Origin of the sequence: Streptomyces sp. NPDC004435 (assembly GCF_042873895.1) — a bacterium.
Lineage (GTDB): Bacteria > Actinomycetota > Actinomycetes > Streptomycetales > Streptomycetaceae > Streptomyces.
In genome coordinates this window covers 55,856-111,562 of the sequence record NZ_JBIAMB010000004.1, presented here as the reverse complement: position 1 = coordinate 111,562, position 55,707 = coordinate 55,856, and the positions used below count along the sequence as shown (strand labels likewise).

Below are 55,707 nucleotides of genomic sequence, written 5' to 3'. Positions count from 1 at the left end.
CCACGTCGCCATCTACGTCGGCGGCGGCAAGTACGTCGGCGCGCAGAACTCCTCCACCGGCGTCGTCGAGCGCTCGCTCGACTGGGACCCGCCGTCGGGCGCCGTGCGCCTTCTCTGATCGCGCGGAACACACGAAGGGCCGTCACTCCTCGGGGGAGCGACGGCCCTTCGGCGTTCCCGTGGGTCAGCGGCGGAGCGCCTCCGCGGGCTGGATCCTGGCGGCACGCCAGGCCGGGTACAGCCCCGCCGCCAGTCCCGTCACCAGACCGATCGCCGGAGCGGCGACGACCGTGGCCGGGTGCACCACCGGAGTCCACTCCCGGACCAGTGCCACCCCGATGACCGTACAGACCCCCAGCGCCGTGCCCACCAGGCCACCGACCGCGCCCAGAGCGCCCGATTCCGCCAGGAACTGGCCGGTGATGTGGCGGCCCCGGGCACCGAGTGCCCGGCGGAGCCCGATCTCGCCGGTCCGCTCCAGAACCGCCACCAGGGTCGTGTTGGCGATACCGACCGCGCCGATCACCAGGCATATCCCCGCGAGCAGCAGGAAGAGCTGGTCCAGATCGCCCGTCACCCCGGTCCGCAACGCCCTCGGATCCGGCGGCGGAACCGCCTTCAGGTACTCCGGGTGGTCAGGGCGCAGGGCCACCGGCGCCGCCTCGGCGACCTGCCGGGCCGCCCCCGTCTCCGTGGCGACCAGCATCCGGGCCGCACCCGGATCCGGCGGCCCCCACATCCGCTCAGCGGTGGTCCTGGGGACGCTCACCGACATCAGGACGTCCGGGCGGCGTTCGACGTCGTCCACGATGCCGGCCACCACGAAGGGCTCGTCCCCGATGAACACCGCCGGGCGGGTCTCCAAGGTGGTGATGCCGAGCCGGGCGGCGACCGCAGCCCCGAGGACCGCGACCGGCTGGGCCTTCTCGGAGGCGAACTCGTCGTAGAGACGGCCTTGGGCGAGGTGCGGAACGGCGGCCCGCAGAGCGCCCGGGGAGGCGGCGACCACGTCGACCGGGGTGCCGTCGGCTCCGTCGCCGACCGGCGCGGCGCGCACGGTGACGTCGGGACCGAGCCGGACCGTCCAGTAGACGCCGGCGGCCCGCACCCCGCCGAGCCGCTGGATCCGGGCGTCCGCGTCGGCGGGGAAGCCCGGCCCCGCGAACTCGTCCTGCTGCCGTGCCACGTCCTCCACCGTGACCTCGGTGGCGGACAGCAGGTCGAAGCGCGCGTCGATCTGCGAGGAGGTCGTCGCCGTGAGGCCGAGGATCGCGACGAAGGTGCCGACGCCGAGGACGGTGCCGAGGGCGGTGAGCAGCGAGCGGCCGGGACGCTGGAGCATGCCGGCGACCGCCTCGGAGAGAGTGTCGCGGGCGGTGAGGCGGGAGGGTTCGACGACGCGGGCGTCTCGACGGTTTCTCATACGGGGGTCCGCTCGTGATCGGCCCGGCGGTCGAGTTCGCCGAGAACGCCGTCCCGGATCGTCACCGTGCGGCCCGTGCGGGCGGCGACCTCGCCGTCGTGGGTGATGACGACGATCGTCATGCCGGAGGCGTGGAGTTCGCCGAGGAGGGAGAGAACCGTCTCCGCGTTGCCCGAGTCGAGGTTGCCCGTCGGCTCGTCGCAGAGCAACAGCGAGGGGCGGCCCGCGAGCGCGCGGGCGATGGCGACGCGCTGGCGCTCGCCGCCGGACAGGCGGCCGGGGAGGGCGTCGACCCGGTGGGCGAGCCCGACCCGCTCCAGCGCCTCCCGGGCCCGGACGCGGCGCTCGGCACGGGGCACGGCCGAGTACACCATCGACAGCATCACGTTCTCGGTGGCACTGCGGTGCGGCATCAGGTGAAACGCCTGGAACACGAAGCCGATGCGGCGCCCGCGCAGCGCGGTGCGGTCGGCGTCGGACAGCGCGGCCGTGTCGATGCCGTCGAGGAGGTACGTGCCCTCGGTGGGGGCGTCGAGGAGCCCCGCGACGTTCAGGAAGGTGGACTTGCCCGAGCCGGACGGCCCGACGACGGCCACGAACTCGCCCCGGAGGATGTCGAGTCGGCAGGGGCGCAGCGCGTGCACGGGAGGCGGGCCCGGATAGGTCAGCCCGACGCCGCGGAACGCCATGACGGGCGTGTCGGGGAGGGGTGCGGGCCGGGCCCGCGCCTCTCCTCGCCGCCGTGCGAAGGGCCTCACCCGGGCACCTCCCCGGACGCCCGCACGCCGGTGACGACCTCGGCGCCCTCCGCGAGGGTGCCGGCCGTGAGCGGGACGACCTCGGCATATCCGTCGCCCAGGGTGCCGGTCCGCACCTCCACGGGGGTGTGGCGCCCGTCCCCGGTCACGACGGTGACCAGCGTCCGGCCATCCGCGCCCGCCGACACGGCGGTGACGGGGACGACCAAGGCCTCGCCGTCGGTGGAGGCCGCCTCGATCGTCAGCCGTACGTCCTGGCCGGCCAGGGAGGCCGGGATCTCCTCGTCGGGGACGGCGGTGAAGAGGAAGCCCGTGGGGCCCTTCGCGAGGGCGGCGCCGTCCTGGCCGCCTTCTTCCCCGGTGACGTCCCCTGGCCCGTCGTCGGCGGAGGAGGGCGTGGTGGCGACGGTCGCGACCTCGGCGGTGAGCTCGGTGCCGGTCACCTCGTCGACGACCCGGACCTTCTGGCCCGGGCGGACCATGCCCTTCTGGTGGCCGAGGAGGTGGCCCCGGGCGAGGAGCCGGCCCGAGGAGAGGGTCAGCAGGGTGCCGGAGACCGGCGAGCCGGGGCGTACGTCGAGGGACGCGACCCGGGCGGGGAAGCGCTCCACGGTGACGACCTCGCCCGCCGGGACCATCGGCCCCGCGGCGGCCCACGCCCGGCCGAGTGCGGTACGGGCCTGGGTCAGGTCCTCGACCGCCCGGTCCCGGGACTTGCGGAGGCTCTTCCCCCGCCGCTCGTCCTCGTTCTCGGCGAGCGCGTCCTGGGAGTCCTCGACGGCCCGTTCGGCGGCCGTCACGGCGGCGGAGGCCGCGTCCAGTCCGGCGCCCCCGTCGTCCACCGCCGGGCGCGGTTCGTAGCCGGCGGCGGTGTAGAAGTCCTCCACCGCGGCCTTCGTCCCGGCCCCGTACGTGCCCTCCGGGTCACCGCCCCTGCCGTGGCCGAGACCGGCAAGCGCGGCTTGGAGCTGGGCCACGTCGTCGCCGGTCGCACCCGGCTTGAGATCGCGGTAGACGGGGAGAGGCCCGGGCAGGACGAAGAGCGGCCGGCCGGATATCTCCAGCAGGACCTGCCCCGGCCGGACCGCCGCACCGACGGCGAACGGCGTCTTGGTGACGACGGGCGCCCCGCCCTCGCCGCCCGGGACCACCGGCGCGACCGGCACCGTCTGCCCGGCCGCGACCGTGCCGCGCAGCACGACCGTCTCCCGCAGGACGCGCCGCTCGACGGGCGCGGTCAGCACGTCGGGGGGCGGCGGGGCGGCGTCGGCGGCGACCTGGGCGGGCGACTTGATCACGGTGCCGGCGAAGACGCCGGCGGCGGAGAGTCCGACGGCCCCGGCGACGAGCGCGGCGGTCCAGAGGCGGGCGCGGCGCGGGCCGGGGTGCGGGGCCGAGGTGTCGGTCCCGCCGCGTGTGCTGTCCGGAAGGGTGCCGCGGACGATGTCGCGGGTGCTGTCGCGCTCCGAGGCGGGGTCCGTTTCAGTGGCCATGTCCTTAGTACGCTCCCCTCTCCTCGCCGGGCCTCAGGCGGACTCGTCGCGGCACTTGACCATGAGGACACCGTCGTCCATGTCCGCTTCGATCTCACCGGTCCTCGGGTTCGGGTCGGGCCAGTCGGGGTAGCCGTTGCGCCGGTAGCACTCGGCGATCCTCTTCTGCTTCTCCCACACGGCCGGGTCGACGGGGAGTTCTGCCGGGACGAGGCTCTCGCACTTCTCCTGCGCCCTGAGGATGACGTCGGCCGGCACGTCGCGCATGGCGTCCTTGTCCACGGCCAGCGCTCCGGGATTCCGCTCCGTCACCTTCACGTCGTGCTCCCCGAGGCACTTCATGTACGGGTTGAACGCGGCCTCGATCGGGGTGATCTCGGGCTCCGAGGTGCACCCGGCGAGCACGACCCCGAGGGGGACGAGGAGCAGCGGCACGGCGAGCAGACGTCTCATCGGTCTAGGTCCTTCTGCCTTCTGCGGGGAGGCGTTCCCGGCGAGGTGGCCGCACCCTGGGCCGGCGGCGCGAGGCGCCTCCTCGGCCTGGCGCGGAAGAGATCGAACACGACGTACAGGTGATCGATCTGCGTCACTCTAGCCAGAGCAGAAAAGCCGCGTCACATCCCAACCGTCGTGCGGGATGAGCGCGTTACCCGCTTCCGTCCGAAGGAGAGCGGTACGGCCACGCGCTTCCCCTGGGCGACCTGACGAACTAGCCGAACATCCGTACGCCCCCGTCGGGGACAAACACCCAGGTGAGCGGCGCGGAACGCCCGATCGCCGCCTGTCCGCCATTCGGAATGGTTGACCAACCCCTCTGCGCTCACGTGGACTTCCCTGTCGACCAGCCCCGCTCCCGTGCGGTTCCCCGTCCTACCGAGAGGCAAGAACCCATGAAGAACACCACACTCCGTCGCGTCCTCGGCACGGTCGCCGCACTCGGAGCCCTCACCGCGGGCACGCTGGTCACCGCCGCGCCCGCGTCGGCCGCGAATAAGGACGGGTCCATGGACTCCGACGAGTTCGCCCTCTTCTTCCAGAGCGCCAATCCCTCCTCGTGGACGGACTTCGCCTATGACGAGTCCCTCCTGAGCAACGACCGCTTCATCACGCCCGGCCCCGGAAAGGACCAGGTCGTGGACAACAACGCCGAGTCGTACTTCAACTTCGACAACGTCACCTGGTACGTGTACACGGGCGCGGAGGCGAAGGGCACCGAGGGCTGGATCCCCGCGAAGGTGAGCGGCAACTTCTCCGGGAACTTCGTCAACCAGGTCTCCTCGATCTACGACAACGACGCCAACTGAGTCCCGACGCCCCACCCCGCCGCTGGAGTCCTTCATGCAGTTCCGCTCATCCCGTCCGGCCGGCGCGCTCCTGCTCGGCGCAGGGCTGCTGCTCACCGCCTGCTCGTCCGGTGAGCCGTCCGGCTCCCCCGAGACGGAGCCGCTGTCCGACCCGTCGAAGGTCTCCGTCGAACGGCTCGTGTACCCCCTGGATCCGTACCGGACGACGAAGGAGCAGATCCACAGCCTGGAGAAGGCGCAGGAACTGCTGACGGCGGACTGCATGAAGCGGTACGGGTTCGGCTACAAGACGGCAGCCCAGCCCCCGTCGCCGTCCGGCGGGACGTCGTACCGGTACGGCCTCGCGGACGAGAGGACGGCGGCCCGGTACGGGTACTCCAGGCCGGGTGTGTCCTCCGCTCAGAAGCGGCCGGAGGAGAGCCCCCTGTCACCTGACGAGCGGCTGGCGCTGGACGGGCCGCCTCCGAGGTCCACGCCTGGGGGTGGTCTCGAACGGCCCCCGCTCACTCTGGAGGCGCAGAGGAAGGCCGACAGCGGGCGGACGGTCAACGGCCGGAAGGTGCTGGTCGGCGGCTGCGGCCAGGAAGGTCACCTTCGGCTCTACGCGGAGAAGGAGAAGGGCGTGGACCTGCTGTTCGTCTTCGGCATGGAGTCCGAGGCGTTCACCCGGGCCCAGAACTCCCCGAAGGTCGCCGCGGCCATCAAGGCGTGGTCGGGCTGCATGGCGGAGAAGGGGTACCGGATTTCCGACCCCATGGAGTCGTCCAGGTCCCTCGGGCTGAACCCCGAATCCGAGGCCGACATGGGCAGCGCCAAGGCCATCGCCATCGCCAGACACGACGTCGCCTGCAAGAAGCAGGTGGACCTCGTGGCGCTCTGGTACAAGGCCGAGGTCGGCTTCCAGCGGGAGCTCATGGAGGAGCACGCGGAGCAACTGGCGCTGTTCAAGACCGAGATGGACGAGCGGATCAAGAAGGCCGCGGCCGTCAACGGCGGCTGAGCGGAGACGCCGTCTCCCTCCCGCGGAGAGAGACGGCGGACGGCCCCTCCCCGGGCGAGGGGAGGGGCCGTGTCACACCGTCAGGCCTTCGGGGCGACCTTCGAGAGGCCGTTGATGATGCGGTCCATCGCGTCGCCGCCCGTCGGGTCGGTGAGGTTGGCCAGCATCTTGAGGGTGAACTTCATCAGGACCGGGTGGGTCAGGCCGCGCTGGGTCGCGATCTTCATGACCTTCGGGTTGCCGATGAGCTTCACGAAGGCACGGCCCAGCGTGTAGTAGCCGCCGTAGGTGTCCTTGAGGATCCGGGGGTAGCTGAGCAGGGCGAGTTCGCGCTGGGCGGGAGTGGCGCGGGCGTGGGCCTGGACGATGACGTCGGCGGCGATCTGGCCGGACTCCATGGCGTAGGCGATGCCCTCGCCGTTGAACGGGTTGACCAGGCCGCCCGCGTCGCCGACCAGCAGCAGGCCCTTGGTGTAGTGCGGCTGGCGGTTGAAGGCCATCGGGAGGGCCGCGCCGCGGATCGGCGTCGTCATGTTGTCGGGGGTGAAGCCCCAGTCCTCCGGCATCGAGGCGCACCACGCCTTCAGCACCTCGCGCCAGTCCAGCTCGCGGAAGGCGGAGGAGGAGTTGAGGATGCCGAGGCCGACGTTGGAGGTGCCGTCGCCCATGCCGAAGATCCAGCCGTAGCCGGGCAGGAGGCGGTCCTCGGCGCCGCGCTTGTCCCACAGCTCCAGCCACGACTCCAGGTAGTCGTCGTCGTGCCGGGGGGTCGTGAAGTACGTGCGGACGGCGACGCCCATCGGCCGGTCCTCGCGCCGGTGCAGGCCCATGGCGAGGGAGAGGCGGGTGGAGTTGCCGTCGGCGGCGACGACCAGCGGGGCGTGGAAGGTGACGTCCGTCTTCTCCTCGCCGAGCTTGGCGTGGACGCCGGTGATCCGGCCGGTGCGGGCGTCGGTGACCGGGGCGCCGACGTTGCAGCGCTCGTACAGCCGGGCACCGGCCTTCTGCGCCTGCCGGGCCAGCAGTTCGTCGAAGTCGTCGCGCTTGCGGACCAGGCCGTAGTCCGGGTACGAGGCGAGGTCGGGCCAGTCGAGCTGGAGCCGGACGCCGCCGCCGATGATCCGCAGGCCCTTGTTCCGCAGCCAGCCGGCCTCTTCGGAGATGTCGATGCCCATGGAGACGAGCTGCTTGGTGGCACGCGGGGTCAGACCGTCGCCGCAGACCTTCTCGCGCGGGAAGGCCGTCTTCTCCAGGAGCAGCACGTCGAGCCCGGCCTTGGCCAGGTAGTACGCGGTGGTGGAGCCGGCCGGGCCCGCCCCGACGACGATCACATCAGCGCTGTGCTCGGAGAGGGGCTTCTCGGTCACGGCGAATCTCCCGAAAGGTCGGCGATGAGGGGTCGTAGGGAAGTCTAGGGCGGGCGGTGCGGAGCGGGGCGGAGGGGCGGCGCTACCGCTCCGGCTCCCAGGCCGCCGACGGCCAGGCGTACGCGTCGAAGCCGTCGGGGACCCGCCCGCAGGGCTCGTAGGCGGTCACCTCGTACGTGCCCGTCGGCGCGTACCAGTCGACGCCCACCGTCCTTCCCGTGCCGGGTTCCTCGAAGCGGAAGCCGCGGTCGGAGATGTTCTCGGAGGTGAGCTTCCACCCGGCGGCGGCCAGCCTGGCCCTCGTGCGGTCCTGGCCGGCCCGGGCCGCCGCCGCGGGCACGGCGCGCACCGCCCAGCGCAGCGCGAAGCTGTGGACGTCGGAGCGGGACTCGTCGATGTGGGCAATGGAGCGCAGGCCCCGGTAGTAGCAGCTGCCGGTCTCCACCCGGCCCTCGGCCGGCTCGGTGCCCGGCGGCAGCCCCGCCTCGTCGTACGCCCGCTGGGCCGCGTCCTTCAGCCGGGCCGCGGCCGCCTCCGGGTCGGCGGCCGGATAGGGGGAGCCGAACCACAGCGCGGCGGCGAGGACGGCGAGTCCGGCGGTCGTCGTGGCGAGGAGGGCCCGGCGGACGGGGCGGGAGGGACGGCGGAGGTTCATGGTCCGATCGTCCGGGGCCGCCGGCCCGCGCCGCATCGGCGCGGGTACTCAGCGGCGTACTCACCCGGGGCCCGCGCCCGCTACTCCGCCTTGAAGCCCCGGTGGAGGGCCACGATGCCGCCGGTCAGGTTGCGCCACGCGACCCTGGACCAGCCGGCCTTCTGGAGGAGCGCCGCCAGGGAGGGCTGGTCCGGCCAGGACTGGATGGACTCGGCGAGATAGACGTACGCGTCGGGGTTGGAGGAGACCGCGCGGGCCACCGGCGGCAGCGCGCGCATCAGGTACTCCTCGTACACCGTGCGGAACGGCGCCCACGTCGGGTGCGAGAACTCGGAGATGACGACCCGGCCGCCGGGCTTCGTGACCCGGTACAGCTCGCGCAGCGCCTGCTCGGTGTCCTGGATGTTGCGCAGGCCGAAGGAGATGGTGACCGCGTCGAAGACGTCGTCCCTGAACGGCAGCTTCGTGCCGTCGCCCGCGGTGAACGGCATCCACGGGTGGCGCTGCTTCCCGACCCGGAGCATGCCGAGCGAGAAGTCGCACGGGACGACGTACGCGCCCGCGCGCGCGAAGGGCTGCGAGGACGTGGCGGTGCCGGCGGCGAGGTCGAGGATCTTCTGCGCGGGGCGCGCGTCGACCGCCTTGGCGACCTCCTTGCGCCACCTGCGGTCCTGGCCGAGCGAGAGCACGTCGTTGGTGAGGTCGTAGTTGGCCGCCACGTCGTCGAACATGGAGGCGACTTCGTGCGGCTGTTTGTCCAGGTTGGCTCGGGTCACGGGACCCATTCAAGCAGCCGCCCGAATCTCTTCCCGTACCGCTTCAACCTTTCGGGCCCGGGGGCTCTCAAGGACGGTCGAACACACCGGACGAAGGCGAGGAGAGCGGGAGTGCGATGGCAGTGTCGACCGAAGTGAGACCCGGACCGGCGACGGGAGGGGGTGTGGCGATGGACGTGGCGTCGGAGGCCGGCTTCGAGGAGTTCGCGCGCTCCGCCCAGCAGCGGCTGTACCGGACGGCCTACCTGCTCTGCGGGAACGTGGAGGGCGCGCGGGACCTGACCCAGACCACGCTGGCCAAGCTGTACCAGCACTGGCGGCGGGCGGGCGCGGCCGACCATCCGCACGCCTACGCGAAGACGGTGCTGACCCGCACCTTCCTGGCGGAGCGGCGGCGCGGACTCCGGGATCTGCTCGCGCTCACCCGGAGCGGCGGCACGCTGCCGGAGCCCGCCACCGACCACACCGACCTGCGCGTCACGCTGCTCGCCGCGCTGGCCGAGCTGCCGCCGAGGGCGCGGGCGATGGTCGTGCTGCGCTACTGGGACGACCAGAGCGTGGCGTCCGTGGCCTCGCTGCTCCGGTGCAGCGAGGCCACCGTCAAGAGCCAGTGCTCGCGTTCCCTCGCCCGACTCCGCGTACGCCTGGCCGGTGCCGGGCTCTCGATCCCCGAAAGCTGAGGTACGCCGTGGACATCGAAGAAACCGTTGCGCTCCGCGACGCCATGGACCGGACGGCCGAGGGGCTTCCGCCCCTGCCGGACCTCGCGCCACTGGCCGTGCGCCAGGGGCGCAGGCGGCGGGCCCGGGCCCGGCTCGCCGTCGCGACGACCGCCTTCGGCGCTGTCACCGCGGGGGCCCTCGGGCTCACGCTGCTGCCGGGGGGCGAGCCCGCGCCGGCGATGCCGGGCGCGGTGCCCGCGGCGCCCGGGACGTCGTCCCCGGCGCCGGGGACCAGCTATCCGCCGGTGGTCGTGGAGGCGACGCCGGGCGTCACCCCGCCCGACAACCCCGACGGCCTGTCCGCGGCCGAGCGGGAGCGGCACGCGCAGCACCAGCAGCGCGTCGCGGCGCTCCTCGACGAGCTGCTGCCCCCGGAGGTCACGGAGATCCGGCCGGTCAAGGACGAGGTGGCCGTCTACCGGATCGCGGCGGGCGGCGAGACCTTCCGCATGACGGTGTCGGTGCGGCCGTCCGACGAGCCGCTCGCGCCCTGCCCGGAGAACCTGCCGAAGGACAAGGGGGTCTGCGAGACCGTCACCTTCGACGGGGACAGGGAGGCACGGCTGATCGCGATGCCGGTGAACGAGCTGGACACGATCGGCTCGGCGGTGTCGTTCCGGTACGGGAGGAGCATGGTCCGGATCACGGTCGACCCCGCGGCCGTGTCGGCGCCGGTGACGCCGCACCGGCTGCTCGACATCGCCGGGGACCCGCGCTTCCTCGCCCTGGTGGAGGACGCGGACGCGCGGCCGGTGGAGACCGAGGCGGCGCCGCCCGTCGTGGGCGGGTGACTCCGCCCGGTTCTCAGCGCGCCCGGTAGACCAGCCGCCCCTCGACGACCGTCGCCACGCACGTCGACGCGCCCCGGCGGACCAGCGCCGCCGTGTCGGGGACGTCGAAGACGGCGAAGCGGGCCGGGGCGCCGGGGGTCAGGCGCGGGAGCAGGATGAGCGGGGTCGGGGAGAGCGCCGGCGGGCCGGGGAGGACGTCCGGGCGGCGGCCGACGGCGAGGCCGGCGCGGCGGACCGCGTCGGCGGCGGCCCGGGCGCGCAGTTCGCCGGCGACCGCGACGGTGCCGTGCGCGAGCATCCGCTGGACCCCGCGCCGCGTGCTGGCGCCGAGCCGGGCGGGGTCGGCGCGGAAGAGCTCGGCGGCCCGCTCCCCGGTGATCGGCGCGGTGCCGTACGCGTCGGCCTCGCGCGGGTCCGGGTGGTAGGTCCGCTCCAGGAGTTCGGGGGCGTACGGATTGAGCAGGCCGGGCGTGAGGATGCCGGGCCAGCGGCGGAGGCGGGCTTCCTGGTTCGCCTCCGCCAGCTCCTCGTACGGGCCGACGGCGGCGATCCGGGCGCCGTCGACGAGGACCGCGGTCTCCGGCGATGCCTCGGCGACGTGCAGGGTCAGCAACGGGGCCTCAGTTCGCGTCGAGGAGCTTCAGCTCGGGGTGGGCGGTGCCGCCCTCGATGGCCACGGACGAGATGTGCGAGGCGACGCGGTCGTCGACCGGGTCGTTCGCCGGGTCGTCGTGGACGGCCAGGTGCTCGTAGGTGGTGGAGCGCTGGGCGGGGACGCGGCCGGCCTTGCGGATCAGGTCGATGATCTCCAGGCGGTTGGAGCGGTGCTTGGCTCCGGCGGAGGAGACGACGTTCTCCTCCAGCATGATCGAGCCGAGGTCGTCGGCGCCGTAGTGCAGGGAGAGCTGGCCGACCTCCTTGCCGGTGGTCAGCCAGGAGCCCTGGATGTGGGCGATGTTGTCGAGGAAGAGCCGGGCGATCGCGATCATGCGCAGGTACTCGAAGAGCGTGGCCTGCGTACGGCCCTTGAGGTGGTTGTTCTCGGGCTGGTACGTGTACGGGATGAAGGCCCGGAAGCCGCCCGTCCGGTCCTGCGTGTCGCGGATCATCCGCAGGTGCTCGATCCGCTCGGCGTTGGTCTCGCCGGTGCCCATGAGCATGGTGGAGGTGGACTCGACGCCCAGCTTGTGGGCGATCTCCATGATCTCCAGCCAGCGCTCGCCGGACTCCTTGAGCGGCGCGATGGCCTTGCGGGGGCGCTCCGGGAGGAGCTCCGCGCCCGCGCCGGCGAAGGAGTCGAGGCCGGCGGCGTGGATGCGGCTGATGGCCTCCTCGACGGAGACTCCGGAGATGCGCGCCATGTGCTCGACCTCGGAGGCGCCGAGGGAGTGGATGACGAGCTGGGGGAAGTCCTTCTTGATGGCGGCGAAGTGCTTCTCGTAGTACTCGACGCCGTAGTCCGGGTGGTGGCCGCCCTGGAACATGATCTGGGTGCCGCCGAGCTCGACGGTCTCCGCGCAGCGGCGCAGGATGTCGTCGAGGTCGCGGGTCCAGCCCTTCTTCGTGTCCTTGGGGGCCGCGTAGAAGGCGCAGAACTTGCAGGCCGTCACGCAGACGTTGGTGTAGTTGATGTTCCGCTCGATGATGTACGTCGCGATGTGCTCGGTACCGGCGTAGCGGCGTCGGCGCACGGCGTCGGCGGCGGCGCCGAGGGCGTGCAGGGGCGCCGAGCGGTACAGGTCGAGCGCCTCCTCGGGGGTGATCCGGCCACCCGCGGCGGCACGGTCGAGAACGGACTGCGGGTCGGCCTTCTCGGTCACCGTTTCGTCCCTTTCGGAGGGTTGCTGACAGACCGCACCAGCGTACGCCAGCGGGGGTGCGGGACCGGGGCGGGGTCCGCGGCGGCATGAATTTCCTATGAACGCCTCGTGGCGCGAATCCGGTGAAGGGAATGCGGAGATGCGGCAGGCCCCCCGGAAGGGAATTGCGGGGACGAATTGCCCCGGTGCGGCGATGGCCCCCGGGCGGCGATAGCGGGGTGCCGACGCGGCCTATTCCCTCGGCAGAAGATCGACCGTCACGTCCGCCGGAAATCCGGTCGTCGGTCCGGTGCGGCGGGCGAACTCCCGCACTCCGGCGAGTTGCTCGGGGCCGAAGCGGAAGTCGAGCGTGCGGAAGTAGCGCTCCAGCAGCTCGGCGTCGAATGCCTCCCAGCGGGCGGCCTGTTCGGCGACCTTGGTGACCTCGTCGAGGGAGAGGTCGCGGGAGGCGAGGAAGGCGCGGTGGACGTCGTGGACGGTCTCCGGCTCGCGGGCCAGATAGTCCTTGCGGGCGGCCCAGACGGCGAAGACGAAGGGCAGTCCCGTCCACTCCTTCCACATCAGGCCGAGGTCGTGGACCTGGAGCCCGAGCCGGGGCGCGTCGTGCAGCGAGGCGCGCAGGGCGGCGTCGCCGATGAGGACGGCCGCCTCGGCCTCCTGCATCATCAGCCCCAGGTCGGGCGGGCAGGTGTAGTACGCCGGCGCGACCCCGTACCGCTCGGAGAGCAGCAGCTGGGCGAGGCGGACCGAGGTGCGGGAGGTGGAGCCGAGCGCGACGCGGGCGCCGTCCAGCTCCTCCAGGGGCCGCTGGGAGACGATCACGCAGGACATGACGGGACCGTCGCAGCCGACGGCGATGTCGGGGAGCGCGACGAGCCGGTCGGCGTTGCGGAGGTACTCGACGAGGGTGATCGGGCCGATGTCGAGACCGCCCCGGACGAGCCGCTCGCTCAGCTTCTCCGGGGTGTCCTTGGTCAGCTCCAGATCGAGGAGCGTCCCGGTCCTGGCGAGGCCCCAGTAGAGGGGCAGGCAGTTCAGGAACTGGATGTGCCCGACGCGGGGCCGGCTGCGCTGGTGCTCGTCGTTCGCATGGTCCACATCGCGAGGTTAGACCCGTCTCGTACGGTGGACATCGCCGGGGGACTTCCGGGGACATCCGTGTCTCGACGGGCACGGGCCGTCAGCACGTCAGGGCCCTATCAAACATGCGGGTGACGTGATCTTTCCCTCTATCGCGTCGCGCACGCTGCGTGCTACGCTCGACGCAAGTTGCAGTTTGGTTTCCCTTGCAGTACAGAGCCTGCGGAGCATGTGACCCGCAGGCTTTTGTAGTTTTCAGACTTGTTTGCAGGTTCTGGAGCAGGGCGACCCTTTGGCCCATAGGAGGGCTCATGGCTACCGGAACCGTCAAGTGGTTCAACGCTGAAAAGGGCTTTGGCTTCATCGCCCAGGAAGGCGGCGGCCCGGATGTCTTCGTCCACTACTCCGCGATCAACGCGAACGGCTTCCGCTCGCTTGAGGAGAACCAGGCGGTGAGCTTCGACGTCACCCAGGGCCCGAAGGGTCCGCAGGCGGAGAACGTCACCACGATCTGAACGCCGTAGTGGCGATCGCGATCTTCTAGAGCAGTACCCAAGGAGCCCCGCTCCGTGCCGCAGGTGCGGCACGAGCGGGGCTCCTGCCCGTTCGCGGGACGCCGCCCAAGCGCCGTTTCCCGGGCGGCGGGCGCCACCGGTCAGCAGTTCGGGATCACCGTGCCGTTGTTGTCGCGGGCCTCGTCGTTGCCCCAGCGGGACAGGTAGTAGGCGGAGACGTACGCGCCGTAGCCGTTCTTCCCGGGGTGGACGGTGTCGAGGTCGGTGCGGAGCCACCAGTGGTTGTAGTTGCCGGAGGCGTCCCGGATCTCCTGGCCCCACACCTTGCAGTAGACGTAGTTCGTGCCGGCGTTCAGCACGCCCTGGGGGTCTGCGGTGCCGGCGGAGGCATAGCCGGTGGCGTGGGCGAAGGTGTCCACCCAGTACTTCCCCCCGCCCCCGCCCGAGCAGCCGTTGTCGCTGGTCAGGTGCTTGGAGCCGTACGAGCCGGGGTAGGGCGCGAGCGAGGCGCCGTTGATCACGATGGACTGGCCGACGCCGTTGTACAGCTGCTCGTAGTGGATGTGGGCGCCGGAGCTGTTGCCCGTGGAGCCGGTGGTGCCGATCTGCTGGCCCTGGGAGACGGCGGCGCCGTCGGCCACCGAGTAGGCGGTCAGGTGGAAGTAGTACGTCTTCCAGCCGCCGCCGTGGTCGACCACGATGTAGTTCCCGGCGCCGGAGGGCTGCGCGTGGCGGTAGGCGGTGCCGGCGGCCGAGGCCAGGACCGGGGCGCCGGCCGTGGCGCCGCCGTCGGAGCGGACGAAGTCGAGCGCCTGGCGGACCTCGGCGGAGTGGTGGCTGTAGGTCCACTTCTGGCCGCAGGGGAACGGGGCCTTGAAGAGCGGCGCGGCATGGGCGGTGCCCGCGGTGCCGAGGACGGTGAGCAGCCCCGCGAGGAGCGCGAGGAGGGCGCCGAGGGCGGGGATCCTGGCGGCGGGGCGAGTCGTACGCGGGTGACGCATGGGTCCTCCGTTGCGTGAGGAGACAGGGGTTTACGCGCGTTGACCGAGCAGTGACGGACCACAGGGTGCCGGAAGTCCGGGCGGGGCAGTAGACCGCCTCCCTCCCCGCGCACCGGCTCCGCTCCGTACGCTGGACACATGACCGAACGGAAACCGCCGGGTGTCAGCTTCGAGTCCTTCGTCGACAAGCAGATCCGGGAGGCGTCCGAGCGCGGCGACTTCCGGAAGCTCGCGGGCTTCGGCAAGCCGCTGCCGAACGACGCCGCGCCCTACGACGAGCTGTGGTGGATCAAGCAGAAGATGCACCGCGAGGGCATGTCGTCGCTGCCGCCCGCGCTCCAGCTGCGCAAGGAGGCCGAGGACGCGGCCGCGGCGGTCCTGGAGGCCGTCTCGGAGGGCCAGGTCCGGCGGATCCTCGGCGAGATCAACACCAAGATCGCGGAAGCCCTGCGCCGCCCGCCGGCCGGTCCGCCGCTGAACCTGACGCCCTTCGACGTCGAGGCGGAGCTGACCCGGTGGCGGGAGGCGCGCGACCCCGAGGGGGCGTGATGAACAGTGCCGGTCTGCTGCTCGACTGCTTCGGCCGGATCCGGGACGCCGTCCACGAGGCCGTGACGGGTCTCGGCGAGGAGGAGCTGGCCGCCCGGATCGATCCGGACGCCAACTCGGTCGCCTGGCTCGTCTGGCACCTCACCCGCGTCCAGGACGACCACCTGGCGGGGGCCTTCGGTACGGAGCAGCTGTGGCGCTCCGACGGCTGGCGGGACCTCTTCGGGCTGCCGTTCCCGCCCGCCGCGACCGGCTACGGCCACACGTCCGCCCAGGTCGGGGCCGTACGCGCGCCCGCCGAGCTCTTGCTCGGCTACCACGACGCCGTGCACGAGCGGACGGCCGCGCTGCTGGCGCCGGTGACGAACGCGGACCTGGACCGGGTCGTCGACCCGGCCTGGGACCCGCCGGTGACGCTGGGCGTCCGGCTGGTCTCGGTGATCGCGGAGGACCTCCAGCACGCGGGGCAGGCGGGGTACGTGCGGGGGGTGGTGGAGCGGGGGACCGCGTAGACCCTCCGGGCGGACACCGGCGATCTCGCCAAGCCCTTCGGGGCCCGGGTGCGGATCGGCGGCGGCTGGGGCGTCTACAACGAGCTCGCCGCCGTCGGGAACATCGCCGGCACGGCCGCCGGGGACCTCGTCGCCCGGGACACGGCCGGTGTCCTCTGGCTCTACCAGGGCGACGGCAAGGGCAAGTCCCTCTCCCGCGTGAAGGTCGGCGGCGTCTGGAACGCGTTCAGCCGGCTCGTCGGCGCCGGCGACGTGAACGGCGACGGACGCCCCGACCTTCTCGCGTACGGGGCGGGCGGCACGTACGTGTACCGCTCGACGGGTGTCACGAGCAGCCCGTTCACCCGGCAGAACACGACGCTGTACGCGGGCGGGGGCAACACGTTCACGAGCGTGTCCTGAGCGTGCGCCCCGGCCGGGCGGGTTTACGGCGATTCGACCGGAAGGCGACTTGACGGACTGAAGAATCGCCGCCGAACTCCCCTACAACCTTGTGGGGTTGTCGCGAGTCCTGTGGGCGTGGCGCAGGGACGCCCACAGCCCGATCGGAAGGAATCCCCGTTGGACCACCTCAGCCTGGTCGGCCGCCGCCTCGCGACCGCCGTCGCCGTCGCCCTCGCGGTGACGGCCGGCGGCCTGACGGCAGCCCCGGCGGCCGTGGCGTCGCCGCCCACCGCCACCGTCACCGCGAAGACGGATTCGGATCCCGCCGTCATCGACCCGACGTCGGCACTGCGGGGCTGGGGGCCGTCCGGGTTCCTCAGCCGGGTCGGGTACGCGTCCGAGGGGCTCGGCTACCGGTGGACCCGGTACGCGGACGGCGTCTCGACCACGCTGCCCGCCTCCGCGATGCCCTACGTGGGCGCGGTGGGCGGTGACGTCGTCGCGCGTCAGGAGGGCGCGACGTACCACCTGCACGACATGGCGGCGGGCGGCGCCCCCGTCGCCGTCGACACCGCGTTCCTCGGGCCCTCGGCGACGTTCGCGCGTGTGGTGGGCCGCACGCTGGTGATGCGGACGGAGGACTCCCTCCGGCGCCACACCCTGCACGTCGTGTCCAAGGCGCCGGAGGGCGAGGCGGTGGGCCGGGCGGTCACCGGCTTCCCGGCGGACACGCGGATCGACTTCACCTGGCCCACCGTGCCCGGCCTCCTCGTCGTCAGCTACACCGGCACGGTGAACGGCGTCGGCGGGAAGCGGCTCGCCGTCGTGGACGTCGCGGAGGGGAAGGTCGTCGACGACCGGTCCGTCCCGGCCACCACTTCCGGGATCTCGGCCTCCGCCACACACGTGGCCTGGGTGGAGCGGCTCGCCGACGGGCGGTCGGTCGTGGTGACCGCCCGCCGGGGCTCGACCGCCACCGTCCGGCACACGGTGGCCGCGCAGGACCAGGGCCTCACGGTCTCCCTGGTGGGCGGCTGGGTCCTGTACGGCGTGCACGGCGGCTCCACCGCCGACAGCCCGAACCCGCTCCACCCGCTGCGGGCGGTCCCCGTGACCGGCGGAACGCCCTTCACCCTGCTCGACAGCACGGCGATGTCCTACGGCGGCGGGGCCGAACTCCTCGTCCAGGGCGGCACGGCGGCGCACGGCGAGGGCGTGTACCGGATCGTCCCCGGCGCCGACGGCAGGCCCGTCGCCACCCCGGTCGCGACCACCGGCCTGCGGACCACGCTCGGTGGGGTGACGCAGTCGGTCCCGACCACCGCCGACTTCAGCGCACCCGGCTCGTCGGCCTCCTTCGACTGGCGGTTCGGGCGCAGCAGGGCCTGGGTCGACCTCCGGATCACCCACTCCGCGTCGGGCGCCACATGGACCCAGGGCCTTCCCCTGGACGACGACCGGTTCGCCTCGCCCATGTACGGCCGCGCCCGGTTCGACTGGAACGGTCTCTTCGACAACCAGGTCTCCGCCCCCACCGGCGGCTACACCTGGACGGTGACCGCCACGCCGGACAACGGCGTCGGCGGAGCGCTGAAGCGGTCCGGCACCTTCCGGGTCACCAACAGGCCCGTCCAGCACGACTACTCGGGCAGCGCCTTCCCCGACCTCCTGGTGCGGAACAGGGACGGACGGCTCGTGTCGTACGACACCCGCCAGATCCTCTTCGAGCCTCACTCCTGGCTGCCGTGGACCGGGACGAACCGGGGCGGCGGCTGGCACGTCTACGACCGGATCCTCGCCACCGGCAACCTGGACGCCGGCCCCGCCTCCGACCTCGTCGCCCGCGACCGGACCGGAGTCCTCTGGTTCTACGCGAACAAGGGCTCCACGCTCGCCAAGCGCACGGCGATCGGCGGCGGCTGGAATACGTACGACAAGCTGGCGGCGGGCTCCGACCTGACCGGTGACGGCCGTCCCGACCTCGTCGCCACCGACCGCTCCGGCGTGCTGTGGCTGTACAGGGCCACCGGCGACGGCGCCAAGCCCTTCGCGCCGCGCAAGCGGATCGGCGGCGGCTGGGGCACGTACGACAACCTCTCCGCGCCCGGAAACCTGGGCGGTGCCCAGGCCGGCGACCTCCTCGCCCGCGACCGGGCCGGCGTCCTGTGGCTCTACCTCGGCAAGGGCGACGGCACCTTCGCGCCCCGCACGCGGGTCGGCGGCGGCTGGGGCGCGGCACACCACCTGATTCCCATCGGCGACTTCGGCCGCGACGGCCATCCCGACTTCCTCGCAGTCACCCTCGACCGCGACGGCCGGACGGTCTTCCAGCGCTACAAGGGCACCGGCGACTGGCACGCGCCCCTCGAACGAGCCGTGACGACCCCGGTGGACTGGAACGCGTCCCGAGCCGACCTCGTCTTCTGACCCCGGCCTCCACACTTCCCCTGGAGCGAACCACTCATGACGCACCGCAGACGCAACCTCCCGCGCCTCCTCGGCGCGGCCCTCGCCGGCAGCCTCGCGGTGACGGCCGGCGGCCTGACGCCCCCGGCGTTCGCGGCCGCTCCGGCACGCGCGGACGCGACCTCCGACCAGCGAGAGGTCTTCTCCCTGCCGCCCGGCACCCTCGCGTTCCCCGGGGGCCCGACCGGCTTCCTGACGCGTCACCCGGAGGGCTCCGGGTACGCCTACACGTGGGTGGGGCACGACGGGACCCGGACCCCGATGCCGGGAGGCAGCTACGCGGCGAGCACCGGCACGGACCTCGTCGTCCGCATCGGCGACACCACCCGCACCGTGATCGACATGGCCTCGGGAGCGGAGGTCGCCGCCTACGACGGCCTCCCGGCCACCGGGACGTACCGGGGGATGCACCACCAGGGCGCCTCTCTCGTCGTCGTGGGCTTCGGGGACGTACGGGTGCTGAGCAAGGACGCCCAGGGCGGGACGGTGGACCGCACCGTGACCGGCATTCCCGCAGGCGCCCAGGTCGTCGGCACGAGCGTCAACGACCCGGAGGACTTCCTCGTCCGGTACTCCGTGACGAAGGACGGCGTGACGGTGCACACGCTGGCCGTCGTGGACGTCGCCTCGGCGTCCGTGGTGGAGACCTACACGCCGCAGGGCCGGTCCGACGGCCTTGCCATGACCCTGTCGCGGACCCACGTGGCCTGGGTGGAACAGGGCGACGACCGCCGGGCCCGTACGGCCGTGGCCGCCCGGGGCACGTCCGAGGTCACCCGCACCGAACTCCCCGGCTCCGACGACGCGGCCCGGACAGCCCTGCGCATCACGGGCGACCGGCTCGTGTACGTCCGGCTCGGCGCCGCCACGCGCTGGACCGTGGGCGCCTTCGACCGCCCGGTCTCCGTCCCGCTCTCGAACCCCGCGGAGACGACGGTCCTGCCCCTCGCGCACACCGCGTTCTTCGCCCCGTCCGCCGACGGGTCGCTGCTCGTCTCCGGCGGGACGGTCGACGGGGGCGAGGGCCTGTACCGGGTCACTCCCGGCGCCGACGGAGCCCTGCCCACCGTGTCGCAGGTGGCCACCACCGGCGTGCCGACCGTCCTCACCGTCCTGGCGGATTCCCCGCCCGCGACCGGCACGGTCGACTTCGACCGGGCGGCCGGGAAGCTGTCCGCCGTCTGGAAGCTCAGCCGGTCCAACGCGCGCGTCAGCCTGAAGCTCACCCACACCGCCACCGGCCGGTCCGCCCTCGTCAAGGGCATGGCGACGACCGCGGACGGCACCGAGTGGCGCGCCGACTGGAAGGGCCTCCTCGCCACCAGGTACCCCGCGCACGCGGGTGCGTACACGTGGACCATGCGGGCCGAACCCGCCAACGGCATCGGCCCGGCCGTCGAGCGCACCGGCTCCCTCCGTCTGACCCGCGCGCCCCGGCCGCACGACTACGACGGCAACGGCTCGCCCGACATCCTCCACCGTTCCTCCGGCGGCGTCCTCTCCTCGTACGACCTCGGGCAGCTGCGGCAGCTCAGGTACAACGAGTCCGAGACGGAGACGCGGATCGGCGGCGGGTGGAACACGTACGACCGGATCACCGCCACCGGGAACACAGGCGGCACCGCCGCCCCGGACCTCGTCGCCCGGGACCGCGCCGGCGTGCTCTGGTGGTACGCGGGCAAGGGTGACGGCACCTTCGCCACCCGCTCCCGGGTCGGCGGCGGCTGGAACACCTACACCAAGCTCACCGGCGGCTCGGACGTGACCGGCGACGGCCGGAACGACCTCCTCGCCGCCGACAAGGCCGGCGTCCTCTGGCTCTACCCCGGCACCGGCGACGCCACGGCCCCCTTCGCCGCCCGCAAGCGCGTCGGCGGCGGCTGGGGCGACTACAACCTCGTCTCCGCCACCGGCGACCTCGCCGGGGCCACCGCCGGAGACCTCGTCGCCCGCGACCGGGCCGGCGTCCTGTGGCTGTACCTCGGCAAGGGCGACGGCACCTTCGCGCCCCGAACCCGGATCGGCGGCGGCTGGAGCACGTACGACGAGGTCATCGGCGTCGGTGACCTCGACGGCGACGGCCGGAACGACCTGGCCGCGCGGGGCGCGAACTACGAGTACCTGTACGTCTACCGCGGCACGGGCCAGTGGCGGACCCCGCTCCAGCCTGCGGAACAGTTGCAGCGCTGGCTGGACTGGCACGACATCTACTGACGCGGATACCCGCCGGCCAGCGGGACGGTCGCCCAGACCGTCTTGCCGACCTGACGGTCCTTGACGCCCCAGGTGGTGGCGAGGGCGGCTACGAGGAGGAGTCCGTAGCCGCCCTCGTCGGGTTCCGGGGTCGGTAAGGGACGGCGTTCGGCCCGCGCGTCGGAGAGTTCGACCGTGACGTGGTCGCCGGCGCACCCCATGCGGAGCTCGAAGTCGCGGCCGGGCACCCGGCCGTGCCGGACCGCGTTGTTCGCCAGCTCCGCCACCACCAGCTCCGCCGCCTCCGCCGCCGCGCCCGTGACGCCCCAGTCGCGCAGCTGGTGCGCCGCGAGCAGTCGGGCGAGACGCGCGCCCCGGGGCGTGGGACTCAGACGGAGCGTGAACTCCGGCGCGTACTCACTTCTTCGAGGGGAGATTTCCGGCTTCATGACGTCGAGAGTGGCCCCGCCGCCCTACGCTGACCAGCAGCGACGCCACGACGCTGGGTAACTGTACGGGTACGCCAAGAGGGCGGTACGGATGTCGGGGAAGCACGAGGAACGGCCGGAGCGGCCCTCCGAAGTGGACGGTACGGCGCACTTGTTCAAGGCGCTGGGGAAGATCCTGAAGGTGCTGCGCCAGAACGCGGGCCTCAGTCAGGCGCAACTCGCGGCGGACACGCACTGCAGCGAGGACCTCGTCTCCGCGATGGAGCGGGGGGTACGGACGCCACAGCCGGAGTTCCTGCTGCGGGCGGAGGACGTGCTGAGGGCGGGGGGTGTGCTGGCGGCGGCGGTGGAGGACACGGAGAGGGCGATCGCGCGGGCGCGGGTGCGGCACCCGGACTGGTTTCGCAGTTTCGCGGCTGCGGAGGCGAGTGCGGTGGCGCTGCACTACTACGAGGTCCAGGCCGTTCCGGGCCTCTTGCAGACGGAGGCGTACGCACGAGCGGTCATGCGCCACCGGCGGCCGGTCTGGGACGAGGAGACGATCGAGAAGTGGGTGGCCGACCGGCTGGCCCGTCAGTCGATCTTCGACAAGTGGCCGCCTACGACGATCAGCTTCGTGCTGGAGGAGGCGATCCTGCGCCGCCCCACGGGCGGTGCGGACGTCCATCGCGAGCAACTGCGCCACATCGCGCGGATCGCGAACCGACGCACGGTCCACCTCCAAGTCATGCCACTCGGGTGGGAGGAACATCCCTCGCTCGACGGGGCTTTCACCCTCCTGACGCCACCTGGGCGCCGCGAAGTCGCGTACACCGAGATCTACGGGCACCCCCGCCTCATCACAGCGCCCGAAGAGGTGCACGTGTACTCCGATCGCTATGGGATCATCCGGGCGCAGGCACTCACGCCCCGCGAGTCCCTGGAGTTGATCGAGAAGATGCTGGGAGAGCTATGAGCACCACCGATCTGGCCTGGTTCAAGAGCAGCTACAGCAGCGGCGAGGGCGGCAACTGCATCGAGGTCGCCTACCACTGGCGGAAGTCCAGCTACAGCCTGAACGAGGACGCCTGCTGCGTAGAGGTCGCCGCTCACCCCACCACCGTCCACGTCCGTGACTCCAAGGTCCCCCACGGCCCCCAGCTCGCCGTCGCCCCGGCGGCCTGGGCGGCCTTCGTGGCGGTCACCTCGCGGGCGTAGAGCCGTTCTGGCCCCTCCGCAGAGCCTCCCTGAGCGTCGGCCAGGGGGGCTCTCCGTCTTCCATGACGTCCAGGACGACGTCCAGCAGTTCCGCCGGCAGCGTCTCCTTGTGGCCGACCACGTCCACGACCGGGATCAGGAGGACCGCGTCCGGGTCGAGGCGGGTGTCGAGGGCTCCGTGCGGGACGGGGAGGACCTCGATCCAGTCGTCGCCGTGCTCGTCCGTGACGGACATCGGGTCGAGGCGCAGCACGGGGTGCTGGAGGCCGAGGCGGAGGCTGAAGCGGCGGCGGGAGGGCGGCTTCGGCTTGCGGTAGGCGTAGACGATGTCGCCGGGGGCGGGTCGCATGGGTCCAGGGTCGGGGCCGCCGGTGGCGGAGGGAAGAACTCCGGACGTACGTCACCGCACCCTTCCGGCCACTTCAACCACAGCCGCGTAACAACGGCTTGACGCCGATTCAGATGCCGATCGCCCTGGGCTACCCTGTGGCCCATGCAGGGGGAATTGGAAAACCACTCTAATTTGGTCGGAAGCGGTGCGATGCCGCTGGACGCGGACGACCCGCGCCGTATCGGCGCCTTCCGCCTGCTCGGCGTGCTCGGGTCCGGCGGGATGGGCCGCGTGTACCTGGGCGCGGTCCCGGGGACGTACGCGGCCGTCAAGCGGGTGCTGCCGACGCTCGCCGAGGACAAGGACTTCCTCAGTCACTTCGGGCACGAGCTGGACAACCTGGCGCGGCTGCCCGCCGGGGCCAGTACGAAGCTGCTGGCGAGCGACCGGCTCGCGAAGCCGCCGTGGTTCGCGACGGAGTTCATCCCGGGCGTGACGCTCAACGACGCGCTGCGGCTCAACAACGGGCCCCTGCCGCCCGAAGCACTGTGGCGGCTGCTGCGGGAGGCGGCGGCGGGGCTGCGGGCGGTGCACGCGGCCGAGATGGTGCACCGGGACCTCAAGCCGTCGAACGTGATGCTGACCGGGAGCGGGCTCTCGCTCATCGACTTCGGGGTGGCGCGGGCGGCCGACCAGAGCCGGCTGACCAAGACCGGCATGATCATCGGCACGCCGGCCTACATGGCGCCCGAACAGGCCGTCGCCGACAAGCAGCTGACCGGGGCGGCGGACGTCTTCGCGCTCGGCAGCCTCGTGCTGTACGCGGCGAACGGACGGCCGCCGTTCGGCGACGGGTCCGGGCACGACCTGCTCTACCGGGTCGTGCACGGCGAGCCCGACTTCGGGCGGCTCACGGAGACGGACCCGGACCTGGCGGACCTCGTACGGACGTGTCTGGCCAAGGACCCCGAGGACCGGCCGTCCGCGACCGAGCTCGTCGGGCACGCGGACGCCCGGGCGGCGGGGGTCGCCTGGCCGGAGCCGGTGGCGGCGCGGATCGCCGAGCGTGCCGCCTTCGCGGCCGGGGCGCCCTCCGAGGAGGCGCTGGCGGAGCTGGAGGCGGCCGACCCCTCGCAGGACGTGGCCACGGCCCCGCTGACCCCGCAGGCGGCGGCGACCGGCCCCGCGTACGTGATCTCCGGGCAGCAGGGGGACGGCAAGGAGCGCAAGCGGCGCAACCGGCTCGTCATGATGGCCGTGCCCGTCGTGGTGACCACCGGGACGACGCTGACGCTGACCCTCGCCCCGTACGAGTGGCGCGCGGACGCGCAGGACCGGCCCTCCGCCTCCCCGACCTCGGTCATCGACCCGCCGGGCGGGCAGCCGTCCTCGGTGACGCCGCCCGGCTCGAAGCCGCCGTCGTCCGCGAAACCGTCCGCGAAGCCTTCGGGCAAGCCGTCGGCGCCGGCGTCCTCCGTGCCGCCCGGCTCCCCGCCCGCTCCCGGCGCTCCGCCGCCGCCCGTGGACGGGGGCGGAGCCGTCTCCGGGGGTGGAGCGGTCTCCGGGGGCGGCGGGACCGCGTCCGGCGGCGGCTCGTCCTCCTCCGGAGGCTCCTCGGGCGGCTCCTCCAGCACCTCCGGCGGCTCGTCCGGAGGCTCGTCCAGCACCTCCGGCGGCTCGTCCTCCGGCGGTACGACCACCCGCCCGCCGACCTCCGCCCCACGGCCCACCACGGCCCCGCCGGCACCGAAGCCGACGCCCAAGCCGACCCCGAAGCCGACGTCGGGCGGGGGCGGATCGGGGTCCGGGGGGACGTACGCGCTGGAGAACGGGAGCACCGGCAACTGCCTGGCAGACCACGACCCGGGGTACGGCGCCGGGGTCTACGCGCTGCAGTGCGGCCCCAGTACGAGCACGTCCGGCTTCTCCTGGACCTACCGGACCTCCGCGGACGGCAGTTTCCGGCTGGTCAGCAAGAAGACCGGAAAGTGCCTGGAGGGCAGCGGATTCAGCGCCACGACCGCCGCCTGCAACGGTGCGGCCTCCCAGTCCTGGAAGTTCGCGACCTCTTCGGCGACCGGCCGGCAGATCAAGAACGTGGGAAGCGGGCAATGCCTGTCCTACAACCCGGGCGCGGTGCACACCTTCACCTGCGACGTCGCTTACGCGAGCCAGTTCTGGCGCAACATCGGCGCCCTCTAGTCCACGGGGGATCCGGCAGGGCTCGAAAACGAGTTGCACTCTCGAAGATCCTTGCCAGTACAATCCGCCCACGCATCCGGGGGGGTGCCGCCACTCCGCACGGACCCGATTCCAGGGTCGCGCGGGGATGCCACAGGCCCTTTTCCGGCCCGTCTCCATGTTTCCCCAGGGGGGATCCTTGCCTTTCGCGTTCTCCGGGCGTGCCATCCGCGTCGCCACCTGCACCGCGCTCGCCCTGTCCGCCGGCATGCTGCCGGCGTCCCCCGCCTTCGCCGGATCGGCCCCCGTGCCGGACCTGAGGCGGCCGCTGACCGACACCACGGCGGTGCCGACGCTCAGCGAACCGGCGCCCGCCGGCACGGCCCGCGCCGCCGCCGACGTGTCGGGCGCCCCGAAGGCCCGCTTCGACGTGACCGGTGACGGCAGGACCGACCTGATCCACCGCACGCGCAACGGCTTCACCTACCTCGCTCCGTCCGAGGGCGGGACGCACCTCGAGTTCGCCACCGCCGGCACGACCACCGACCTCGACCTCGTCCCGCTCGGGCACCAGGACGCCGGGGTCGGGCCCGAGCTGCTCTCGGTCTCCGCGAACGGCGCCCTGCGCCTGTACTCGCACGCGTCCCAGAGCGGGTCCACGCTCAGCTGGACCGGTTACGGCTGGAACATCTACAACAAGGTGTTCTCGCCCGGTGACGTCGACGGCGACGGCAGGGCCGACGTCATGGCCCGCCAGTACAACGGCGACCTGTACTTCTACCGCGCGACCGGAACCCTCTCGGCGCCCTTCGCCGCCCGCGTGAAGGTGGGCCCCGGCTGGGGCGCGTACGACCAGCTCGTGGGCCTCGGTGACAACGACGGCGACGGCAGGGGCGACGTGCTCGCCCGCACCCCGGCCGGCCAGGTGTACTTCTACGGCAGCACGGGCGACAAGCGGGCGCCGTTCAAGCCGCGCAAGGCCCTCGCCACCGGCTGGCAGGTCTACAACCAGATCGTCGCCGTCGACGACCGCAACCTCGACGGCCGCGCCGACCTGTTCGCGCGCGACCTGAACGGCACCCTGTGGGCCTACTACGGCCGCGGGAACGGCACGTTCACCGCGCGGGCGCAGGCCGGCACCTCCTGGAACAAGGTCGACCAGTTCGGCGGGGCGGGCAACGTCCCGTCCCTCGGCAAGACCCTGTTCATGGGCCGGGACAAGGCCGGGACCCTGTTCTGGCACCGCGGCCTGAACAACGGCAGGCTCGCCCCCCGCGAGCAGGTCAGCGACACCGGCGGCTGGGCGGCCGCCGGCCTGATGACGCTCGCCCACGCGCTCGACGGCAACACGATCCCCGACCTCCTGTTCGTCCACCAGGGCCACCTCGTCAGCACCTCGACCAAGAAGGACTTCGGCGGCGGCTGGCAGGTCTACGACCGGCTCGTCGGCCCCGGCGACCTGTCCGGCGACGGAAAGTCGGACCTCCTCGCCCGTGACAGGTCCGGCGTGCTGTACCTGTACCGGGGCAACGGCGCCGGCACCGGCTTCTCCTCCCGCGTCCGGGTCGGTGCGGGCTGGAACGCGTACGACCAGATCGTCGGCGCGGGCGACCACACCGGCGACGGCCGCGCGGACATCGTGGCGCGCGACCGCTCCGGCAGCCTCTACCTGTACCGGGGTACGGGCTCCGCGACGGCGCCGTTCGCGGGCCGGCTGCGCCTCGGCGGCGGCTGGGGCGCGTACAGCAAGCTGGTGGCGCCGGGCGACCTCAGCGGCGACGGCCGGGCCGACCTGCTCGCGGTGACCGCCTCGGGCGACCTCTACCGCTACCTGGGCACCGGCACCAGCGCCGGCATCGGCGCGCGGGCGAAGATCGGCAACGGCTTCCAGACGTACCGCGACCTGTACTAGCGGCACCGGGCCCGCGGCCCGTACCGCCGGAGCGTGAGCCCCTCACCGACCCGTCGGCGAGGGGCGCACGGCGCCGAAGACCGGGACCCCGCCCTCCCCGGCGCGGAAGGCGACCTCCAGCGGCACGTCCGCGTCAGTACTCGCCGTCCAGGTCGGCGGCGGAGGCCGCGCGGTAGCAGGCGGAGACGACCTTGAAGTTGAGCATGGTCTGGTTGCCTCCGTCCTTCATGGCGACGACGTGCACGGCGAACTGCTCGGTCTTGTTCTCGGCGTAGATCTCCGGGTCCTGGGCCTGGGAGTTCGCCTTGCCGTCCTTGGTGATCTTCCAGCCGTGCTCGCCGAGCTTCTCGCGCAGGCTCCGCATGCCGCTGTCGACCTGCGCGTCGGTCAGGGCGTACACGGACCAGGGGTGCGAGGTGGAGAACAGGTCCTCGCCGTACTCGGAGCAGCGCGAGACGCTCGGGCCCGGCTCGGTGACCTTGCCCTTGATCCCCGTCAGCTCCAGGAGGCGGCTGGAAACCTCCTGCGCCTTCGCACGGGCCGGGTCCGGGTCCATCCGGACCGGCGTGTAGTCGAGTTCCTTCACGTCCGAACACCCCACAGTCAGCGCCGCCAGCGACGCGATGGCGGCCGCGAGGGCCAGCGCCCTCGGGCCGGAGACGGCACGTCGGCCGATCGCGTTCCGTATGTCAGTCACGTTGCACCTTGTCGTACTGCCCGGCGACCACCGACGCCTGGTTCTGGATGCTCAGGGAGCCGTCCCTCCAGTAGTCGGTGTGGCTACCGGAATCGTGGGCCATGATATTGGCCCCGAAGCTCTCGTCGGACGGCACGTTCTGCCCCCAGACGGCGCCGAACGGCAGCAGCTCCTGCCACCAGTCGGAGTTGCGGCCGAGACCGGCGAACTTGCCGCCCAGTGGCACCTGGTCGTCGGTGAAGCCGCCCGCCTGGGACCAGACGTGGCCCTCCTCGACGTCGAGCTCCTTGGCGTACTCGACGAGCATGCCGGGGCTGCCGACCGCGATGATGTCGTCGGTGCGGAGGTCGCCGCCGTTGGAGGCCGCGCCCAGGACCGTGGACCCGTAGCTGTGGCCGATGAGCGTGGTGTGGCTCTTGTCGTCGCCGCCCTGGACATGCTCCAGGCCCGACATGAAGCGATTCAGGTCGGGGGCCGCGGTGTGGGCGTAGTGCTCCTTCATCGCCTCCGGGACGATGCTCTGCGGGGCGTCGTAGCCGATCCAGGTGATGGTCGAGACGTTCTGGCCGGGGACCTTGGCGCTGGTCTCCTTCCACATCTCGCTCATGTGGTGGATGTACTTCTCGGTCTCCGTGATGTTCGTGTACGTGCCGGGGACGAAGACGGCGGTGTGGTCGGCGATGTCGGGGTTGCCGTTGGCGACGACGGCCCGCCCGCCGCCCTTGGTGTCGTAGCCCAGCAGGTACGCCTCCGGCAGGCCGTTCCGGCCGGTCGCGTCGAAGCGGGCCTGGATGGCGTTCACGCCCTTGAGGTTGTCGGTCACGGTCTTGAGCTCGCCGCCGTACTTCTCGTCCCACACCGTCCACGCCGGGTTGCGGTACGGGTAGCTGTTCCCGTAGAGGACCTTCTGCGGCTCCGGGGGGATCGCGGCGAGGCGGAGTTCGAGATCCGCCCGCTTCTCCGCGAGGACGACGCGGTTGGCCTCGTCGCGGGTGGCGGAGGGCAGCCCGTCGAGGGCGCCGACCTGCGCCGCGTTCAGCGACATGTAGGCGGACTGCTCCTCGGGCGTCAGCCCCTTCCACCAGGCCGCGTTCTCCTTCGGGTCCCCGCTCTTCGGGGCGTCCGGCAGGGAGTCGAGGTAGCCCTTGCCCGCCTCGCGGACGCCGCCGGTGTCCGCGTGGGCGTCGGTCCAGTCGCGGTGGGAGACCTTCAGGTCGTCGTCGGCCTTCAGCGCCCGGAGCCTGGGCGCCCACTTCGCGTCCGCGTCGCCGGCCTCCTTCAGCGCGTCGGCGATCCGGTTCGCGTACCCCATGGCCTTGCCGTAGTGCGGGTTCGGGTGGATGTTCACCGCCTGGCGCTCGATCGCGTCGGACGTCTCCGTGCCCCCGGCGCTCCCGCCGACCGTGCCTCCGGGAGCGTCCTTCTCCTCGCCGGGCTTGCGGCCCGCCGGGTACGACACAGAGCCGTTCGCCTCCACCGTGCAGCCGTTGGCGGAGGCGTCCGCCAGGGCCGTGTCCAGCTTCCGCTTGGCCACCGCCATGTCGAAGGCGAAACCGTTCAGCGCGGTACTGACCAGACCGCACTCGGTCTGCGCGTAGTGGAAGTTCTTCGACAGCTCCTTGAGCTCCGCCAGGGCGGCGTTCGCCGCCGCGCCCTCCAGTCGGTCCTTGCGCATGCCCGCGGCGATCTGGTTGTCGAGGGTGTCCTTGGCGGTGCTCGCCATGTCACCGGCCGCCCGGTAGCCGTCCGCCGCCTGCTCGTACTCCGCCGGCTTGAAGGCCTTCAGCGTCGCGAGGTCCATGTCCGGTCAGTTCCCCTTCGCCTGGCCGCCGACGGCCTCGGTGTCCTCGTACCGCGCCTTGAGACGGTTCAGATCCCCCAGGACCGCCTCGTCGGACCTGGCGAGGTCGTGGCCGGCGCCCTCCAGGAGCCCGCCGAGCGCCTCGCACCGCCCGTTCACGTCGCCCAGGTACTTCTTCCAGGAGTCGTACAGCTCCTTCTGGGCCGCCGCGCTCAGGACGTTCGCACCGTCCCCCAGACCGGCCTGGCCGTCGGACAGCGCCGTCGCTCCCTGGCCGACGCCCTCCTTCAGGCCCTTCACACCCTGGCCCGCCCGCGCCCAGGCCTTCTTGTCCGACCTCAGGTCCCCGGCGGAGGTGCCGGACCCTCCGCCGTCCACGGAGGCCGCCTGGTTCAGCCGCATCCGGTCGGAACCGCTCTGCGCCGAGCCGGCCTTGAGCTGCTCCCACTCGTCCCACGCCATGCGCGCCCCCCCGTCCCCCGCCGTCGGCGCCGACGTGCCGCCGGAACGTCGCCTTCGACGGAGCCCCATCCTACGAACTCCTCTGCTCCTCAACGCTGTCCGGGAACGGAGGCGGGATGAGTACGCGTGCTCTTGCGTACTCAGGAGGGAGGTGCCGTGAAGACCGGTACGGCGACGCCGTCCACGCCCGCCCGGAAGGCGACCTCCAGCTCCATGTCGACGCGCAGGGCGTCCTCCGGCACGTCCACGACCTCCGTCATCATGCGCGGGCCCTCGGCCAGGTCGACGACGGCCGCCACGTAGGGGACCCGGGCGTCGAAGGGCGGGAGGTCGTTGCGGTGGACGACGGACCAGGTGTAGAGGGTCGCGCGGCCGGTCGCCGGCTCCCAGACCACGTCCTCGCTCCAGCAGTGGGGGCAGAACTCGCGCGGGTAGTGGTGGGGGCGGGCGCAGGCGCGGCAGCGGCGGATCAGGAGGCGGCCCTCGGCGGCGGCGTCCCAGTAGGCGCGGGTGAAGGCGTCGATGTCCGGGGTGGCCGTCATCGGAAGAGTCCGATCGCGGAGTCGAGGGACCAGGTCTGCCAGGACAGGGCGAAGAGGGCCACGAGGGAGATCAGCGCCATCATCGCGTTCTGCCCCTGCTCGGCCCAGTCGTGGATCATCAGGACGAGGTAGAGCAGGTTGAGGAGAAGGCCGCCGATCAGGGCGACCGGGGTGAGGAAGCCGCTGACCAGGCCGAGGCCGAGGGCGAGTTCGGCGTAGACGACGACGTACGCCATCAGCTTGGGGCGGGGGGCGACGACCTTCTCGAAGCCGGTCCGCACGGGCGCCCACCGGTGCTTGGAGGCCACGTCCGCCGCCCAGGCGATGCCCGTGCCGCGCTCGAACCAGCCCTCGCGGTCCTTGTGGCGCCAGCTCTCCAGCCACCACAGGCCGAGGCCGATGCGGAGGACGGCGAGCCATTCGGCGCCGGTGAGCCAGACGGTCTGCATGCGCGGGCCTCCTCGAACCTACATATCTGACGGTACGTCAGTTCAGCGCAGCGCCCCCGGCCTCCGCAAGGGGTCGGCGCGCGTGACCGTTTCGCAACCGAAATCCCTCCGGGACCGAGACCCACTGCGTGTACACGTCATTACGCTCAGCATTCATGGTCACCACCCCCCAAGAGCCGGTGTACGTCATCGGCGCCGGCCCCGGCGGGCTCGCGGTCGCCGCCACCCTGCGCGCCCGCGGCGTCCGCGCCGTCGTCCTGGAGAAGTCCGGGGAGGTCGGCACCTCCTGGCGCGGCCACTACGACCGGCTGCGGCTGCACACCACGCGACGCCTCTCCGCCCTCCCCGGGCTGCGGATCCCCCGCTCGTACGGCCGCTGGGTCGCCCGCGCCGACCTGGTCCGCTACCTGGAGGCGTACACCGAGAAGCACGAGCTGGACGTCGTCACCGGCGTCGAGGTGCACAAGATCGAGCGGGCGGAGGACGGGACCGGCACCTGGGTGCTGCACGCGACCGGCGGACGGCGGCTGACCGGCCGGGCGGTCGTCGTCGCCACCGGCTTCAACCACACGCCGAGCGTGCCGGCCTGGCCGGGGCTCGACAGCTACGAGGGCGACCTCACCCACGCCCGCGAGTACCGCAACCCCGAGGCCTACGCGGGCAAGGACGTGCTCGTCGTCGGCATCGGCAACACCGGCGCCGAGATCGCCGCCGACCTCGCCGAGGGCGGCGCGGGCCGGGTCCGGATCGCCGTCAGGACCGCGCCGCACATCCTGCGCCGCACCACCGCCGGCTGGCCCGCGCAGCGCAGCGGCATCCTCGTCCGCCGGCTGCCGGTCCCGCTCGTGGACCTGCTCGGCCGGGGCCTCGCGCGCTTCGCCTCGCCGGACCTCACCGCGCACGGGCTGCCGCGCCCGACCGCCGGGCTCGCCAGCCGCGTCCGGGAGGGCGCCATCGCCGTCCAGGACGTCGGGCTGGTCGCGGCGATCCGGGCCGGGAAGGTCGAGGTGGTCGCGGCCGTCGAGGCGCTGGAGGGCCGCGAGGTGGTCCTCGCCGACGGCAGCCGGATCACCCCGGACGCGATCGTCGCCGCCACCGGCTACCGCCGCGCCCTCGAACCCCTCGTCGGCCACCTCGACGTCCTCGACCCCCGCGGCCGGCCCACGACCCGCGGCCCGCGCAGCCCGCGCCAGGCGCCCGGGCTCTATTTCACCGGGTTCACCAACCCCATCAGCGGAATGCTGAGAGAACTGTCCCGGGACGCGGAGCGGATCGCCCGGCGGATCGCCCGGACCCAGCGCCCGGAGCGGAAGAAGGGCCCCCGGGGGCCGAAGAAGCCGAAGCCCTGACCGTCCGTCCACGCGTGCCCGAAGGCCCCGCCCCGGCGGGGTCTTCGCGCTTCCTCCGCACCGCCCCATTCCTGACTGAGCGTCAGTTCTGTAATCTGACTAGGCGTCAGGTCACTTGTCCGGGACGCGTCCTGAACGGAAGGGCGGAGCGCAACGATGCTTGGATCGACTCACGGCACCTTCACCACCGGTCTGCGCGCCCGCGTGGAAGCCTGCGGGGAATCGCCCCGCACCGCCGTCCACGGGCACGCCGCCGCGCCCGGCGACCGGGACGTCAGCGGCCGGGCGCTGTACGCCGAGGTCCCCGACCTCGACCGGTTCTTCCGGCCCCGGTCCGTCGCCGTCGTCGGCGCCTCCGACACCGAGGGCCGGCCCAACACCGGCATCACCCGGCAGCTGCTCGCCTGGGCCGAGCGGGTCGGCGCGGAGCTGGTGCCGGTGCACCCGACCCGCACCGCCGTCTTCGGCATCGACTGCGTGCCGTCCGTCAAGGCCCTCCCCGGGCCCGTGGACCTCGCCGTCCTGCTCGTCGCCGACCCGCTGCCCGTCGTCGAGGAGCTGGGCGAGGCCGGGGTGCCGTTCGCGGTCGCCTTCGCCTCCGGCTTCGCCGAGACCGGCGCCGACGGGGCCGCCGCGCAGGAACGGCTGGCCGAGGCCGTGCGCCGTACCGGCGTCCGCCTCCTCGGACCCAACACCAACCTCAACGCCTTCGAGCGCTTCCGCGACGACCTCGACGGACCCGCCGTCGCCCTCATCACCCAGTCCGGGCACCAGGGCCGGCCCCTCTTCACCCTCCAGGAGCTCGGCGTCCGGCTCTCCCACTGGGCGCCCACCGGCAACGAGGCCGACCTGGAGACCGCCGACTTCCTCTCGTACTTCGCCTCCCTCCCCGAGGTCGGCGCCATCGCCGCGTACGTCGAAGGGCTCAAGGACGGGCGGTCCTTCCTGCTCGCCGCCGACCGCGCCGCCCGCGAGGGCGTGCCCGTGGTGGCGGTGAAGGTCGGCAGGACCGAGACCGGGGCGCGCACCGCCGCCTCCCACACCGGGAAGCTCACCGGCGCGGACCGGGTCGTGGACGCGGCGATGCGGCAGTTCGGGGTCATCCGGGTCGACGGGCTCGACCAGCTCCAGGACACCGCCACCCTCCTCGCCCGCGCCCGCAAGCCGGTGGCCGACGGCGTCGTCGTCTACTCGATCTCCGGTGGTACGGGCGCCCACTTCGCCGACCTGGCGACCGCCGCCGGCCTGAACCTGCCCACGCTGAGCCGGGCCAAGCAGGACGAGCTGCACCAGTGGATCCCCGAGTACCTCCGCGTCGCCAACCCGGTCGACAACGGCGGGCACCCGGTCGGCGACTGGCGCGGCCGGAAGATCATCGACGCGCTCCTCGCCGACCCCTCCGTCGGGGTCCTCATCTGTCCCATCACCGGCCCCTTCCCGCCGATGAGCGACAAGCTCGCCCAGGACCTGGTGGACGCGGCCGAGGCCACCGACAAGCTGGTGTGCGTGGTGTGGGGCTCCCCGGTCGGGACGGAGGACGCCTACCGGACCACCCTCCTCGGCTCCTCCCGCGTCGCCACCTTCCGCACCTTCGCCAACTGCGTCGGCGCCGTGAAGGCCTACCTCGACCACCACCGCTTCACCGCCGGCTACCGCTCCCCCTTCGACGAGGCGCCCCGCACGCCCTCCCCGTCCTTCCGCAAGGCCCAGGCGCTGATGCGGCCCGGGCAGCGGCTCAGCGAGCACGCGGCGAAGCAGCTGCTGCGCGCGTACGGCATCCGCGTGCCGCGCGAACAGCTCGTGACGAGCGCGGCGGCGGCCGTCCGGGCCGCCGGGCTCGTCGGCTACCCGGTGGTGATGAAGGCGTCCGGCGGACAGCTCGCCCACAAGACGGAGCTGGGCCTGGTAAAGGTCGGGCTGACCTCGGCGAGCCAGGTCAGGGACGCGTACCGCGACCTCACCGACATCGCCCGCTACGAGCAGATCGACCTCGACGGCATCCTCGTCTGCCAGATGGTCGGCAAGGGCGTCGAGATGGTCGTCGGGGTCACCCGCGACGACCTGTTCGGGCCGACGGTGACGGTCGGCCTGGGCGGGGTCCTGGTGGAGGTCCTGAACGACACCGCCGTGCGCGTGCCCCCCTTCGGCGAACAGGAGGCCCGCTCGATGCTGGACGAGCTGCGCGGCCGGGCCCTCCTCGACGGCGTGCGCGGCGCGCCGCCCGCGGACGTCGACGCGCTGGTGGAGGTCGTGCTGCGGGTGCAGCGCATGGCCCTGGAACTCGACGGCGACCTCGCCGAACTCGACATCAACCCGCTGATGGTGCTGCCGCGCGGACAGGGCGCGGTGGCGCTGGACGCGCTGGCGGTCTGCCGATAGGAGCCCCTCGTGTCATCGGACGTACCTGCGGACGTGCCTGCGGTGCCCGGCGCATCCGACGCATCCGACGTACCTGAGCCCGACGTCCTGCACTCCGTCGAGAACGGCGTCGCGTGGATCACGCTCAACCGCCCCGAGGCGATGAACGCGGTCACCTGGGACCAGCGGGAGCGGATCATCGCCCTGCTCGCGGACGCCTCCGCCGACCCGTCCGTACGGGCCGTGGTGGTGACCGCCACCGGCCGGGGCTTCTGCGCCGGCGCGGACCTGCGCGGGGGGCCTCCGGCCGGGGGCGAGCGGGTCGTCGGGGACGTCTCCCGCATGATCCGGCAGGGCGCGCAGCGGTTCATCGCCGCCGTCATGGACTGCGAGAAGCCGGTGATCGCGGCGGTGAACGGTACGGCGGCGGGGATCGGCGCGCACCTGGCCTTCGCCTGCGATCTGGTCCTCGCGGCCGAGTCCGCCCGCTTCGTCGAGGTCTTCGCCCGGCGCGGCCTCGTCCCCGACGGCGGCGGGGCGTACCTGCTGCCGCGGCTGATCGGGCCGCGGCGGGCGAAGGAGCTGCTGTTCTTCGGGGACGCGGTGCCGGCGGCGGAGGCGTGCGCGATGGGCCTGGTCAACCGGGTGGTCCCGGCGGAGGACCTGGACAAGACGGCCCGCGCCTGGGCGGAACGCCTCGCCCAGGGCCCCACCCGCGCCCTCGCGCTCACCAAACAGCTGGTCAACGCCTCCCTGGACACGGACCGCGCGACCGCTTTCGCGGCGGAGGCGACGGCCCAGGAACTGAACATGACGACCCGTGACGCGCAGGAGGGGGTGGCGGCGTTCGTGGAGCGGCGGGAGGCGGGGTTCGAGGGGCGGTAGCGGGTGTGGGCGGGTGTGGGCTTGTCGGGGGCCGCCCTTACAGTGTGTCCGCGCATATGGAGTGCATATGCCGTTCACATTTCCCGGGGGGGAAATCACGATGTCTCACCCCGCGCACCCCCGCGCACGTTCCGGAAGATCCGGAAGATCCCGAAGAGCCCTCTTCCTGGTCCCCGCCCTGCTGACGGCCCTCCTGGCCCCGGCCCTGCCGGCGGCCTACGCGGCCGACCAGCCGCCGACCGCGCCGACCGCGCCCACGGCACCCTCGACCGCCCCGACCCCGGCCGCCGAGATCCCGTCGGCTGAGGCCCCGGCCACCGAGGCCCCGCAGGCCCCGCAGGCCCCGGCGGAGGATCCGGCACCCGAACCCACGCCGACGCCCACCGACACGGCCGAGCCGTGCCCCGCGCTGCCGCTCGCCCCGCTGGGCGACCCGGGCGACGCGGTCAGGCAGGTCACCATCGAGCCCGGCACCACCGCCTGCTTCACCGTCACCGTCGAGACACCCGGCACGCACCGGATCCTCATCGACGGCAGCCACGACACCTATCCGGGGCTGTACGCCGGTGAGGACCGGGTCACGTGCGACGACTCGCGGTACAAGGACGCCTGGTGCGACCTGGCCGCCGGTCGGTACACCCTCAAGCTCCCCAACACCGACTGGCAGAGCGCCGAGAACCGGGTCGCGCTCGTCCCGCTGATGGCCACGGCCGCCGGCCCCTGCCCCGCCGTCCCCGGCACCGGGTACGACACGGCGCCCGTCACCGGCACGGGCGTCGGCCCGCTCGGGGTCGTCTGCCACTCCTTCACCGCGGCCCCGGGCGAGCGGATCACGCAGAAGCTCCGGCGCGAGACCTACGGCGACTCCTTCGCGTGGATCTCCGACGCCACCGGCAGACGCCTCTGCACGGAGCGCAACCAGGACGGCTCCGAAGGCTGCGTCCTGCCCGAGGGCACGTCCGGCTACCGCGTCCACGCGGTCGTCGGCCACCAGGAGGACGGCTCACCGGCCGCTCCGTACTCCCTGGAGGTCCGCCGCCTGTCGGATCCGGCGGGCTGCGCCACCGTCGCCCCGACCGTCTACGGCACCGCGCCGGACCGGTCCGGCGCTGCGACCGGCTGCAAGACCTTCACGCCCACCGTGTCCGGCCTCCACGACGTGCGGGCGGTGGACGAGGACGGCAACCGCGGCACCGTGCACGTGTACGCGAAGGACGGCACCTACGCCTGCCGGAGCTACGACCAGCCCTGCGCGCTGACGGCGGGCACGGCCTACACCGTCCTCACCGACGAAGCGGTCCAGATCCTCAGCCGCACCTCCGCCGAGGGATGCGCCGACGGTGTGACCGTCGGAACCACCCTGCGGGGCACGTTCTCCGCCCCCGGCGAGATCGACTGCCTGACCCTGCCGCTGCCGCAGGGCGCGCACCTCGCCGTCCTCTCGGACCGCACCACCGCCCTCACCGTCCACGACGCGACCGGCGCCCAGCGGTGCAGCTTCTCCGACGGTCTCCCGGAGGGCGGCTGCGTGCTCACCGGCACCGCCCCGTTCCGGCTGATCGTCGCCGACGGGGACACCACCGAGGGGGGCGACGGCTACGGCCTCGTCGTCCACCGCACGGACGCGGCCGTCTCCTGCCCCGAGTTCACGGCCGGCACCTTCGCCGCCGCCCCGCCCCGGTCGGTCGTGCGCACGGGTGGCGGCGTCTTCGGCGGCTGTCTGACCATCCCCGCCGCCGCCCACTCGGCCCTGGAGCTCATCGAGATCACGAGGGCCACCCGGGCGGAAGCGGTCGTCGTGGACGCGCACGGCCGCGTCGCGTGCAAGCTGGAGACGTACGACGTCTACGTCTCCAGCAGCCTCTGCGACCTCACCCCGGGGCTCGCGCACACGGTCCTCGTCCAGGGCAGCGACGTGCCCGCGGAGACCGGCCTGACCCGACGGGACGTCACGGGCACCGCCCGCGGCTGCGTCGCCACGCCGGCCGTCGCCGTCGGCGGTCCCTCCGCCGCGGGTACGGGGGCCTCCGGCGCGACCGTGTGCCACCAGATCCGGACGGCCTCGGCCGGGGACACGCTGCACCTGAACGTCCGGAAAGCCGGGAACAGGACCTCGTTCATCGTCCTGGACGCCCGGGGCGAGGTCGTCTGCGGATACTGGGACGACGGCTGCGTAGCCACCGGCTCCACCGCCTACCAGATGCTGATCGACATGCCGTTGACCGCCGGCTCGCCGGTCGCCTACCGGATCGACGCCGTGCGCATCGGCACGCTCGCTGGGCCCGCCCCGGAGTGCGCGAAGGTGGCGAACGTCAGCTACGGCTTCGGCCCCCTCACCGGCACCCTGACCGAGCAGCGCGCCTCGCTCTGCTGGTCTCTGCCGACGGCCACCGGCGACCGCTTCGACGTAGCGATGAGCCCAGCGGGCACCTTCGAGACCATGCCACGCCCGGTGCTCTACCCGTGGGACGGGAAGGTGGACCTGTGCGGCGGCACGTACTCGGATCGGGGCGAGCTCTACTGGTGCGCGATGACGCGGGAGGGCAGCACGAAGACGGCCAGGAGGAGCACGCTCCTGATGGTCCTGCCGGATGGGCCCGCGCAGGCGTCGATGCCGGTCAAGGCCCAGTTCACCTGCTCCGACGCCGTCTGCGGCACTGACGAGCGCGACCTCAAGGCCGTCGGCCCCGCCACCGTCGGCCGCGGGAAGATCTCGATGACCGTCACCGGCTCCGCGCTGCACTCGTCCGCGAAGGTCGTCGTGACGAACGGTTCCTTCCGGGCCGAGTCGACCACGCTCGCCGTCGCGCCGGACCGGCGCAGCATGACGGTGGCGCTGGACCTGACGAGGGCGCCGATCGGTTCGCTGAGCGTCAGCGTGTTCGCGTTCGGCGTGCAGTACTCCAAGCCGTCCGTGCAGGTCGTCGCCGCCCTCCGTAACACCGCCCCCGCCTCCTTCACCGGGACCGCCGTCGTCGGCGGGAAGGTGACGGCGAAGGCGGGGACCTGGTCGCTGCCGGTGGACTCGCTGGCGTACCAGTGGAGGGCGAACGGGGTCGCCGTCGCGGGGGCCACGGCCTCCGCGTACACGGTCCCGGCCTCCCTCCAGGGCAAGTCGCTGTCCGTCTCGGTGGTCGCCCGCAAGGCCGGGCATCCGACGCTGACGTCGACCAGCGCGGCCGTGGCCGTGAAGGGCGTCGCCCCGAAGGCCACCCGGGCCCCGGTCATGACCGGGGCCGTGAAGGTCGGGGCGAGGGTGTCGGTCTCGGTCGGGAGCTGGTCGCCGGCCGCGAGCTCGTACGGCTACCAGTGGCGGGCGAACGGCGTCGCGATCTCCGGCGCGACCGGTTCCGCGTACACGCCGACCGCCGCCGTCCGCGGGAAGAAGCTGACCGTCACGGTCACCGCGCACCGCACCGGGCACCTCAGCGGCTCCGCCACCACGGCCGGTGTCACGGTCGCCTACGGGGTCGCCCCGAAGGCGACGAAGGCGCCGTACCTGACCGGCACCGTCCGGGTCGGGCGGACCCTCACCCTGAACCGGGGCACCTGGACGCCCTCGCCGACCTCGTACGCCTACCAGTGGTACGCGAACGGGCGGGCCGTCAGCGGCGCCACGAAGTCCACTTTCGTGCCCGGCAAGGCCCAGCGCGGCCAGAAGATCACCGTCAGGGTGACGGCCCACCGCACCGGGCACACCTCCGGGTACGCCTGGACCCGCGCGACGGGCGCCGTCGCCGGATAGACCGCGCCGCCGCCTCCCCGGGTGTTCCCATCTGACGCTGCGTCAGTTTCAATGCTGCACATGATGGGACACGCGGGGATGGCGGCCAGCGCCGTCCGACACCTGAGAGCGGCCGGGGCGCCCACGGCCGTCGAACACCTCCCCCGGCCCGCCCTGCGGGCCGTGCGCGAGGACGAGAGGGCGCCCGTCGACCCGGCGGAGTTCCGGCGCGTGCTCGGCCACTTCGCCAGCGGCGTCACCCTCGTCACGACGGCCGACGACGCCGGCCCGACCGGCTTCGCCTGCCAGTCCTTCGCCTCGCTGTCGCTGGACCCCCCGCTGGTGGCCTTCATGGTCGCCCGCACCTCGACCACCTGGCCGCGCATCGCCGCCGCCGGGACCTTCTGCGTCAACGTCCTCGGGGCCGGACAGGGGCCGCTGTGCCGGGCGTTCGCCGTCAGCGGCGCCGACAAGTTCGCGGGCGTCGAGTGGTCCCCCGCGCCCGTCACCGGCGCGCCCCGGCTCGCCGGCGTCCCCGCCTGGATCGACTGCGCGGTCACCGCCGTCCACACCGGGGGCGACCACCTGATCGTGGTGGGGCGCGTGGAGGCACTGGGGGCGGTGGAGGAGGGCGGCGAGCCGCTGCTGTTCCACCGGGGGCGGTTCGGGGGGTTCAGCGGCGGGTGAGGACGCGGCGGTCGTGGCGGGCGTCCACCGAGTAGACGATCTCCGGGGCGGACGGGGTGCCGATCACGTCCCACTGCATCCAGTTCATCCCGACGCCGCAGTCGGTCCCGATGCTCACCACATGACTCCAGCGCGGACGGGACTCGGTGAACGCCCAGCTCGCGTCCTGGTCATGGCACCACTTCGGGAAGCCGTATCCGGAACCGTCCGCGTTCGTCACCTCGAACAGGTACTTGACGCCCGACAGCACCACCTTGCCGTCCGCCTTCAGCGTCACCACACCCCCCTCCCCGTCCTCGTACCGCCCCACCAGGTCCGCCCGCGACGGCCTCGGCGCGTCCTCAGGGCCCAAGACCCTTGTGTACGTGCCTATTCCGGCGATCGTCGCCGCCGCCGGCACCATCAGGGCCGCCCACAGCAGCCACGGCTTGTTCCGCCAACTCCCCATGCGCCCATCATGCCTGGCGGCGGCGGATGACGAGGGCCATCAGGGCGGCCGCCGCGCACAGGGCTCCGGAGGCGTACCAGACGAGGTCGTAGGAGCCGAAGACGTCGCGGGCGACTCCGCCGGCGAAGGCGACGACGGCGGCGCCGACCTGGTGGGAGGCGAGGACCCAGCCGAAGACGATCGCGGAGTCCTCGCCGTAGTGCTCGCGGCAGAGGGCGATCGTGGGCGGGACCGTGGCGACCCAGTCGAGGCCGTAGAAGACGATGAAGAAGACCATCGGCGGGTGGACGGAGGGGGCCAGGAGCATGGGGAGGAAGAGGAGCGAGACGCCGCGCAGGGCGTAGTAGACGGCGAGCAGGCGCCGGGTGTCGAAGCGGTCGGTGAACCAGCCGGAGGCGATCGTGCCGACGACGTCGAAGACGCCGATGACGGCGAGGAGCCCGGCGGCGGCGGTGACCGGCATGCCGTGGTCGTGCGCGGCGGGCACGAAGTGGGTCTTCACCAGGCCGTTGGTGGAGGCGCCGCAGATCGCGAAGGTGCCCGCGAGGAGCCAGAAGGGGCCCGTGCGGGCGGCCTTGAGGAGGACCGTCACCGCGCGGCGGGCCGCGCCCGTCACCGGGGCGGGCTTCTCGGCGTACTCCCCGCCGTACGGGGCCAGTCCGACGTCCGCCGGGTGGTCGCGGAGCAGCAGCCAGACGAACGGGACGACGGCGAGCGCGGAGAGGGCGACGGTCACGGCGGCCGGGCGCCAGCCGTGGTCCTCGACCAGCCAGGACAGGAGCGGCAGGAAGACCAGCTGGCCGGAGGCGCCGGCCGCGGTCAGGATGCCGGTGACGAGGCCGCGGCGGGCGGTGAACCAGCGGTTGGTGACGGTCGCGGCGAAGGCGAGCGCCATTGAGCCGCTGCCGAGGCCGACGAGGATCCCCCAGTAGAGGACGAGCTGCCAGGCGGCCGTCATCCAGACGGTGAGCAGCGAGCCGAGCGCGATGACGGAGAGGGCGACGGCGACCACCCTGCGGATGCCGAAGCGGTCCATCAGGGCGGCGGCGAAGGGGGCGGTCAGGCCGTAGAGGGCGAGGTTGACGGAGACGGCGAAGCCGATCGTGCCGCGCGACCAGTCGAACTCGCTGTGGAGCGGTTCGATGAGCAGGCCCGGGAGGGAGGCGAACGCGGCGGCGCCGATGATCGTGACGAAGGTGACCGCGGCGACGGACCAGGCACGGTGGAGGCGTGGTGCGCGGGGAGCGGGGGCGGGGGCGGAGGGTCGGTGCTCCGTTGTCTGGGCCATGCCATCGAGGATGCTGGCCGGATCCCGCCCCCCACCACTGGCCCGACTGCCAGGTTTGCAACGGATCGGGCCACCACCCCCGGCCTCTTCCCTACGCCAGTCGCGGCAGGTTCCTGATCGGCCGGACCGCCAGCAGCGCCCCCACCACCAGGACCGCGATCCCGGCACCCGCGAGCAGCACCGCCTCCGTGCCGACCACCCCGGCGACCGGCCCGGAGAGCGCCCGGCCGACGCCCATCATCAGCAGGGATCCGGCCACGTCGTAGGCGTGCATGCGGTTCAGGGCCTCCTGCGGGACGTGCGTCTGGACCGCCGTGGACCACATGACGAGCCAGAACGCGAAGGCGGTGCCCGCCACGAGCTGCCCGGCGGCCAGGACGGCGACGGGCGCGCCGAGGCCGAGGAGCACCAGGTTCACCGGGAGGCCGAGGAGCGCGACGGCGCCGGAGGCGAGGGGGCGGCGGGGGCGGATGCGGAGGGCGAGGAGCCCGCCGAGGGCGCTGCCGGCGCCGTTGGCCGCCATCAGCGCCCCGTACACGGCCGAGCCGTGGTCCCCGGTGACCAGGCTCGCGGTCAGCGGCACCATCGGGCCGGCGACGGTCAGCCCGTACACCGTCCAGATCGCGATGACCCCCCACAGCCAGCTCCGCGAGCGGAACTCACGCCACCCGAGGGCCAGTTCGGCGCCGAAGGAGCCGCGCTCACGCTCCTCGGACGGGGCTCTCGCCGGGATCCGCATGAGCAGGAAGCAGACGGCGCTGACGGCGAAGGTGGCGGCGTTGGCGGCGAAGGCCGCGCCCGCGTTCCAGGCGGCGACGAGGAGGCCGGCGAGGGCAGGGCCCGCCATCGTCATCAGCGCCTCCGCGACCCTCAGGACGGCGTTGGCGCGCTGCACGTCGGGGGCGATGCGCGGGATGGTCGAGGCGACGCCCGGCTGGAAGAGGGCGGCGCCGACGCCCGCGACGACGGAGAGCGCGTACACGGCCCACAGGGGCGGGCTGCCGACCGCGAAGGCGACGGCGAGGAGCGCGGCTCCGGGCAGCCGCAGCAGATCGGCGGTGATCATCATGCGGCGGGCGGTGAAGCGGTCGGCGAGGACGCCGCCGAAGAGGACGAAGACGGCGAAGGCGGCGGTCCACAGGCCGAGCGCGTAGCCGACGGTGGAGCCGGGCCTCCCGGCGCCGAGGAGTCCCGCGGCGAAGGCGACGGGGACCATCCCCTCGCCGAGCACGGCGGCCGACCTGGCCGTGAAGAAGAGCCGGAAGTTACGGTTCCAGAGTGCGGGCGGCTCGATCGGCGGGGGAATCAGCGCGTCGGCCACAGACTTGTACGTGTCGTCCTGATGCGTGTTGTCCGTCACGGACAGCCAGTCGTACCACCGAGTGGTCTGGACCACCACTGCTTTTACGAGGGGAGTGCCCGTGCCGCGACCGCCGCACCGCGTCGTCGTCCTCGCCCTGCCCGGGCTGCTCCCCTTCGAGCTGGGCATCCCGCACCGGATCTTCGGCCGCGCCGTGGACGCCGGGGGGCGGCCGCTGTACGAGATCGTGACCTGCGCGGTGACCGCGGGTCCGGTGCCGACCGACGCGGACTTCTCCGTCCACGTCGAGCACGGGCCGGAGGCGCTGGCCACGGCGGACACGGTCGTCGTGCCCGCCTCGTACGAGCTGGGACCGGTCTACGAGGAGGGCAGGCTCACCGACGAGCTGGCCGCCGCCCTCGCGCACGTCCGGCCCGGCACGCGGCTCGTCGCGATCTGCACGGGCGGGTACGTGCTGGCCGCCGCCGGCTGGCTCGACGGGCGGCCCGCCACCACCCACTGGTCGTCCGCCGACCACTTCCAGCGGCTCTTCCCGACCGTACGGGTCGACGCCGACGTCCTCTTCGTCGACGACGGCGACGTGCTCACCTCGGCGGGTGTCGCCGCCGGCCTCGACCTGTGCCTGCACATCGTGCGCCGCGACCACGGCACCGCGATCGCCAACGAGGTGGCCCGCCGCACGGTCGTCCCGCCGCACCGGGACGGCGGCCAGGCCCAGTACATCGCCCGCCCCGTCCCGGACACCAGCACCCACACCACGACCGGCGCCCGCGCCTGGGCGCTGGCCCACCTCCACGAGCCGATCCAGCTGCGGGACCTGGCCGAGCGGGAGGCCATGAGCGTCCGCACCTTCACCCGCCGCTTCCGCGACGAGGTCGGCGTCAGCCCCGGCCAGTGGCTCACCCGGCAGCGGATCGAGCGCGCCCGGCACCTCCTGGAGACCAGCGACCTGCCCGTGGACCGGGTGGCCCAGGACTCCGGCTTCGGCACCGCCCAGTCCCTGCGCGTCCACCTGATGACCGCCATCGGCGTCACCCCGACCGCCTACCGGCGCACCTTCCGCACGGGCTTCCCCGCGCCGTGACCGCCGGGAGGCCGGGCCGGCGGGAAGCGGTGACCGCCGTCCGCCGGCGGTCCCGTCAGAAGACGAGCACCCCGCGCGCCACCTTCCCCGCCTCCGCCTCCTCCCGGGCGCGGGCGAACTCCTCCACCGGGTAGGTGGCGGTGACGAGCTCGTCGAGGAGGAGGGTGCCGGTGCGGTACAGCTCCGCGTAGAGCGGGATGTCCTTCTGCGGGCGGGAGGAGCCGTACCGGCAGCCGAGGATCGACTTGTCGAGGAACATCGCGGCCGGCGGGAAGGACGCCTCCGCCTTCGGCGCGGTCATGCCGAGCAGCACCGCCTGGCCGTGCCGGTCGAGGAGGTCGATCGCGGTGCGGACGAGACCGGTGTGGCCGACGCACTCGAAGACGTGGTCGGCGCCGGTCGGCAGCACCTCCCGGACGCCGTCGGCGGAGCCGAGGAAGTGGGTGGCGCCGAAGCGGCGGGCCGGCTCCTCCTTGGCCGGGTTGGTGTCGACGGCGACGACGGTGAGCGCGCCCGCGATCCGCGCGCCCTGGATGACGTTGAGCCCGATCCCGCCGGTGCCGATGACGACGACGGTGTCGCCGCGCGCGACCTTCGCCCGGTTGAGTACGGCTCCGACACCGGTGAGGACGCCGCAGCCGAGCAGCGCGGCGGACGCGAACGGCACGTCCTCGGGGATCCGCACCGCCTGCACGGCCTTCACGACCGTCCGTTCGGCGAAGGAGGAGTTGGAGGCGAACTGGAAGAGCGGCCGGCCCTGCCGGGAGAACGGCTGCCCCGGCATCCCGATCGCCTTCCGGCACATCGTCGGCCGGCCCGCGTCGCAGTCGGGGCACGCGCCGCAGTTGGCGAGCGTGGACAGCGCCACGTGGTCGCCCGGGGCCACGTGCGTCACCCCCTCCCCGACCGCCTCGACGACCCCGGCGCCCTCGTGCCCGAGCACGACGGGCGGCGGGAAGGGGATCGTCCCGTCGATGACGGACAGGTCGCTGTGGCAGAGCCCGGCCGCCCGGATCCCCACCAGCACCTCACCGGGACCGGGGTCCCGCACCTCCAGGTCCGTGACGACCTCGACGCTCTTCCCGTCGAACACCACACCGCGCACGACGATCCCTCCCTCTCCTGAATGCCCGTGGACTGACTGCCGGGACCGACTGCCGGGACCGACTGCCGTGGCCCGACCGCGGTGGACCGACTGCCGTGGACCGACGCCGCCGACCGACTGCCCTGCACCGGCGCCGCCGACCGACGCCGTGGACTACTGGTTCGGCCGGTCCCCCGCCGCCGCGGCGCGGGCCATCTCCTCCAGGCGGGCCAGCATCGGCATCGGGTCCGTCCCGACGGTGCCGGGCAGGAAGTCCGCGATGCGCTCCGGCGTCCAGCCGCCGCCCTCCGCGTAGCCCGCCCGCAGCTCCCTGGGCTGCGCCCAGACCGCGATCTTGGGTCCGGCGATCGTGTAGACCTGCCCGGTGATCCGCTCCTCGCGGGCCCGATCGGAGAGCAGGTAGACGACGAGCGCGGCGACGTCCTCGGGCTCGCCGATCTCCTTGAGCTCCATGGGGACGTTGGCGGACATCCGGGTCCTGGCGACCGGCGCGACCGCGTTGGCGGTGACGCCGTACTTGTGCAGGCCGAGGGCCGCGCTGCGGACGAGCGAGATGATCCCGCCCTTCGCGGCCGAGTAGTTGGCCTGGGCGACGGAGCCCTGGTGGTTGCCGCTGGTGAAGCCGATCAGCGCCCCGGAACCCTGCTTCCGCATCACCGCGGCCGCCGCCCGGAAGACGGTGAAGGTGCCCTTGAGGTGGGTGGCGACGACCGGGTCCCACTCCTCCTCGGTCATGTTGAAGAGCATCCGCTCGCGCAGGATGCCCGCCACGCACACGACCCCGTCGATCCGCCCGTACTCGGCGAGGGCCACGTCGACGAGCCGCTGCCCGCCCGCCATGGTGGAGATGTCGTCCGCGACCGCGACGGCGGTGCCGCCCGCCGCCTCGATCTCCTTGACCACGGCGACGGCGACGTCGCTGGCCGGCTCGCCGCCCTCGATGGAGACGCCGTAGTCGTTGACGACGACCTTCGCCCCCTCGGCGGCGCACGCGAGGGCGACCGCGCGGCCGATGCCTCGCCCCGCTCCGGTCACGGCGACGACCTTGCCCGCCAAGAAGTTCCCCATCTCCGGCCCCTTCCCGCAGTTTCTGACGGTCCGTTAGATTCTATGGGTCGTCAGATGCCGGAAAACAAGACCCCGGAGGCCCCGATGTCCCTCCCCGCCGCTTTCCACGAGATCGCCAAGCGCGTGAACAACTGGGGCCGTTGGGGCCGGGACGACGAGATCGGGACGCTGAACCTGATCACCGACGAGGCCGTGCGGGAGGCCGCCGCGACGGTCCGCACCGGCCGCCGGGTGCCCCTCGCGCTCGACCTCAGACAGGACGGCGTGCAGACCGGCATGATCCCCGGCCGGGTCAACCCGCTCCACGTCATGGTCCAGGTCAACCAGGAGCTCTTCGGCCCCGGCACGGTCGCCACCAGCGACGACGCCGTGACCCTGGGCCTCCAGGCGGCCACCCACTGGGACGCCCTCACCCACGCCTCGCACTCGGGCCGGATCTACAACGGTCGCCCCGCCGACACCATCACCCCGCACGGCCGGGCCGCCTTCAGCGGCATCCACACGGCCCGGCACGTCGTCGGCCGGGGCGTCCTGCTCGACGTGGCGGCGGCGAAGGGCGTCGACCGGCTGCCCGGCGACCACGCGGTGACCCCGGAGGACCTGGACGAGGCGGCGGAGTTCGGGCGGGTGACGGTACGGGCCGGCGACCTCGTCCTCGTACGGACCGGGCAGATCCAGCTGTACCTGGCCGGGGACAAGCACGGGTACGCGTTCCCGTCCCCCGGGCTCTCGATCCGCACCCCCGAGTGGTTCCACGCGCGGGACGTCGCGGCCGTCGCCAACGACACCCTCACCTTCGAGATCTTCCCGCCGGAGATCGAGGACCTCTGGCTGGGCGTCCACGCGCTCGACCTGGTCGAGATGGGGATGCTCCAGGGCCAGAACTGGAATCTCGAAGAGTTGTCCACAGCCTGTGCACAAGAAGGCCGCTACGCCTTCCTGCTCTCCGCGATGCCGGAACCTTTCGTCGGCGGCACGGGCACACCGGTGGCGCCGGTCGCACTCTTCTGAGCTTCCAGGAGGGGCGGAGGGGTGAAGGAGAGCACGGGCGGCGGCGCGCTCGCACGCGCCCCGAGCACGGCACGGACCGCCGCCACCCGGCCACGACCCGCACATGCCGAGGGCACACGGCCCTCGGCTCCCCTCGCCACGAATCGCTCACCCTAGAGTGGGCAAAACGGAACGAACCGTCAACAGCGCACCCGTCCGGGTGAGCCGAAGCCCTCCCCGGACACCGGGGCCACCGGCGTGCGGTCCACCTCGCACCAGATCCGCTTGCCGGCCCCTTCGGGCTGCCAGCCCCACCGGTCGGCGAGGCCGTCGACCAGTTCGAGACCGCGCCCGTTGGTGTCCTCCCCCGCGGCGTGCCGGGGGCGGGGCGGCCGGTCACTGCGGTCGGTGACCTCGACCCGCACCCCGCCCTCCGCCGCGAAGAGCATCCGCAGCACGGCGGGACAGCCCGTGTGCACGACCGCGTTGGTCACCAGCTCGGAGATGAGCAGCACCAGCGTCTCCGCCAGCGGCTCGTCGTCCCCTATCCCGGAGCCGGCCAGCCGTTTCCGGGCCCACCTGCGCGCACGCCCCACCTCGGCCGGGTCCGGCCCGACCTCCAACTGAACCTGAAGCACCTGCACCGTTCACACCATCCGAACCGGCGGACACACCTTTACGGAACGTGATTCCCTTGTGAGACAGCATGGTTGACGTACAGTCACTGCAACAAGCGCTTCGGGCATATTCCAGCGCGAAGGAGTACGCGTGGTCCATACTGTGCGACGCACGCGGCGGGGAGTCGAACGCGGGGCGCGACCCGGGCTCACAAGCACTCGCATCCCACGGAGAGTACCGGAGCGGAGGGCCGACTCCGGCCCGTGACGACCCCCCGAAGGACACAACCCGATATCGACGCTCCCCGCCGATTCGAACACGCTCCGTCACCAGTTCGGGCGGTCAGAGCGCGGCGGCCACCTCCTCCGCCGCGCGATCCGCCGGGAGCACGAGCGCGGCCCGCACCCACGCCCGCTTCAGATGCAGATGGACGTCCGCCTCCCAGGTGAAGCCCATCCCGCCGTGCACCTGGAGGCAGTCCCGGGCGTTCGCGACGGCCGCCTCGTCGGCGAGCAGCTTGGCGCCGGCGATCTCGACCGGGTCGGCGGTGACGGCGGCCGCGTGCACGGCGGCCCGCGCCAGCTCGGTCCGCACCAGCATCCCGGCGCACAGGTGCTTCACCGCCTGGAAGCCGCCGATGACCTGCCCGAACTGCTCCCGCTGCCCGGCGTACGCGACGGCGGCGTCGGTGCACCACGCGGCGGTCCCGACCTGCTCGGCGGCGGTCAGCAGCACCGTCCCGCCCACGACCGCCCCCCGCGCCCGCGCCACCCTGTGCAGCGGCGTCAGCGGATCGACGGACCGCACGGGTACGGCTCCGCCCGCCTCGCCCCGCACCACGTCGGCGGCCTCCAGCCAGGGGACGAGCCCCTCGGGCGAGACCTCCGTGACGACGACCGCCCCCTCGGCGGCGCCCGGCACGGACCCCGCGGCGAGATGCGTGGCCACCAGCGGTCCCGGCAGCAGCGCCCGTCCCGCCTCCTCGAACACGAGCACCGCCTCCGGCAGTCCGAGCCCGACCCCGCCCTCCGCCTCCGGCAGCCGCAGCGCGAAGAACCCCGCCTCGCCCAGCTCCTTCCACAGCCCCCGGTCGAGCGCCCCGCCGCCGTCGACGGCCGCCCGCAGCGCGTCCCGTCCGAAGCGGCCCGCGAGCAGCTCCCGTACCCCTCGCCGGAGGTCCGTCTGGTCCTGGCTCAGTCGGAAGTCCACGGTCCGGCTCACCGTCCCTTCGGCAGGCCGAGGATCCGCTCGGCGACGATGTTGCGCTGGATCTGGCTGGTGCCGGCGGCGATCGTGTACGAGAGGGAGGAGAGCCGGTCGAGGTTCCACTCCCGGTCGAGGTCGAGCGCGTCGGGGCCGAGGACCTCGGCGGCGGTGTCGTACAGCTCCTGGCGGGCGTGCGAGTAGTGCAGCTTGAAGACGGAGCCGCCGACGCCGGGGACGCCTCCGGTGGCCTGCGCCTCGCTGACGTTCCGCTGGGTGAGCCGCCACAGGGCCTGGAACCCGGCGGCGAGCCCGCCGATCCTGCGGCGCAGCGCCGGATCGTCCCAGCGGCCGTTCTCCCGGGCCGTGCGGGCGAGTTCGCCGAGGAGGCGGCGGCAGGCGACGACCTCGCCGACGAAGGCGGTGCCGCGCTCGAAGGAGAGCGTCACCATGGTGACCCGCCAGCCGTCGTTCTCCTCCCCGACCCGGTTCGCGACCGGCACCCGCACCTCGTCGAGGAAGAGCTCCGCGAACTCGGTGGACCCGGCGAGCGTCCGCAGCGGCCGTACCGTCACCCCGGGCGCGTCCATGGGCAGCGCGAGCCAGCTGATGCCCCGGTGCCGGGGGGCGTCCGGGTCGGTGCGCACGAGGAGTTCGCACCAGTCGGCGACCTCGGCGTGGGAGGTCCAGATCTTCTGCCCGGTGACGACGTACGCGTCCCCGTCCCGTACGGCCCTGGTCCGCAGCCCGGCCAGGTCGGAGCCGGCGTCGGGCTCGCTGAAGCCCTGGCACCAGACCTCGTCGCCGCGCAGCACCGGCTCCAGCCAGCGGGCCCGCTGCTCCTCGGTGCCCTCGGCGGCGACGGTGGGCCCGGCATGGAGGAGGCCGACGAAGTTGGCGCCGACGTAGGGCGCGCCGGCGCGTTCGGTCTCCTCCAGGAAGATGAGCCGCTGGGTCGGCGAGGCGTCCCAGTGCACGTGCCCGTACCCGGCGTCGTAGAGCCGCCGCTGCCAGCCGCAGTCGTACGCCCTGCGGCCCGGCCAGTCCAGCGGGTCGGGCCGGGGCGGCAGGCCGGGCAGTGCGGTGGCGAGCCAGGTCCGCAGCCCGGCCCGGAACTCCTCCTCCTCGTCCGTGTAGGAGAGGTCCATCAGACGATGCCGAGGCCGAGCATGCGGATGGCGTTGCCGCGCATCAGCTTGTAGACCGTCTCGTCGTCGAGGCCCCGCACGTGGTCGAGGGCGACCTCCTTGGTGTGCGGGAAGGTGGAGTCGACGTGCGGGTAGTCGGTCTCGAAGGTGGCGTTGTCGCGGCCGACGACGTCGAGCGAGGCGATGCCGTGCTTGTCGCGGAAGAAGCAGCAGAAGATCTGCCGGTAGTAGTACGTGGACGGCGGCTCGGGGATGAGGTCGCGGACCCCGCCCCACGCGCGGTGCTCCTCCCAGACGTCGTCGGCGCGCTCCAGGGCGTAGGGGATCCACCCCATCTGGCCCTCGCTGTAGGCGAGCTTGAGGCGGGGGAACTTGACGAGGACCCCGGAGAAGAGGAAGTCCATCATCGAGGCCATCGCGTTGTTGAAGCTGAGGCTGGCCTGGACGGCGGGCGGGGCGTCGGGGGAGGCGGCGGGCATCTGGCTGCTGGAGCCGATGTGCATGTTCACCACCGTCCCGGTCTCCTGGCAGACGGCGAAGAACGGGTCCCAGTGGCCGGAGTGGATCGACGGCAGTCCGAGGTGGGTGGGGATCTCGGAGAAGGTGACGGCCTTGACGCCCCGGGCCGCGTTCCGCCGGATCTCGGCGACGGCGAGGTCGATGTCCCAGAGCGGGATGATGCACAGCGGGATGAGCCGGCCGCCGCTGTCGCCGCACCACTCCTCGACCATCCAGTCGTTGTAGGCGCGCACGCACGCGAGGGCGACCTCCTTGTCGTGCGCCTCGGCGAAGGTCTGCCCGCAGAAGCGCGGGAAGGTGGGGAAGCAGAGGCTCGCCTCGACGTGGTTGAGGTCCATGTCGGCGAGGCGGGCCTTCGGGTCCCAGCAGCCGCGCCGCATCTCCTCGCGGGTGATCCCCTCCAGGGTCATGTCGTCCCGGTCGAAGCCGACGGCGGCGATGTTCCGCTTGTACGGGAACTTGAGGTCCTCGTAGATCCACCAGTCGGTCGGCGGCCCGTCCGGGTCCATCGTGATCTGGTACTTCCCGCCGACGTAGGCGAGCTCCCCGATCCCCGCGGTGACCGCCTGGGGCCCGCGCTCCCGGTATTTCGCGGGCAGCCAGGTGTCGAAGAGGTGGGCGGGCTCGATCACGTGGTCGTCGACGCTGATGATGCGGGGCAGGTCGGTCATGGAAGCCCTCCAGTAATCTGATGGAGCGTCAGATCTCGATGAGGCAAGGCTAACCCCGGGGGTCTGGACCGACAAGGACCGTCCCCTTACGCTCTCCGCACGAACTGACGTGCCGTCAGATGCAAGCGCCCCGGGAACGCACGGAATGGAGGCTCCGGTGACCGCGACCGAAACCGCCCAGGCCCTGGCGCTGGGCGAGTCCCGCACGCTCTGGGAACTCGTCGAGCGCCGCGCCGCCCTCACCCCCGACCGGCCCGTCCTCCTCCAGGGCGACCGCGTCCTCACCTTCGGCGCCCTGCGCGACCGGGCCGAGCGCTGCGCCGCCGGGCTCCACGACAGGGGCGTACGGCCCGGCACCGTCGTCGCCTGGCAGCTGCCCACCCGCCTGGAGACCGCCGTCCTCTCCTTCGCGCTCGCCCGCCTCGGCGCCGTCCAGACCCCCGTCATCCCCTTCTACCGGGACAAGGAGGTCGGCTTCGCCCTGCGCGAGTCCCGGGCCGAGCACTTCGCCGTCCCCGGCGTCTGGCGCGGCTTCGACCACACCGCCATGGCCCGCCGGCTCGGCGCGCCCGGCGTCTTCGAGGCGTACTCCTTCGAGGACCTCCCCGACGGCGACCCGGCCGTCCTCCCCCCGCCGCCCGCCTCCGGCACCGACGTCCGCTGGATCTACTGGACCTCCGGCACCACCTCGGACCCCAAGGGCGTGCTGCACACCGACCGCTCACTGCTCGCCGGCGGCGCCTGCCTCGCCCACGCGCTGCGGCTCACCGCCGCCGACGTCGGCTCGATGGCCTTCCCGTACGCCCACATCGCCGGCCCCGACTACACCGTGATGCTCCTGCTGTACGGCTTCCCCGCCGTGATGCTCGAACAGTTCGCGCTGCCCGGCTCGCTGGCCGAGTACCGCCGCCACGGCGTCACCGTCGCCGGCGGCTCCACCGCCTTCTACTCGATGTTCCTCGCCGAACAGCGCAAGAACCCCGGCGAACCCGTCATCCCCACCCTGCGGCTGCTCGCGGGCGGCGGCGCGCCCAAGCCGCCCGAGGTCTACCACGCGGTGCGCAAGGAGCTGGGCTGCCAGCTCACCCACGGCTACGGCATGACCGAGGTCCCCATGATCACCATGGGCGACCCCGAGGACACCACCGAGAACCTCGCCACCACCGAGGGCCGGCCGCCCGCGGCCATGGAGGTCCGGATCACCCCGTCCGGCGAGATACGGCTCCGCGGCGAGGCCGTCTGCACCGGCTACCTCGACCCGGCGCAGACCGCCGCCGCCTTCGACGAGGACGGCTTCCTCGTCACCGGCGACGTCGGGCACCTGACGCCGAGCGGCCACCTCGTCCTGACCGGGCGGATCAAGGACATCATCATCCGCAAGGGCGAGAACATCTCCGCCAAGGAGATCGAGGACCTGCTCCACGAGCACCCCGCCGTCGGCGACGCCGCCGTCATCGGCCTCCCGGACGCCGCCCGCGGCGAGCGGGTCTGCGCCGTCGTCGAACAGCCCGCGGGCGCCCCGCCGCTGACCCTGCCGGAGCTCACCGCCTTCCTCCGCGCGGCCGGGCTCTCCGTCCACAAGCTGCCGGAGCAGCTGGAGGTCGTCGACGCCCTGCCGCGCAACGAGACGCTGCGGAAGGTCCTGAAGTACAGGCTCAGGGAGAGGTTCGGGGCAGCAGACCGGGAGCGGCCTGCGGAGGAAGCGGGTCCGCCGGGGGCGGCGGGACGTGCTTGAACCGGGGTTCCGGGATCGGCACGGTGGTGGTCCCCTCGCCCGCGAGGGCCCCCTGCACGTCCTCGTACACCTCGAAGAGGCGGGTCACGCCGAGCGCGGCGAAGACCCGGGTCACGTGCCCCTGGCCCTCCTCCGCCTCGGGCAGGACCAGCCGCAGCCGCCCGCCGCAGGAACGCAGCAGCCGACGGGCGCCGACCAGCACGCCGATGCCGCTGGAGTCGCAGAACAGCACCCCGGACAGGTCGACGACGAGATCGTGCCGCCCGGCGGCGACGGCGTCGTGCACCCGCCGCCGTATCAGCGGCGAGGTCACCAGATCCAGCTCGCCGCGCAGACTCAGCACCGTCCATCCGCCGCGGTCGTTCTCGTGGGCCTCGATCGTCGTCACGGACGGGCGCCTGCCCCAGGGGGCCTGGCCGAAACCCCTTGAGCCGGTTATGACGCTTTCCTTACCATCCGCTCCTGCGTGAAGGCCGCACTTGCGGCAAACAGGCGTGCGTTGTCGGCCGGTCGCACTAGTTTGGGGTGAAGGACAGGGCAGGGACCGGCGGCGGGCGAGGCACAACGGCGGCAGGCGGACAGCGGCAGACGCTCGACGGCGGGCGCTCGACGGCAGGCGTTCGGCGACCGGCGGGCAACGGCAGGCGTTCGGCGACAGGCATACATCGGCAAGCGTTCGGCGACAGGTGTTCAGCGGAAGCGGAAGGTGGAGGCTCGGATGGCGAACGACACACCACCCCGCTGGGACCGCAGGATGCAGCAGCGGCTCGCCCGCGGCGAGGCCGCCGCCCTCGGCGAGCTGTACGACCGCTTCGCCTCCCTCGTCCACAGCCTCGCCCACCGGGTCCTCGACGACGACCAGGCGGCCGACCAGGTCACCCGGGAGGTCTTCGGCTACATCTGGGAGAACCCCGACGCCTACGACCCCCGGCAGGGCAACCTGCGCTCCTGGGTGGCCCGGCTGACCCAGCGGCAGGCCGTGCACCGGCTGCGCGAGACCGAGGCGACGGCGTACGCGGAGACCGGCGTCGGCTCGGCCGAGGAGCTGGAGGCCAAGGTGCGCCGGGCCTCCGCCGCGGCCCGCGCCGACTACATCGTCACCTCCATGCCGGCCCCGCTCCGCAAGGCGCTCGAACTGGCGTACTTCCAGCGGCGGGACTACCGCCAGACCGCCGCCGACCTGTCCATCAGCCACGAGGAGGCCCGCCGCCGGCTCCGGCTCGGCCTCCAGCTCCTGTCCACGGCGAACACCCGCCCCCTCGACGGACCGCCGGGCGGCTACGGGCGGGCACTGTGACCGGGGCGAACGGCGAGGACGACGACCTCGCACGCGCCGCCTGGATACCCGGCCCCAGGGAGGCCGCCGACGACCACGCGGACCTCACGGGCGCGGTCCCCCTGAAGCTCTCCCACACGGTGCTCAAGTCCCTCCTCGGGGCTTGGGCGCTGTCGGCGTGCTCGGGCGAGGAGAGCAGGGCCGTCGAGGACCACCTGACCGCGTGCGCGCCGTGCGCGGACGAGGCACTGCGGCTGCGGGACGCGGTGGCGCTGCTGCACGAGGACCGGGACCTGGACCTCGACCCGCTGCTGCGGTCGCGGGTCCTGGAGAACTGTCTGGGCCGCCGCCCGGCCCGCATCCCGCTGCCCGGCTGGGCGAGCCCGTACGACGCGGAGACCGCCCGCCTCGACGCGCTGCTGCGGGACATCGGCGAGTCGGAGTGGCACGCGCCGGTCCGGCTCAAGTGGTACGAGGAGGACCGGCCGGTACGGCGGAAGTCGACCGTCGCGGGGGTGATCGGCCACCTCCTGGCGGTCGACGGCCTGGTGTCCGGGGCGCTCGGCCTCGCCGACCCGCTCGGGCCCGACGTGCCGGAGCTGTCGCCGACGGAGCGGACCGAGGCGTTCTGGGACGCGCTGGACCGGCCGCCGAACCGGGCGCTGCGCGCGCCCTGGCGGGACCAGAGCCACGCGCTCGTCCGGACCGTGTCCTTCGCCGGCCGCGGGATCTCGGACCTGACGGTCACCTACGGCGACTTCGCCCTCCCGCTGAAGGACGCGCTCCTGGAGCGGGCCTTCGAGTGCTGGGTCCACGCGGACGACATCGCGAACGCCGTCGCCTACCCCTACGACCCGCCGAGCGGCCCGCACCTGCACGCCATGATCGACCTGGCGGCCCGGCTCCTCCCGGCCGCGGTCGCCCACCGCCGCCGCGCCGGCCACGCGGCCCCGCCCCGCCGGCTCGTCACGGCGGGCGCGCCGGGCCGCTCGCTCCACCTGGAGATCGAGGGCGCGGGCGGCGGCCACTGGTACGTCCCGCTGGACTCCCCCGCCGCGCTCGGCTCCCCCGACCACACGGTCGCGCACGTCGCGATGGACGGCGTCGAGTTCTGCCAGCTCGTGGCGGGCCACATCTCCCCGCGGGAGGCGGCGGCCGGCCAGGACGGCGACCGAGAAGCCATCCAGGACGTCCTCTCCGCCACAGCCTCCCTGAGCCGCCTCTAGCCCCGACACGTCCGGCTCACGCGCCGCGGCGCGCCCCTGCCGGACGGCGCCCTCCGTCGCACCCCCGTGTGGGCATACGTTCCGCTCGGGCGATGGGGGTCCCCCCTGCTCGAGCGAAGCCGAGAGCTTGGGGGAGGGTGGGCACACGGAACGCGCGCCCTTGCCGCGCCCAGG

53 protein-coding genes (1 of these 53 running past the window's edge) are annotated in these 55,707 nt (G+C 73.0%); 25 read left to right on the top strand and 28 right to left on the bottom strand.

Annotation, left to right across the window (positions count from 1 at the left end; all coding sequences use genetic code 11):
• On the top strand, positions 1–118 hold the final stretch of the coding sequence (locus ACFYT9_RS08320) for a C40 family peptidase (protein WP_376595977.1). It extends 845 nt beyond the left edge of the window; only the last 118 of its 963 coding nucleotides appear in the window; the start codon falls outside the window, past its left edge; the stop codon is at positions 116–118.
• Between the two features lie 66 nt (positions 119–184).
• Here ACFYT9_RS08320 and ACFYT9_RS08315 read toward each other — a convergent pair whose 3' ends face one another.
• The 4 genes from ACFYT9_RS08315 to ACFYT9_RS08300 form a co-directional block, all read right to left on the bottom strand.
• Positions 185–1,423: an ABC transporter permease gene (locus tag ACFYT9_RS08315; RefSeq protein ID WP_389161796.1), complete on the bottom strand. Its 1,239-nt coding sequence runs from the start codon at positions 1,421–1,423 to the stop codon at positions 185–187.
• The gene (locus ACFYT9_RS08310) at positions 1,420–2,112 is read right to left on the bottom strand and encodes an ABC transporter ATP-binding protein (protein ID WP_389162110.1); all 693 of its coding nucleotides are present in this window, start codon (positions 2,110–2,112) and stop codon (positions 1,420–1,422) included. Before ACFYT9_RS08310 ends, ACFYT9_RS08315 begins: the two co-directional genes overlap by 4 nt.
• A gap of 65 nt (positions 2,113–2,177) precedes the next feature.
• On the bottom strand, positions 2,178–3,674 hold the full coding sequence (locus ACFYT9_RS08305; RefSeq protein ID WP_389161794.1) for a peptidoglycan-binding protein: 1,497 nt from the start codon (positions 3,672–3,674) through the stop codon (positions 2,178–2,180).
• 33 nt (positions 3,675–3,707) lie between these two features.
• A complete protein-coding gene (locus ACFYT9_RS08300) occupies positions 3,708–4,127 on the bottom strand; it encodes a hypothetical protein (RefSeq protein ID WP_389161792.1) in 420 nt (139 codons plus the stop codon).
• 437 nt (positions 4,128–4,564) lie between these two features.
• Here ACFYT9_RS08300 and ACFYT9_RS08295 point away from each other — a divergent pair, with 437 nt between their 5' ends.
• Both ACFYT9_RS08295 and ACFYT9_RS08290 read left to right on the top strand, forming a co-directional pair.
• Positions 4,565–4,978 carry a hypothetical protein gene (locus ACFYT9_RS08295; protein WP_389161791.1) on the top strand — a complete coding sequence of 138 codons (414 nt, stop codon included), beginning with the start codon at positions 4,565–4,567 and terminating at the stop codon, positions 4,976–4,978.
• A gap of 34 nt (positions 4,979–5,012) precedes the next feature.
• Positions 5,013–5,978, top strand: a complete 966-nt coding sequence (locus ACFYT9_RS08290; RefSeq protein ID WP_389161789.1) for a hypothetical protein — start codon at positions 5,013–5,015, stop codon at positions 5,976–5,978.
• 80 nt (positions 5,979–6,058) lie between these two features.
• Here the strand turns inward: ACFYT9_RS08290 and ACFYT9_RS08285 are convergent, their stop codons facing one another.
• The 3 genes from ACFYT9_RS08285 to ACFYT9_RS08275 all read right to left on the bottom strand — a co-directional run bounded on the left by ACFYT9_RS08285 (position 6,059) and on the right by ACFYT9_RS08275 (position 8,776).
• Complete coding sequence (locus ACFYT9_RS08285; protein WP_376595978.1) at positions 6,059–7,345, bottom strand: geranylgeranyl reductase family protein; 1,287 nt, start codon at positions 7,343–7,345, stop codon at positions 6,059–6,061.
• 82 nt (positions 7,346–7,427) lie between these two features.
• Entirely contained in the window at positions 7,428–8,000 is a 573-nt protein-coding gene (locus ACFYT9_RS08280) for a hypothetical protein (RefSeq protein ID WP_389161787.1), read from the bottom strand.
• 80 nt (positions 8,001–8,080) lie between these two features.
• Positions 8,081–8,776 carry a demethylmenaquinone methyltransferase gene (locus tag ACFYT9_RS08275; RefSeq protein WP_387270965.1) on the bottom strand — a complete coding sequence of 232 codons (696 nt, stop codon included), beginning with the start codon at positions 8,774–8,776 and terminating at the stop codon, positions 8,081–8,083.
• A gap of 170 nt (positions 8,777–8,946) precedes the next feature.
• Here ACFYT9_RS08275 and ACFYT9_RS08270 point away from each other — a divergent pair, with 170 nt between their 5' ends.
• Together ACFYT9_RS08270 and ACFYT9_RS08265 are read left to right on the top strand one after the other, a co-directional pair.
• Positions 8,947–9,456, top strand: a complete 510-nt coding sequence (locus tag ACFYT9_RS08270) for a SigE family RNA polymerase sigma factor (RefSeq protein WP_376595985.1) — start codon at positions 8,947–8,949, stop codon at positions 9,454–9,456.
• 8 nt (positions 9,457–9,464) lie between these two features.
• Entirely contained in the window at positions 9,465–10,289 is an 825-nt protein-coding gene (locus tag ACFYT9_RS08265) for a hypothetical protein (RefSeq protein WP_389161785.1), read from the top strand.
• Between the two features lie 13 nt (positions 10,290–10,302).
• Here the strand turns inward: ACFYT9_RS08265 and ACFYT9_RS08260 are convergent, their stop codons facing one another.
• From ACFYT9_RS08260 to ACFYT9_RS08250, 3 genes are all read right to left on the bottom strand, one after another.
• Entirely contained in the window at positions 10,303–10,902 is a 600-nt protein-coding gene (locus ACFYT9_RS08260; protein ID WP_389161784.1) for a hypothetical protein, read from the bottom strand.
• 7 nt (positions 10,903–10,909) lie between these two features.
• On the bottom strand, positions 10,910–12,109 hold the full coding sequence (gene mqnC / locus ACFYT9_RS08255; protein ID WP_376595982.1) for a cyclic dehypoxanthinyl futalosine synthase: 1,200 nt from the start codon (positions 12,107–12,109) through the stop codon (positions 10,910–10,912).
• 231 nt (positions 12,110–12,340) lie between these two features.
• The gene (locus tag ACFYT9_RS08250; RefSeq protein ID WP_376595983.1) at positions 12,341–13,207 is read right to left on the bottom strand and encodes a menaquinone biosynthetic enzyme MqnA/MqnD family protein; all 867 of its coding nucleotides are present in this window, start codon (positions 13,205–13,207) and stop codon (positions 12,341–12,343) included.
• 293 nt (positions 13,208–13,500) lie between these two features.
• Between ACFYT9_RS08250 and ACFYT9_RS08245 the strand changes: the two genes are divergently transcribed.
• A complete protein-coding gene (locus ACFYT9_RS08245; RefSeq protein WP_030758451.1) occupies positions 13,501–13,704 on the top strand; it encodes a cold-shock protein in 204 nt (67 codons plus the stop codon).
• A 140-nt stretch (positions 13,705–13,844) separates the two neighbouring features.
• Here ACFYT9_RS08245 and ACFYT9_RS08240 read toward each other — a convergent pair whose 3' ends face one another.
• On the bottom strand, positions 13,845–14,705 hold the full coding sequence (locus ACFYT9_RS08240) for a M23 family metallopeptidase (RefSeq protein WP_389161781.1): 861 nt from the start codon (positions 14,703–14,705) through the stop codon (positions 13,845–13,847).
• A gap of 138 nt (positions 14,706–14,843) precedes the next feature.
• Here ACFYT9_RS08240 and ACFYT9_RS08235 point away from each other — a divergent pair, with 138 nt between their 5' ends.
• From ACFYT9_RS08235 to ACFYT9_RS08215, 5 genes are all read left to right on the top strand, one after another.
• Positions 14,844–15,254 (top strand): DUF1992 domain-containing protein, encoded by a 411-nt coding sequence (locus tag ACFYT9_RS08235; RefSeq protein ID WP_376604756.1) that lies wholly within the window; start codon positions 14,844–14,846, stop codon positions 15,252–15,254.
• On the top strand, positions 15,254–15,766 hold the full coding sequence (locus ACFYT9_RS08230) for a DUF664 domain-containing protein (protein WP_389161779.1): 513 nt from the start codon (positions 15,254–15,256) through the stop codon (positions 15,764–15,766). Before ACFYT9_RS08235 ends, ACFYT9_RS08230 begins: the two co-directional genes overlap by 1 nt.
• Before the next feature lie 48 nt (positions 15,767–15,814).
• Complete coding sequence (locus ACFYT9_RS08225) at positions 15,815–16,168, top strand: FG-GAP repeat domain-containing protein (protein WP_389161777.1); 354 nt, start codon at positions 15,815–15,817, stop codon at positions 16,166–16,168.
• 159 nt (positions 16,169–16,327) lie between these two features.
• Positions 16,328–18,577, top strand: a complete 2,250-nt coding sequence (locus ACFYT9_RS08220; RefSeq protein ID WP_387271641.1) for an FG-GAP repeat domain-containing protein — start codon at positions 16,328–16,330, stop codon at positions 18,575–18,577.
• A gap of 36 nt (positions 18,578–18,613) precedes the next feature.
• Positions 18,614–20,830, top strand: coding sequence for an FG-GAP repeat domain-containing protein (locus ACFYT9_RS08215; RefSeq protein WP_389161775.1), 2,217 nt, complete (start codon positions 18,614–18,616; stop codon positions 20,828–20,830).
• On the opposite strand, the gene ACFYT9_RS08210 is transcribed toward ACFYT9_RS08215, so the two are convergent.
• A complete protein-coding gene (locus ACFYT9_RS08210) occupies positions 20,824–21,258 on the bottom strand; it encodes an ATP-binding protein (protein WP_389161773.1) in 435 nt (144 codons plus the stop codon). The two genes, ACFYT9_RS08215 and ACFYT9_RS08210, sit on opposite strands and share 7 nt — an antisense overlap.
• 91 nt (positions 21,259–21,349) lie before the next feature.
• On the opposite strand from ACFYT9_RS08210, the gene ACFYT9_RS08205 reads away from it, so the two are divergent.
• Positions 21,350–22,213 carry a Scr1 family TA system antitoxin-like transcriptional regulator gene (locus ACFYT9_RS08205; protein ID WP_389161771.1) on the top strand — a complete coding sequence of 288 codons (864 nt, stop codon included), beginning with the start codon at positions 21,350–21,352 and terminating at the stop codon, positions 22,211–22,213.
• On the top strand, positions 22,210–22,455 hold the full coding sequence (locus ACFYT9_RS08200) for a DUF397 domain-containing protein (RefSeq protein ID WP_389161769.1): 246 nt from the start codon (positions 22,210–22,212) through the stop codon (positions 22,453–22,455). Before ACFYT9_RS08205 ends, ACFYT9_RS08200 begins: the two co-directional genes overlap by 4 nt.
• Here the strand turns inward: ACFYT9_RS08200 and ACFYT9_RS08195 are convergent.
• Positions 22,439–22,804, bottom strand: a complete 366-nt coding sequence (locus ACFYT9_RS08195) for a hypothetical protein (RefSeq protein WP_389161767.1) — start codon at positions 22,802–22,804, stop codon at positions 22,439–22,441. The genes ACFYT9_RS08200 and ACFYT9_RS08195 overlap by 17 nt on opposite strands.
• Positions 22,805–22,996: 192 nt before the next feature.
• Between ACFYT9_RS08195 and ACFYT9_RS08190 the strand changes: the two genes are divergently transcribed.
• Both ACFYT9_RS08190 and ACFYT9_RS08185 read left to right on the top strand, forming a co-directional pair.
• A complete protein-coding gene (locus ACFYT9_RS08190; RefSeq protein ID WP_389161766.1) occupies positions 22,997–24,988 on the top strand; it encodes a protein kinase in 1,992 nt (663 codons plus the stop codon).
• Between the two features lie 178 nt (positions 24,989–25,166).
• Complete coding sequence (locus ACFYT9_RS08185; protein WP_389161764.1) at positions 25,167–26,879, top strand: FG-GAP repeat domain-containing protein; 1,713 nt, start codon at positions 25,167–25,169, stop codon at positions 26,877–26,879.
• A 133-nt stretch (positions 26,880–27,012) separates the two neighbouring features.
• Here ACFYT9_RS08185 and ACFYT9_RS08180 read toward each other — a convergent pair whose 3' ends face one another.
• The 5 genes from ACFYT9_RS08180 to ACFYT9_RS08160 all read right to left on the bottom strand — a co-directional run bounded on the left by ACFYT9_RS08180 (position 27,013) and on the right by ACFYT9_RS08160 (position 30,830).
• The gene (locus tag ACFYT9_RS08180) at positions 27,013–27,576 is read right to left on the bottom strand and encodes a hypothetical protein (RefSeq protein ID WP_387271625.1); all 564 of its coding nucleotides are present in this window, start codon (positions 27,574–27,576) and stop codon (positions 27,013–27,015) included.
• Positions 27,569–29,377, bottom strand: coding sequence for an alpha/beta hydrolase (locus ACFYT9_RS08175; protein WP_389161762.1), 1,809 nt, complete (start codon positions 29,375–29,377; stop codon positions 27,569–27,571). The genes ACFYT9_RS08180 and ACFYT9_RS08175 overlap by 8 nt, the downstream gene beginning before the upstream one ends.
• Before the next feature lie 6 nt (positions 29,378–29,383).
• Complete coding sequence (locus ACFYT9_RS08170; RefSeq protein WP_389161760.1) at positions 29,384–29,839, bottom strand: hypothetical protein; 456 nt, start codon at positions 29,837–29,839, stop codon at positions 29,384–29,386.
• Between the two features lie 140 nt (positions 29,840–29,979).
• Positions 29,980–30,381 carry a Zn-ribbon domain-containing OB-fold protein gene (locus ACFYT9_RS08165; RefSeq protein WP_389161758.1) on the bottom strand — a complete coding sequence of 134 codons (402 nt, stop codon included), beginning with the start codon at positions 30,379–30,381 and terminating at the stop codon, positions 29,980–29,982.
• Positions 30,378–30,830: a DoxX family membrane protein gene (locus ACFYT9_RS08160; RefSeq protein ID WP_389161757.1), complete on the bottom strand. Its 453-nt coding sequence runs from the start codon at positions 30,828–30,830 to the stop codon at positions 30,378–30,380. Before ACFYT9_RS08160 ends, ACFYT9_RS08165 begins: the two co-directional genes overlap by 4 nt.
• Before the next feature lie 155 nt (positions 30,831–30,985).
• Between ACFYT9_RS08160 and ACFYT9_RS08155 the strand changes: the two genes are divergently transcribed.
• The 5 genes from ACFYT9_RS08155 (at position 30,986) to ACFYT9_RS08135 (ending at position 39,833) form a co-directional block, all read left to right on the top strand.
• Entirely contained in the window at positions 30,986–32,179 is a 1,194-nt protein-coding gene (locus tag ACFYT9_RS08155; protein WP_389161755.1) for a flavin-containing monooxygenase, read from the top strand.
• 156 nt (positions 32,180–32,335) lie between these two features.
• Positions 32,336–34,558: an acetate--CoA ligase family protein gene (locus tag ACFYT9_RS08150; RefSeq protein ID WP_387271613.1), complete on the top strand. Its 2,223-nt coding sequence runs from the start codon at positions 32,336–32,338 to the stop codon at positions 34,556–34,558.
• Between the two features lie 141 nt (positions 34,559–34,699).
• A complete protein-coding gene (locus tag ACFYT9_RS08145; RefSeq protein ID WP_389162108.1) occupies positions 34,700–35,422 on the top strand; it encodes an enoyl-CoA hydratase/isomerase family protein in 723 nt (240 codons plus the stop codon).
• 100 nt (positions 35,423–35,522) lie between these two features.
• Entirely contained in the window at positions 35,523–39,167 is a 3,645-nt protein-coding gene (locus ACFYT9_RS08140) for a hypothetical protein (protein ID WP_389161754.1), read from the top strand.
• Positions 39,168–39,218: 51 nt separating this feature from the next.
• Positions 39,219–39,833, top strand: a complete 615-nt coding sequence (locus tag ACFYT9_RS08135; RefSeq protein WP_389161752.1) for a flavin reductase family protein — start codon at positions 39,219–39,221, stop codon at positions 39,831–39,833.
• On the opposite strand, the gene ACFYT9_RS08130 is transcribed toward ACFYT9_RS08135, so the two are convergent.
• The 3 genes from ACFYT9_RS08130 to ACFYT9_RS08120 all read right to left on the bottom strand — a co-directional run bounded on the left by ACFYT9_RS08130 (position 39,820) and on the right by ACFYT9_RS08120 (position 42,890).
• The gene (locus ACFYT9_RS08130; protein ID WP_389161750.1) at positions 39,820–40,281 is read right to left on the bottom strand and encodes a hypothetical protein; all 462 of its coding nucleotides are present in this window, start codon (positions 40,279–40,281) and stop codon (positions 39,820–39,822) included. The genes ACFYT9_RS08135 and ACFYT9_RS08130 overlap by 14 nt on opposite strands.
• 7 nt (positions 40,282–40,288) lie before the next feature.
• Positions 40,289–41,569, bottom strand: a complete 1,281-nt coding sequence (locus ACFYT9_RS08125) for an MFS transporter (protein ID WP_389161748.1) — start codon at positions 41,567–41,569, stop codon at positions 40,289–40,291.
• Between the two features lie 91 nt (positions 41,570–41,660).
• Positions 41,661–42,890, bottom strand: coding sequence for an MFS transporter (locus ACFYT9_RS08120; RefSeq protein WP_389162107.1), 1,230 nt, complete (start codon positions 42,888–42,890; stop codon positions 41,661–41,663).
• Positions 42,891–42,984: 94 nt separating this feature from the next.
• Here ACFYT9_RS08120 and ACFYT9_RS08115 point away from each other — a divergent pair, with 94 nt between their 5' ends.
• A complete protein-coding gene (locus ACFYT9_RS08115) occupies positions 42,985–43,974 on the top strand; it encodes a GlxA family transcriptional regulator (protein ID WP_389161746.1) in 990 nt (329 codons plus the stop codon).
• 55 nt (positions 43,975–44,029) lie between these two features.
• Here ACFYT9_RS08115 and ACFYT9_RS08110 read toward each other — a convergent pair whose 3' ends face one another.
• Positions 44,030–45,079, bottom strand: a complete 1,050-nt coding sequence (locus ACFYT9_RS08110; protein ID WP_387271601.1) for a Zn-dependent alcohol dehydrogenase — start codon at positions 45,077–45,079, stop codon at positions 44,030–44,032.
• A 153-nt stretch (positions 45,080–45,232) separates the two neighbouring features.
• Positions 45,233–46,147 (bottom strand): SDR family oxidoreductase, encoded by a 915-nt coding sequence (locus ACFYT9_RS08105; RefSeq protein ID WP_389161744.1) that lies wholly within the window; start codon positions 46,145–46,147, stop codon positions 45,233–45,235.
• Between the two features lie 84 nt (positions 46,148–46,231).
• Between ACFYT9_RS08105 and ACFYT9_RS08100 the strand changes: the two genes are divergently transcribed.
• Entirely contained in the window at positions 46,232–47,158 is a 927-nt protein-coding gene (locus ACFYT9_RS08100; RefSeq protein WP_389162105.1) for a cyclase family protein, read from the top strand.
• Positions 47,159–47,337: 179 nt separating this feature from the next.
• Here ACFYT9_RS08100 and ACFYT9_RS08095 read toward each other — a convergent pair whose 3' ends face one another.
• The 4 genes from ACFYT9_RS08095 to ACFYT9_RS08080 all read right to left on the bottom strand — a co-directional run bounded on the left by ACFYT9_RS08095 (position 47,338) and on the right by ACFYT9_RS08080 (position 51,296).
• Positions 47,338–47,781 (bottom strand): ATP-binding protein, encoded by a 444-nt coding sequence (locus ACFYT9_RS08095; protein ID WP_387271597.1) that lies wholly within the window; start codon positions 47,779–47,781, stop codon positions 47,338–47,340.
• 316 nt (positions 47,782–48,097) lie between these two features.
• Entirely contained in the window at positions 48,098–48,964 is an 867-nt protein-coding gene (locus tag ACFYT9_RS08090) for an acyl-CoA dehydrogenase family protein (protein WP_389161742.1), read from the bottom strand.
• An 8-nt stretch (positions 48,965–48,972) separates the two neighbouring features.
• The gene (locus ACFYT9_RS08085) at positions 48,973–50,106 is read right to left on the bottom strand and encodes an acyl-CoA dehydrogenase family protein (RefSeq protein WP_387271593.1); all 1,134 of its coding nucleotides are present in this window, start codon (positions 50,104–50,106) and stop codon (positions 48,973–48,975) included.
• Positions 50,106–51,296 carry an amidohydrolase family protein gene (locus ACFYT9_RS08080; protein ID WP_389161740.1) on the bottom strand — a complete coding sequence of 397 codons (1,191 nt, stop codon included), beginning with the start codon at positions 51,294–51,296 and terminating at the stop codon, positions 50,106–50,108. Before ACFYT9_RS08080 ends, ACFYT9_RS08085 begins: the two co-directional genes overlap by 1 nt.
• 157 nt (positions 51,297–51,453) lie before the next feature.
• Here ACFYT9_RS08080 and ACFYT9_RS08075 point away from each other — a divergent pair, with 157 nt between their 5' ends.
• Positions 51,454–53,031: a class I adenylate-forming enzyme family protein gene (locus ACFYT9_RS08075; RefSeq protein WP_389161738.1), complete on the top strand. Its 1,578-nt coding sequence runs from the start codon at positions 51,454–51,456 to the stop codon at positions 53,029–53,031.
• Here the strand turns inward: ACFYT9_RS08075 and ACFYT9_RS08070 are convergent.
• Positions 52,952–53,419 (bottom strand): STAS domain-containing protein, encoded by a 468-nt coding sequence (locus ACFYT9_RS08070; protein ID WP_376595603.1) that lies wholly within the window; start codon positions 53,417–53,419, stop codon positions 52,952–52,954. The genes ACFYT9_RS08075 and ACFYT9_RS08070 overlap by 80 nt on opposite strands.
• 330 nt (positions 53,420–53,749) lie before the next feature.
• Here ACFYT9_RS08070 and ACFYT9_RS08065 point away from each other — a divergent pair, with 330 nt between their 5' ends.
• Both ACFYT9_RS08065 and ACFYT9_RS08060 read left to right on the top strand, forming a co-directional pair.
• Complete coding sequence (locus tag ACFYT9_RS08065; protein ID WP_376595602.1) at positions 53,750–54,328, top strand: sigma-70 family RNA polymerase sigma factor; 579 nt, start codon at positions 53,750–53,752, stop codon at positions 54,326–54,328.
• A complete protein-coding gene (locus tag ACFYT9_RS08060; RefSeq protein ID WP_376595601.1) occupies positions 54,325–55,533 on the top strand; it encodes a maleylpyruvate isomerase N-terminal domain-containing protein in 1,209 nt (402 codons plus the stop codon). The genes ACFYT9_RS08065 and ACFYT9_RS08060 overlap by 4 nt, the downstream gene beginning before the upstream one ends.
• The last annotated feature ends 174 nt before the right edge of the window (positions 55,534–55,707 follow it).

Coding starts and splice junctions, on each gene's coding strand:
- ACFYT9_RS08315 (WP_389161796.1), bottom strand. CDS start 1,423: ATGAGAAACCGTCGAGACGCCCGCGTCGTCGAACCCTCCCGCCTCACC.
- ACFYT9_RS08310 (WP_389162110.1), bottom strand. CDS start 2,112: ATGGCGTTCCGCGGCGTCGGGCTGACCTATCCGGGCCCGCCTCCCGTG.
- ACFYT9_RS08305 (WP_389161794.1), bottom strand. CDS start 3,674: ATGGCCACTGAAACGGACCCCGCCTCGGAGCGCGACAGCACCCGCGAC.
- ACFYT9_RS08300 (WP_389161792.1), bottom strand. CDS start 4,127: ATGAGACGTCTGCTCGCCGTGCCGCTGCTCCTCGTCCCCCTCGGGGTC.
- ACFYT9_RS08295 (WP_389161791.1), top strand. CDS start 4,565: ATGAAGAACACCACACTCCGTCGCGTCCTCGGCACGGTCGCCGCACTC.
- ACFYT9_RS08290 (WP_389161789.1), top strand. CDS start 5,013: ATGCAGTTCCGCTCATCCCGTCCGGCCGGCGCGCTCCTGCTCGGCGCA.
- ACFYT9_RS08280 (WP_389161787.1), bottom strand. CDS start 8,000: ATGAACCTCCGCCGTCCCTCCCGCCCCGTCCGCCGGGCCCTCCTCGCC.
- ACFYT9_RS08270 (WP_376595985.1), top strand. CDS start 8,947: ATGGACGTGGCGTCGGAGGCCGGCTTCGAGGAGTTCGCGCGCTCCGCC.
- ACFYT9_RS08245 (WP_030758451.1), top strand. CDS start 13,501: ATGGCTACCGGAACCGTCAAGTGGTTCAACGCTGAAAAGGGCTTTGGC.
- ACFYT9_RS08240 (WP_389161781.1), bottom strand. CDS start 14,705: ATGCGTCACCCGCGTACGACTCGCCCCGCCGCCAGGATCCCCGCCCTC.
- ACFYT9_RS08235 (WP_376604756.1), top strand. CDS start 14,844: ATGACCGAACGGAAACCGCCGGGTGTCAGCTTCGAGTCCTTCGTCGAC.
- ACFYT9_RS08230 (WP_389161779.1), top strand. CDS start 15,254: ATGAACAGTGCCGGTCTGCTGCTCGACTGCTTCGGCCGGATCCGGGAC.
- ACFYT9_RS08215 (WP_389161775.1), top strand. CDS start 18,614: ATGACGCACCGCAGACGCAACCTCCCGCGCCTCCTCGGCGCGGCCCTC.
- ACFYT9_RS08210 (WP_389161773.1), bottom strand. CDS start 21,258: ATGAAGCCGGAAATCTCCCCTCGAAGAAGTGAGTACGCGCCGGAGTTC.
- ACFYT9_RS08205 (WP_389161771.1), top strand. CDS start 21,350: ATGTCGGGGAAGCACGAGGAACGGCCGGAGCGGCCCTCCGAAGTGGAC.
- ACFYT9_RS08200 (WP_389161769.1), top strand. CDS start 22,210: ATGAGCACCACCGATCTGGCCTGGTTCAAGAGCAGCTACAGCAGCGGC.
- ACFYT9_RS08195 (WP_389161767.1), bottom strand. CDS start 22,804: ATGCGACCCGCCCCCGGCGACATCGTCTACGCCTACCGCAAGCCGAAG.
- ACFYT9_RS08190 (WP_389161766.1), top strand. CDS start 22,997: ATGCCGCTGGACGCGGACGACCCGCGCCGTATCGGCGCCTTCCGCCTG.
- ACFYT9_RS08175 (WP_389161762.1), bottom strand. CDS start 29,377: ATGGACCTCGCGACGCTGAAGGCCTTCAAGCCGGCGGAGTACGAGCAG.
- ACFYT9_RS08170 (WP_389161760.1), bottom strand. CDS start 29,839: ATGGCGTGGGACGAGTGGGAGCAGCTCAAGGCCGGCTCGGCGCAGAGC.
- ACFYT9_RS08165 (WP_389161758.1), bottom strand. CDS start 30,381: ATGACGGCCACCCCGGACATCGACGCCTTCACCCGCGCCTACTGGGAC.
- ACFYT9_RS08160 (WP_389161757.1), bottom strand. CDS start 30,830: ATGCAGACCGTCTGGCTCACCGGCGCCGAATGGCTCGCCGTCCTCCGC.
- ACFYT9_RS08155 (WP_389161755.1), top strand. CDS start 30,986: ATGGTCACCACCCCCCAAGAGCCGGTGTACGTCATCGGCGCCGGCCCC.
- ACFYT9_RS08150 (WP_387271613.1), top strand. CDS start 32,336: ATGCTTGGATCGACTCACGGCACCTTCACCACCGGTCTGCGCGCCCGC.
- ACFYT9_RS08145 (WP_389162108.1), top strand. CDS start 34,700: ATGAACGCGGTCACCTGGGACCAGCGGGAGCGGATCATCGCCCTGCTC.
- ACFYT9_RS08140 (WP_389161754.1), top strand. CDS start 35,523: ATGTCTCACCCCGCGCACCCCCGCGCACGTTCCGGAAGATCCGGAAGA.
- ACFYT9_RS08135 (WP_389161752.1), top strand. CDS start 39,219: ATGCTGCACATGATGGGACACGCGGGGATGGCGGCCAGCGCCGTCCGA.
- ACFYT9_RS08130 (WP_389161750.1), bottom strand. CDS start 40,281: ATGGGGAGTTGGCGGAACAAGCCGTGGCTGCTGTGGGCGGCCCTGATG.
- ACFYT9_RS08125 (WP_389161748.1), bottom strand. CDS start 41,569: ATGGCCCAGACAACGGAGCACCGACCCTCCGCCCCCGCCCCCGCTCCC.
- ACFYT9_RS08105 (WP_389161744.1), bottom strand. CDS start 46,147: ATGGGGAACTTCTTGGCGGGCAAGGTCGTCGCCGTGACCGGAGCGGGG.
- ACFYT9_RS08100 (WP_389162105.1), top strand. CDS start 46,232: ATGTCCCTCCCCGCCGCTTTCCACGAGATCGCCAAGCGCGTGAACAAC.
- ACFYT9_RS08085 (WP_387271593.1), bottom strand. CDS start 50,106: ATGGACCTCTCCTACACGGACGAGGAGGAGGAGTTCCGGGCCGGGCTG.
- ACFYT9_RS08080 (WP_389161740.1), bottom strand. CDS start 51,296: ATGACCGACCTGCCCCGCATCATCAGCGTCGACGACCACGTGATCGAG.
- ACFYT9_RS08065 (WP_376595602.1), top strand. CDS start 53,750: ATGGCGAACGACACACCACCCCGCTGGGACCGCAGGATGCAGCAGCGG.